Source organism: Metabacillus sp. 22489 (genome assembly GCF_052044855.1).
Taxonomy (GTDB): domain Bacteria; phylum Bacillota; class Bacilli; order Bacillales; family Bacillaceae; genus Metabacillus; species Metabacillus niabensis.
Genome location: NZ_JBQENT010000028.1, coordinates 1 through 57,671, shown reverse-complemented (window position 1 = coordinate 57,671; position 57,671 = coordinate 1). Strand labels below are relative to the sequence as shown.

53 protein-coding genes and 1 tRNA gene (1 of these 54 running past the window's edge) are annotated in these 57,671 nt (G+C 36.4%); 41 read left to right on the top strand and 13 right to left on the bottom strand.

Going from position 1 to position 57,671, the window contains the following annotated elements; all coding sequences use genetic code 11:
• From ACTJJ9_RS16270 to ACTJJ9_RS16225, 10 genes are all read left to right on the top strand, one after another.
• A protein-coding gene (locus tag ACTJJ9_RS16270) for an MFS transporter (protein ID WP_440768754.1) crosses the window boundary here: on the top strand, positions 1 to 724 show its 3' portion. The gene continues 455 nt to the left of window position 1, outside the view; the window shows 724 of its 1,179 coding nt (coding positions 456-1,179); its start codon lies off the left edge, out of view; its stop codon occupies positions 722 to 724.
• Between the two features lie 12 nt (positions 725 to 736).
• Positions 737 to 1,645, top strand: a complete 909-nt coding sequence (locus ACTJJ9_RS16265) for a 3-hydroxyacyl-CoA dehydrogenase (RefSeq protein WP_440768763.1) — start codon at positions 737 to 739, stop codon at positions 1,643 to 1,645.
• A gap of 270 nt (positions 1,646 to 1,915) precedes the next feature.
• Positions 1,916 to 2,485: a pyridoxamine 5'-phosphate oxidase family protein gene (locus ACTJJ9_RS16260; protein WP_440768753.1), complete on the top strand. Its 570-nt coding sequence runs from the start codon at positions 1,916 to 1,918 to the stop codon at positions 2,483 to 2,485.
• Positions 2,486 to 2,518: 33 nt separating this feature from the next.
• On the top strand, positions 2,519 to 2,923 hold the full coding sequence (locus ACTJJ9_RS16255; RefSeq protein ID WP_440768752.1) for a GyrI-like domain-containing protein: 405 nt from the start codon (positions 2,519 to 2,521) through the stop codon (positions 2,921 to 2,923).
• Positions 2,924 to 3,455: 532 nt separating this feature from the next.
• The gene (locus ACTJJ9_RS16250) at positions 3,456 to 4,322 is read left to right on the top strand and encodes a carbohydrate ABC transporter permease (protein WP_440768762.1); all 867 of its coding nucleotides are present in this window, start codon (positions 3,456 to 3,458) and stop codon (positions 4,320 to 4,322) included.
• On the top strand, positions 4,322 to 5,149 hold the full coding sequence (locus tag ACTJJ9_RS16245) for a carbohydrate ABC transporter permease (protein ID WP_095301417.1): 828 nt from the start codon (positions 4,322 to 4,324) through the stop codon (positions 5,147 to 5,149). Before ACTJJ9_RS16250 ends, ACTJJ9_RS16245 begins: the two co-directional genes overlap by 1 nt.
• Before the next feature lie 323 nt (positions 5,150 to 5,472).
• The gene (locus ACTJJ9_RS16240) at positions 5,473 to 6,777 is read left to right on the top strand and encodes an ABC transporter substrate-binding protein (protein ID WP_145582317.1); all 1,305 of its coding nucleotides are present in this window, start codon (positions 5,473 to 5,475) and stop codon (positions 6,775 to 6,777) included.
• Positions 6,778 to 6,887: 110 nt separating this feature from the next.
• Positions 6,888 to 8,705, top strand: a complete 1,818-nt coding sequence (locus ACTJJ9_RS16235) for a sensor histidine kinase (protein WP_440768751.1) — start codon at positions 6,888 to 6,890, stop codon at positions 8,703 to 8,705.
• A complete protein-coding gene (locus ACTJJ9_RS16230) occupies positions 8,686 to 10,260 on the top strand; it encodes a response regulator transcription factor (protein ID WP_440768750.1) in 1,575 nt (524 codons plus the stop codon). The genes ACTJJ9_RS16235 and ACTJJ9_RS16230 overlap by 20 nt, the downstream gene beginning before the upstream one ends.
• Positions 10,261 to 10,346: 86 nt before the next feature.
• Positions 10,347 to 10,619, top strand: coding sequence for a hypothetical protein (locus ACTJJ9_RS16225; protein ID WP_440768749.1), 273 nt, complete (start codon positions 10,347 to 10,349; stop codon positions 10,617 to 10,619).
• A 47-nt stretch (positions 10,620 to 10,666) separates the two neighbouring features.
• Here the strand turns inward: ACTJJ9_RS16225 and manA are convergent, their stop codons facing one another.
• Positions 10,667 to 11,614 (bottom strand): mannose-6-phosphate isomerase, class I, encoded by a 948-nt coding sequence (gene manA, locus ACTJJ9_RS16220; RefSeq protein WP_440768748.1) that lies wholly within the window; start codon positions 11,612 to 11,614, stop codon positions 10,667 to 10,669.
• Positions 11,615 to 11,898: 284 nt separating this feature from the next.
• On the opposite strand from manA, the gene ACTJJ9_RS16215 reads away from it, so the two are divergent.
• Positions 11,899 to 11,972 (top strand) — tRNA-Gly (locus tag ACTJJ9_RS16215).
• Positions 11,973 to 12,078: 106 nt separating this feature from the next.
• Here ACTJJ9_RS16215 and ACTJJ9_RS16210 read toward each other — a convergent pair.
• Entirely contained in the window at positions 12,079 to 12,741 is a 663-nt protein-coding gene (locus ACTJJ9_RS16210; RefSeq protein WP_440768747.1) for a B3/B4 domain-containing protein, read from the bottom strand.
• A 79-nt stretch (positions 12,742 to 12,820) separates the two neighbouring features.
• On the opposite strand from ACTJJ9_RS16210, the gene queG reads away from it, so the two are divergent.
• The 13 genes from queG (at position 12,821) to ACTJJ9_RS16145 (ending at position 31,011) form a co-directional block, all read left to right on the top strand.
• A complete protein-coding gene (gene queG, locus ACTJJ9_RS16205) occupies positions 12,821 to 13,957 on the top strand; it encodes a tRNA epoxyqueuosine(34) reductase QueG (protein ID WP_440768746.1) in 1,137 nt (378 codons plus the stop codon).
• 256 nt (positions 13,958 to 14,213) lie between these two features.
• A complete protein-coding gene (locus tag ACTJJ9_RS16200) occupies positions 14,214 to 15,107 on the top strand; it encodes an amidase domain-containing protein (RefSeq protein ID WP_440768745.1) in 894 nt (297 codons plus the stop codon).
• A 79-nt stretch (positions 15,108 to 15,186) separates the two neighbouring features.
• Positions 15,187 to 15,669: a tRNA (uridine(34)/cytosine(34)/5-carboxymethylaminomethyluridine(34)-2'-O)-methyltransferase TrmL gene (trmL, locus tag ACTJJ9_RS16195; RefSeq protein ID WP_440768744.1), complete on the top strand. Its 483-nt coding sequence runs from the start codon at positions 15,187 to 15,189 to the stop codon at positions 15,667 to 15,669.
• Between the two features lie 557 nt (positions 15,670 to 16,226).
• Complete coding sequence (locus tag ACTJJ9_RS16190; RefSeq protein WP_095301407.1) at positions 16,227 to 18,122, top strand: PrkA family serine protein kinase; 1,896 nt, start codon at positions 16,227 to 16,229, stop codon at positions 18,120 to 18,122.
• 299 nt (positions 18,123 to 18,421) lie between these two features.
• Positions 18,422 to 19,591: a sporulation protein YhbH gene (gene yhbH / locus ACTJJ9_RS16185; protein ID WP_440768743.1), complete on the top strand. Its 1,170-nt coding sequence runs from the start codon at positions 18,422 to 18,424 to the stop codon at positions 19,589 to 19,591.
• A 677-nt stretch (positions 19,592 to 20,268) separates the two neighbouring features.
• On the top strand, positions 20,269 to 22,446 hold the full coding sequence (locus ACTJJ9_RS16180) for an NAD-dependent epimerase/dehydratase family protein (RefSeq protein WP_440768742.1): 2,178 nt from the start codon (positions 20,269 to 20,271) through the stop codon (positions 22,444 to 22,446).
• A complete protein-coding gene (locus ACTJJ9_RS16175) occupies positions 22,436 to 23,326 on the top strand; it encodes a hypothetical protein (RefSeq protein WP_440768741.1) in 891 nt (296 codons plus the stop codon). The genes ACTJJ9_RS16180 and ACTJJ9_RS16175 overlap by 11 nt, the downstream gene beginning before the upstream one ends.
• Positions 23,316 to 25,028, top strand: coding sequence for a DUF2194 domain-containing protein (locus ACTJJ9_RS16170; protein WP_440768740.1), 1,713 nt, complete (start codon positions 23,316 to 23,318; stop codon positions 25,026 to 25,028). The genes ACTJJ9_RS16175 and ACTJJ9_RS16170 overlap by 11 nt, the downstream gene beginning before the upstream one ends.
• A 1-nt stretch (position 25,029) precedes the next feature.
• Complete coding sequence (gene pelF / locus ACTJJ9_RS16165) at positions 25,030 to 26,448, top strand: GT4 family glycosyltransferase PelF (RefSeq protein ID WP_440768739.1); 1,419 nt, start codon at positions 25,030 to 25,032, stop codon at positions 26,446 to 26,448.
• Positions 26,436 to 27,869, top strand: a complete 1,434-nt coding sequence (gene pelG / locus ACTJJ9_RS16160; protein WP_440768738.1) for an exopolysaccharide Pel transporter PelG — start codon at positions 26,436 to 26,438, stop codon at positions 27,867 to 27,869. Before pelF ends, pelG begins: the two co-directional genes overlap by 13 nt.
• 17 nt (positions 27,870 to 27,886) lie before the next feature.
• Positions 27,887 to 29,614 (top strand): CotH kinase family protein, encoded by a 1,728-nt coding sequence (locus tag ACTJJ9_RS16155; protein WP_440768737.1) that lies wholly within the window; start codon positions 27,887 to 27,889, stop codon positions 29,612 to 29,614.
• The gene (locus tag ACTJJ9_RS16150) at positions 29,615 to 30,313 is read left to right on the top strand and encodes a polyphosphate polymerase domain-containing protein (RefSeq protein ID WP_440768736.1); all 699 of its coding nucleotides are present in this window, start codon (positions 29,615 to 29,617) and stop codon (positions 30,311 to 30,313) included. It abuts the gene before it with no gap.
• Between the two features lie 14 nt (positions 30,314 to 30,327).
• Entirely contained in the window at positions 30,328 to 31,011 is a 684-nt protein-coding gene (locus ACTJJ9_RS16145; protein ID WP_095302972.1) for a DUF4956 domain-containing protein, read from the top strand.
• Between the two features lie 66 nt (positions 31,012 to 31,077).
• On the opposite strand, the gene ACTJJ9_RS16140 is transcribed toward ACTJJ9_RS16145, so the two are convergent.
• Positions 31,078 to 31,902: an endo alpha-1,4 polygalactosaminidase gene (locus ACTJJ9_RS16140; protein ID WP_440768735.1), complete on the bottom strand. Its 825-nt coding sequence runs from the start codon at positions 31,900 to 31,902 to the stop codon at positions 31,078 to 31,080.
• Between the two features lie 63 nt (positions 31,903 to 31,965).
• Positions 31,966 to 33,096: a response regulator gene (locus tag ACTJJ9_RS16135; RefSeq protein WP_440768734.1), complete on the bottom strand. Its 1,131-nt coding sequence runs from the start codon at positions 33,094 to 33,096 to the stop codon at positions 31,966 to 31,968.
• A gap of 213 nt (positions 33,097 to 33,309) precedes the next feature.
• Between ACTJJ9_RS16135 and ACTJJ9_RS16130 the strand changes: the two genes are divergently transcribed.
• From ACTJJ9_RS16130 to ACTJJ9_RS16095, 8 genes are all read left to right on the top strand, one after another.
• Complete coding sequence (locus ACTJJ9_RS16130) at positions 33,310 to 34,641, top strand: hemolysin family protein (RefSeq protein ID WP_095302969.1); 1,332 nt, start codon at positions 33,310 to 33,312, stop codon at positions 34,639 to 34,641.
• A gap of 101 nt (positions 34,642 to 34,742) precedes the next feature.
• Positions 34,743 to 35,735, top strand: coding sequence for an L-glyceraldehyde 3-phosphate reductase (gene mgrA, locus ACTJJ9_RS16125; RefSeq protein ID WP_412962382.1), 993 nt, complete (start codon positions 34,743 to 34,745; stop codon positions 35,733 to 35,735).
• Between the two features lie 158 nt (positions 35,736 to 35,893).
• On the top strand, positions 35,894 to 36,283 hold the full coding sequence (locus tag ACTJJ9_RS16120) for a ribbon-helix-helix protein, CopG family (protein WP_440768733.1): 390 nt from the start codon (positions 35,894 to 35,896) through the stop codon (positions 36,281 to 36,283).
• Positions 36,284 to 36,732: 449 nt separating this feature from the next.
• A complete protein-coding gene (locus ACTJJ9_RS16115; protein ID WP_095302966.1) occupies positions 36,733 to 37,686 on the top strand; it encodes an ABC transporter permease in 954 nt (317 codons plus the stop codon).
• Positions 37,676 to 38,629 carry an iron chelate uptake ABC transporter family permease subunit gene (locus ACTJJ9_RS16110; protein ID WP_095302965.1) on the top strand — a complete coding sequence of 318 codons (954 nt, stop codon included), beginning with the start codon at positions 37,676 to 37,678 and terminating at the stop codon, positions 38,627 to 38,629. Before ACTJJ9_RS16115 ends, ACTJJ9_RS16110 begins: the two co-directional genes overlap by 11 nt.
• Positions 38,626 to 39,393 carry an iron ABC transporter ATP-binding protein gene (locus tag ACTJJ9_RS16105; protein WP_174879461.1) on the top strand — a complete coding sequence of 256 codons (768 nt, stop codon included), beginning with the start codon at positions 38,626 to 38,628 and terminating at the stop codon, positions 39,391 to 39,393. Before ACTJJ9_RS16110 ends, ACTJJ9_RS16105 begins: the two co-directional genes overlap by 4 nt.
• A 221-nt stretch (positions 39,394 to 39,614) precedes the next feature.
• Positions 39,615 to 40,646 (top strand): siderophore ABC transporter substrate-binding protein, encoded by a 1,032-nt coding sequence (locus ACTJJ9_RS16100; protein ID WP_440768732.1) that lies wholly within the window; start codon positions 39,615 to 39,617, stop codon positions 40,644 to 40,646.
• A 264-nt stretch (positions 40,647 to 40,910) separates the two neighbouring features.
• Positions 40,911 to 41,489, top strand: a complete 579-nt coding sequence (locus ACTJJ9_RS16095; protein ID WP_440768761.1) for a class D sortase — start codon at positions 40,911 to 40,913, stop codon at positions 41,487 to 41,489.
• Positions 41,490 to 41,539: 50 nt separating this feature from the next.
• Here the strand turns inward: ACTJJ9_RS16095 and ACTJJ9_RS16090 are convergent, their stop codons facing one another.
• Positions 41,540 to 42,430 carry an RluA family pseudouridine synthase gene (locus ACTJJ9_RS16090; RefSeq protein WP_440768760.1) on the bottom strand — a complete coding sequence of 297 codons (891 nt, stop codon included), beginning with the start codon at positions 42,428 to 42,430 and terminating at the stop codon, positions 41,540 to 41,542.
• A gap of 200 nt (positions 42,431 to 42,630) precedes the next feature.
• On the opposite strand from ACTJJ9_RS16090, the gene ACTJJ9_RS16085 reads away from it, so the two are divergent.
• Positions 42,631 to 43,035, top strand: coding sequence for a DUF5365 family protein (locus ACTJJ9_RS16085; protein ID WP_440768731.1), 405 nt, complete (start codon positions 42,631 to 42,633; stop codon positions 43,033 to 43,035).
• Positions 43,036 to 43,145: 110 nt separating this feature from the next.
• On the opposite strand, the gene ACTJJ9_RS16080 is transcribed toward ACTJJ9_RS16085, so the two are convergent.
• Positions 43,146 to 43,613, bottom strand: coding sequence for a thioredoxin family protein (locus ACTJJ9_RS16080; protein ID WP_440768730.1), 468 nt, complete (start codon positions 43,611 to 43,613; stop codon positions 43,146 to 43,148).
• Between the two features lies 1 nt (position 43,614).
• Entirely contained in the window at positions 43,615 to 44,046 is a 432-nt protein-coding gene (locus ACTJJ9_RS16075; RefSeq protein ID WP_095301053.1) for a disulfide oxidoreductase, read from the bottom strand.
• Between the two features lie 374 nt (positions 44,047 to 44,420).
• Between ACTJJ9_RS16075 and ACTJJ9_RS16070 the strand changes: the two genes are divergently transcribed.
• From ACTJJ9_RS16070 to ACTJJ9_RS16055, 4 genes are all read left to right on the top strand, one after another.
• A complete protein-coding gene (locus ACTJJ9_RS16070; protein WP_145582294.1) occupies positions 44,421 to 44,846 on the top strand; it encodes a CBS domain-containing protein in 426 nt (141 codons plus the stop codon).
• A 187-nt stretch (positions 44,847 to 45,033) separates the two neighbouring features.
• The gene (locus ACTJJ9_RS16065) at positions 45,034 to 45,690 is read left to right on the top strand and encodes an HAD family hydrolase (protein WP_440768729.1); all 657 of its coding nucleotides are present in this window, start codon (positions 45,034 to 45,036) and stop codon (positions 45,688 to 45,690) included.
• Between the two features lie 48 nt (positions 45,691 to 45,738).
• Complete coding sequence (locus ACTJJ9_RS16060; protein WP_440768728.1) at positions 45,739 to 47,280, top strand: GNAT family N-acetyltransferase; 1,542 nt, start codon at positions 45,739 to 45,741, stop codon at positions 47,278 to 47,280.
• 251 nt (positions 47,281 to 47,531) lie between these two features.
• Positions 47,532 to 49,277 carry a phospho-sugar mutase gene (locus ACTJJ9_RS16055; RefSeq protein ID WP_440768727.1) on the top strand — a complete coding sequence of 582 codons (1,746 nt, stop codon included), beginning with the start codon at positions 47,532 to 47,534 and terminating at the stop codon, positions 49,275 to 49,277.
• Positions 49,278 to 49,392: 115 nt separating this feature from the next.
• Here ACTJJ9_RS16055 and ACTJJ9_RS16050 read toward each other — a convergent pair whose 3' ends face one another.
• From ACTJJ9_RS16050 to ACTJJ9_RS16030, 5 genes are all read right to left on the bottom strand, one after another.
• The gene (locus ACTJJ9_RS16050; protein WP_440768726.1) at positions 49,393 to 49,557 is read right to left on the bottom strand and encodes a DUF2197 domain-containing protein; all 165 of its coding nucleotides are present in this window, start codon (positions 49,555 to 49,557) and stop codon (positions 49,393 to 49,395) included.
• 518 nt (positions 49,558 to 50,075) lie between these two features.
• Positions 50,076 to 50,714, bottom strand: a complete 639-nt coding sequence (locus tag ACTJJ9_RS16045) for an ABC-2 transporter permease (protein ID WP_440768725.1) — start codon at positions 50,712 to 50,714, stop codon at positions 50,076 to 50,078.
• A complete protein-coding gene (locus ACTJJ9_RS16040; protein WP_440768724.1) occupies positions 50,698 to 51,564 on the bottom strand; it encodes an ABC transporter ATP-binding protein in 867 nt (288 codons plus the stop codon). The genes ACTJJ9_RS16045 and ACTJJ9_RS16040 overlap by 17 nt, the downstream gene beginning before the upstream one ends.
• A gap of 6 nt (positions 51,565 to 51,570) precedes the next feature.
• Entirely contained in the window at positions 51,571 to 51,942 is a 372-nt protein-coding gene (locus ACTJJ9_RS16035) for a GntR family transcriptional regulator (protein WP_095301059.1), read from the bottom strand.
• Between the two features lie 132 nt (positions 51,943 to 52,074).
• Positions 52,075 to 52,329, bottom strand: coding sequence for a YhdB family protein (locus tag ACTJJ9_RS16030; RefSeq protein WP_095301045.1), 255 nt, complete (start codon positions 52,327 to 52,329; stop codon positions 52,075 to 52,077).
• A gap of 163 nt (positions 52,330 to 52,492) precedes the next feature.
• Here ACTJJ9_RS16030 and ACTJJ9_RS16025 point away from each other — a divergent pair, with 163 nt between their 5' ends.
• Complete coding sequence (locus ACTJJ9_RS16025) at positions 52,493 to 53,479, top strand: M14 family zinc carboxypeptidase (protein ID WP_440768723.1); 987 nt, start codon at positions 52,493 to 52,495, stop codon at positions 53,477 to 53,479.
• Between the two features lie 57 nt (positions 53,480 to 53,536).
• Positions 53,537 to 53,908, top strand: coding sequence for a DUF3889 domain-containing protein (locus ACTJJ9_RS16020; protein WP_440768722.1), 372 nt, complete (start codon positions 53,537 to 53,539; stop codon positions 53,906 to 53,908).
• Between the two features lie 110 nt (positions 53,909 to 54,018).
• Here ACTJJ9_RS16020 and ACTJJ9_RS16015 read toward each other — a convergent pair whose 3' ends face one another.
• Positions 54,019 to 54,456: an RrF2 family transcriptional regulator gene (locus ACTJJ9_RS16015; RefSeq protein WP_440768721.1), complete on the bottom strand. Its 438-nt coding sequence runs from the start codon at positions 54,454 to 54,456 to the stop codon at positions 54,019 to 54,021.
• Between the two features lie 196 nt (positions 54,457 to 54,652).
• Between ACTJJ9_RS16015 and hmpA the strand changes: the two genes are divergently transcribed.
• On the top strand, positions 54,653 to 55,864 hold the full coding sequence (gene hmpA, locus ACTJJ9_RS16010; protein ID WP_440768720.1) for an NO-inducible flavohemoprotein: 1,212 nt from the start codon (positions 54,653 to 54,655) through the stop codon (positions 55,862 to 55,864).
• 216 nt (positions 55,865 to 56,080) lie between these two features.
• Positions 56,081 to 57,499, top strand: coding sequence for a SpoVR family protein (locus ACTJJ9_RS16005; protein ID WP_095301040.1), 1,419 nt, complete (start codon positions 56,081 to 56,083; stop codon positions 57,497 to 57,499).
• Positions 57,500 to 57,671: the final 172 nt, after the last annotated feature.

Here is a 57,671-nt window from a genome sequence, read left to right as displayed (position 1 = left end):
TGGGATTTTCTTAATGAAGCTTGAAAATGGCAATGACTATATTTTCGGATTAAATGTCTTGCTTTCTCTCATTATGATTGGTGCTTTAGCTTTTATTCGTTTAGATAGAGAGCAGTTTCATTCAAATCAGCAGGAACAAAAGGAAGAATCGTTTCTTGCAAAATTTATGGAGCCTAAATCGATCCCGATTTCGTTTATTGCGTTATTAATGGGGTTTGCTTATTCAGGTGTCATGTCGTTTTTATCTTTTTATGCCAAAGAGGTTAACTTAGTTGAAGCAGCTAGTGTGTTTTTCATCGTTTATGCAGTTGCAACGATTTTTACCCGGCCATTTTGTGGGCGATTAATGGATGCGAAGGGACCTAATTTAATCGTTTATCCTTGTTTAGTCATTTTTGCAGCTGGGATGTATTTATTTAGTCAGGCAAGTAGCGGCTGGATGTTATTACTTTCAGCAGCTTTGATCGGGCTTGGATTTGGAAACTTTAACTCGATTGCCCAAACGATTGCTGTGAAGGTAACTGAGCCACATCGCTTTGGTTTTGCGACATCGACGTATTACATTTTTTATGATCTTGGACTTGGCTTTGGTCCGTACTTATTAGGCTTATTTGTCCCATTTGCAGGATATCGTTCCATCTTTTTATGGATGGTTCCAATTATTATCATAAGTATTCCGCTTTATGCCGTTTTACATGGACGAAAAGCGAAATTATATCTTTAGGAGGAAGAAATGATGAATTTTAAACATATTACAATTGCCGGAAGCGGAGTATTAGGAAGTCAAATTGCTTTTCAAACAGCATTTAAAGGATTTAACGTAACGATTTATGATATTAATGATGCAGCGATTGAGAAGGCGAAAGAACGAATTGCCAATTTAGAAGCTACATATTTTGATTATTTTAAAGAGGAGCAGGACGCAGTTAAAACAGCGCAATCTCGAATTCAATATGCAACAAATTTAGCAGAAGCTGTTGCTGAAGCAGATCTTGTAATTGAAGCAATCCCTGAATTAAAGGAAATTAAAGAAAGCTTTTATACAGAGCTTGGAAAGGTTGCACCAGCTCATACGATTTTTGCATCAAATTCATCTACATTGCTACCAAGTCAATTTGCTGAATTTACTGGTCGTCCTGAGAAATTTTTAGCTCTCCATTTTGCGAACCGCATTTGGATGAATAATACGGGAGAAGTGATGGAGCATCCGGGAACAAGTCAAGAGGTTGTTAAGGATGTATTACAATTTGCAGCTGCGATTGGAATGGTTCCACTTCATATTAAAAAAGAGCAGCCAGGCTATATTTTAAATAGTTTATTAGTTCCATTACTTGATGCAGCACAGCTTTTATGGGGAAATGAGGTTGCGGATCCATATACAATTGATAAAACATGGATGATTGCAACTGGTGCACCAATGGGTCCGTTCGCAATTATGGACGTCGTTGGATTAGAAACAGTCTATAATATCGTCAGCACAAAGGCTGCGAAGCATCCAAACCCTGAACAAAATGAATTCAAGCAAATTGCTGATCTCGTAAAAAATGAATATATTGATAAAGGGAAAATGGGAATGCAATCAGGTGAGGGATTCTATCAATATCCTAACCCTGCTTATAATGAGAAGGAATTTTTACAGCCATAAGCTTTATGTAAGGAAACTAGTGAAATCAATAATGAGAGCCTTTCATTTATTTGGAAGGCTCTTTTTTTGCCCCTTTAACTTATTAACGCGATGGGGGACTGTCCCCAAAAAAATAGATTGACGGAACACCTATTCCATAATAGAATAAAGAAAATTTTAACAAAATTTACCTTCGCGAAAACGGTTGTTTGTCTGCCTCTTAGATTATTGCCTATTGTCTCAAAGTGACAATAGGCATTTATTTTCTGAAATTTGTAAGGGGGAAGGGTTATGGGAAAGGTTTTTACGTCTATCCAAGCAAACCATGAGGAGTTTATTCGTAAGCAGCGGATTTTTTTCGTTGGTTCTGCACCATTATTAGAGGATGGTCATGTTAATATTTCGCCTAAAGGTCATGATGTTCTAAGGATTTTTTCGGCAAATGAGGTTGCTTATTTAGATTTAACAGGGAGCGGCAATGAAACAAGTGCACATCTCATCGATAATGGGAGAATTACCTTTATGTTTCTTGCATTTGAGGGTCCACCCTTGATTTTACGCTTATATGGAAAAGGAGAGGTTATCTTACCAGATACACCAAGGTGGAAGGAGCTCATCCCCCATTTCGATCTTCTTCCTGGGGCACGGCAAATTATTTATGCAAAGATCGATACTGTCAAAACATCATGTGGATTTAGCGTCCCATTTTATACCTACAATGGTGAACGCGATACGCTGCAGCAATGGGCTTTAAATAAAAGCGACGAACAATTAGAAGCGTATCATAAAAAGAAAAATTCAATAAGCATGGATGGAATTGTCACACCTATTGGGGAACAGTTTGTAAACGCAAAAAGTTAAGTACACACCATTAATAGATAAGGAAGTATACCTATGAAACTACATTTACTTACTAGCATTCGAACGAATAATTTTACTGATGATGAAATGATGGCGAAAATCAAAACGATGTGGGAGGAAGCTTCTAGCAAGCTAGAAAACAATAAAGAATGTGTTTATGGAGTTTATTATGATTATGAAAATAATTATAAAGGAGATTACTCAATAAGTGTTGCCATTGAAAGGGAAGGCAATAATGGGCTAGCCTTCATTGAAATACCGGATAACAAGAAATATGAGGTCTTTAAAGTCGATATGAATGATGAACAAGGCATCTTGAAAGCATGGAGTACCATCTGGAAGCAAGAAGAGACAGGTGTATTAAAGAGGGATTACTCTTATGACTTTGAAAAGTATTATCCTAATGGTGAAATTGAGATTTATATTGCAGTAAAGTAAGGGGAAAATAACTGCATTTATAAGAGGTAAAAGGAAAAGTAGAACAACAAATATTAATAAGACCAGCTCTTTTAGGGGTGGTTTTCTTTGTGTTTGGAAAAAAAATAAACTACTTTGAATCTAATAGAGAAAATGAAATTTGTATTGCAATAAGATGAGAAGAAAAGATAACTGCATTTATAAAGGAAAATCGGAAAAGAAATACGAATAAGACCAGCTCTTTTGGGGTGGTTTTCTTTGTGTTTGACAAAAAAAGTAAACTACACGTAAAAATCTGATATGTCACAAAAAGCTCCCACTTGTTAAAATCCGTTTTTATCTTCCTGAAAAAAAGGAGGTCAACATTGTGCACCTTTTTAGTCAATATCGTTTATCGTCTTAAAGCTAGATGCCCTTTATAATTGAAATTAAGTAAGCGTTTACAAAATACTCGTCAGGTGGTGGGAATAAGGTGAATACAAGGATAAATTCGAACCAACTGGAAACAAGCTCAGATGTAAATCTTAAATTGAAAACAAAACGAAAGCTATCGATGAAAAAGTTTCTATCGTATATGGCCTTTGTTGGTCCAGCACTACTATTTTTTATCTTGATTCAAATTATTCCTTTCTTTATGGGAATTTACTATTCCTTTACATCATGGAATGGAGTAAGCTCAACGATCGAATGGGTTGGCTTGGACAATTACGTGAAAATATTTACGGGAGACGAGAAATTTTTCAATTCCTTTTTATTTACAACAAAGTTTATGTTTGCGGCTGTCATTATAAGTAATTTAATTGGTTTTACATTAGCTCTACTATTAAATGCCGCATTAAAAACGAAAAATATTTTAAGAACCGTCTTTTTTATTCCAAATGTTATTGGTGGACTATTACTAGGGTTTATATGGCAGTTTATCTTTGTTAAAGGCTTTGCATCAATTGGTAACCTGACGGACATTGCTTTCTTCAAGCTTCCGTGGCTTGGTGATGAAGCAACTGCATTTTGGGGAATTGTTATCGTCTTTGCATGGCAAATTAGTGGTTATATGATGGTTATTTATATCGCAGCCTTACAAGGGGTGGATACGTCTTTACTAGAAGCAGCAAAAATTGATGGGGCTTCTAACTGGTCCGTTTTAACGAAAATCATCGTCCCGCTCATTATACCTGCATTTACGATTTGCTTTTTCTTAACGATTTCAATGGCATTTAAAATTTTCGATTTGAATCTTTCTCTGACAGGTGGCGGACCGTTTAATTCAACGGAATCGGTTGCGATTAATATTTATCAAGAGGCGTTTATGAATAATCGATATGGCTTAGGTACGGCAAAGTCGATTTTATTCTTTTTAATCGTCGCAGTCTTTACGACCTTCCAAGTGTTGTATACGAAGAAAAAGGAGGTTGAGGCATAATGTTAAGAAGGTATACATTTCAAACATTTATATTAGAGATTGTTGCCATTATCCTCGCTCTTATTTTTCTCGTACCATTTTATTTTGTCTTTATTAATTCAGTAAAAAGCTTTTCAGAGATATTATTAGATGCAGCTGCGTGGCCAAAGGAAATTTTATTTAGCAATTACGCGAAGGTATGGGAGATTATTAGCTTTGAGCATGCTTTCTTTAATTCCCTTATTATTACGGTAATAAGCATTGCTGGAATTGTCGTCATTAGCTCAATGGCTGCGTGGAAAATGGTGCGTACACCAGGAAAGGTAAGCAAATTTCTCTTTGTATTCTTTGTTTCTGCAATGGTCATTCCCTTTCAAACAGTGATGATCCCGCTTATGAAGCTTGGGGGCATGATGGGGATTATGAATAGCATTCCAGGGATTGTCATTATGTATTTTGGCTTTGGTGTTTCTTTATCGCTTTTCCTGTTTCACGGTTTTGTTAAAACAATTCCACAGGAAATTGAAGAATCTGCTAGAGTAGATGGATGTAGCCAATTCGGAGTTTTTTGGAGAATTGTCTTCCCGCTATTAAAGCCGATTACCGTAACGGTTATCATTTTAAATACGTTGTGGATATGGAATGATTACCTGCTTCCACTACTCGTGCTCCAGGATGCCGAGCTGCGGACAATTCCATTAGCGACAAGCTCGTTCTTCGCTCAATATACGAAGCAATGGGATATGGGTCTAGCAGCACTAGTACTTGGGATTGCACCAATTATCGTTTTCTTTCTGTTCTTACAAAAGCATATTATTAAAGGTATTGCTGCTGGTTCGATTAAGTGAGAGGGAGAGAAGGGGGACAGTCCCCACAATTGTTGTGGGGACTGTCCCCAAAAAGACGAATTTCTAGCGCGACAAACTCATTTTTCGCTTAAGAATAGGATGCAATTTGGCAGTTTAATACTAGTAAAAGCACGAATTATCGTTGGTTACTCCTCTAGCAGTTTATGAAAGGGAAGCAGCCTGTTTAAATGAAGTCATGGCCGTATGTAAAGTGGCTGTTTTAATTAATGGGGGACAGTCCCACTACCATCGTGGGGACTGTCCCCCAAAAAAGAGTCACTTTTATATAAAAGATAGATAACATAACAAGGAGGTCAATGGGGATGAAGAAGCTCTTGCTCGTATGTTTATCGATGTTATTTTTGGTTGGGATGATTGTTGGGTGTAGTTCAGGGGGGAAGCTGGAAACAGGTGGACAGTCTAATTCTAATTCTGATACGAATACCGATTCTGGTGATAATGGGGATGTTGTGACGCTTAATTTATTTCAATTTAAAGTAGAGATTGCTGACCAACTACAAGAAATGATTAATGAGTTTGAAAAAGAGCATCCGAATATAAAGGTAAAGCTTGAAAGTGTTGGTGGTGGTGCAGATTACGGTGCAGCGTTAAAGGCGAAATTTGCCTCAGGTGAAGAGCCAGATATCTTTAACAATGGAGGCTTTAAAGAGCTTGAATTGTGGAAGGAGCATTTAGCGGATTTATCAAATGAGCCATGGGTTGAGCATGTTCTTCCAATTGGGAAGGTTCCGATGACAGGTGAGGATGGAAAGCTATACGGGATGCCTGTAAACCTTGAAGGATATGGCTTTGCTTATAATAAGGACTTATTCAAAAAGGCAGGAATTACAGAAACGCCGAAAACACTTAGTGAATTAAAAGAGGCAGCTCAAAAGCTAGAGGATGCAGGAATAAAAGCATTTTCGGCAGGATATGGGGAATGGTGGGTTATTGGACAGCATTTATTAAACATTCCATTTGCCCAACAGGAAGACCCTTCAGCATTTATTGATGGATTATATGATGGTTCAATGAAATTTGCCGATAATGAGAAGTTTAAGCAATTTAAGGAAGTCATTGATACAGAAATAAAATATGCAACAGGAAACCCGCTTACAACCGATTATAATACACAAGTAACATTGTTTGCTTCAGGTGAAACAGCAATGCTTCAACAAGGTAACTGGACTGAAAATATGATTTATGAAGTGAACCCTGAGATGAATATGGGCTTTATCCCAATCCCGCTTAACGATGATGCAAATCAAGATGTTTTACCAGTCGGCGTACCGAACAACTGGGTATTAAACAAAAACTCAGAGCATTTAGAGGAAGCGAAAACATTCCTAAACTGGATGGTGTCCTCTGAAACAGGAAAACGTTATATTACCGAGGAGTTTGCCTTTATCCCAGCGTTTGATAATATTGAAGCATCTGGCTTAGGTGACTTAGGTAAAGAGGTATTAGAATATTCAAAGGCTGAAAAGACGATTCCATGGACTTGGTTTACATGGCCAGATGGAGCAAACAAAGAATTTGCCGCTGCGATTCAGGAATATGCAGCAGGAAAAATCGATTATGATACATTGCTAGAAAAATTCCAAGCGACTTGGGACAATTTAAAGTAAAATAGAGAAAAAAGCATGCCATGACAGTCGGCATGCTTTTTACCTATACGAATGTTTTAGAGACAGCATGAATAATCATGAAGAATGTCGGTAAGGAGGTTCTTTTAGGAATGTTCCGAACGAGTATACGAAATAAACTAATTGTTTTACTGCTCCTTATCACGATCGTTCCATTTGGGACCTCGATAGTGACAACCTATTTATATACGAAAGAGTCTTTAAAGGATAAATTTGTTGACGAAAACGTAAACCTGTTATATCAAGGGAAGTTGAATGTTGAAGGATATATTGATGAATTAAAAAATCTATCGCTATCGTTTTATACAAATATCGATTTTATGGCGTATTTACGAAATCCCGAGCTTGATGATGATTATCTTGCAAAGGAAACAGTGAAAAATGTCATTTTAACGATTCTTCACGCTGAGGAAAATATTAATCGAGTCAATATTGTATTTATAAAAGATGATCTAAATGTTTCCGTTTCAAAACGCTCAAGTGTTGTATTTTCTCCATTCATAGAAGAGCTTGAAGCGGAAAATTACGAAAAGGCATTAAAAAATAAGTACTATGTGTACCTTGAGCCGATGCACGTTGTTCAAGGTGAAAAAGCAGCAAATGATAAACGGAACAAGCGAGATATCTTTACGTTACACAGAGTGTTGCTTGATATACCTTCAAACGATTTATTAGGTTATATTTCATTAGATATTGCCCCGTCTCAAATTATTAATATAAGTGAGAAGCTTTATGTGAAAGACAAGGAAGAGTTTTATATTATTAGCTCAGAAGGAGAAATGATTTTTCAATCAAATAATGAGGTTTCTGAGGATGAGGCTTGGATTAAGAAATTAACCGCATCAAAGAAACAAAGTGGGACGATGGAGCTTGAAACAGATTCCTTTCAAGGGTTAATGATTTATGACAGAACGTCTGAAGCTTCTGGAGGCTGGATATTAGCTAAACGTATTCCGTATACATCTGTATTTGAAAGTGCCTTAAGTGTTGCGAAAATCAATATTCTTTTTGGGATTATTGGCTTATGTCTTGTTATTTTAGGTTCCTTTTTCGTTTCGTTTAAAATCACTTCCCCAATTCGAATATTGCTTCAGCATATTAACAAGGTTGAAAAAGGCGATATGAATGTCGAATTTGTTCCATTAGGAAAGGATGAAATCGGTGTATTAGGTAATCGTTTTCAGGAAATGATCGGGAAAATTAATCAATTAATTAACCGTGAATATAAGCTTGAGCTTGAAAATAAAACGAATCAATTAAAGGTTTTGCAATCACAATTAAATCCCCATTTTTTATATAATGCTCTGCAGTCAATTGGAACGGTTGCCCTTAAAAATAAAGTGCCACAAATCTATACGCTTGTGACCCATCTTTCGAAAATCATGAGGTATGGCATGAATATTGATGAGGATGTAGTTCCATTGGCAAAGGAGATTGATTACACAAAGGCCTATTTATTATTGCAAAGAGAACGATTTGGGGAGCAATTTACGTATTCATTAGATTTTGCGGAAACGGATTTATCGTTAACCGTTCCGAAAATGATTCTTCAGCCAATTATCGAAAATTATTTTAAGCATGGCTTTGACAGTCGAGCTGATTCAATTGGACAGCTTGCAGTTGAAGGGAAACGACAGGATGACATGTTCGTCATCACCATTCGGGATAATGGAATTGGCATGAGTGAAGCTCGACTAAATCAAATAAGACAAACATTAACAGACACACAGCAAGAAAGACCGACAAAAGGAACGAATATTGGATTGAAGAACGTCTATCTTCGGTTAAAGCTCTATTATGGTCAAAAAGGGACGCTGCATATTGACAATCAAAAAGATGGGGGAATTTACGTCTCGATTACATTTCCAATCGAAGCAAGGGGGACTTTGGATGAAGGCAATCATTATTGATGATGAACAGCATGTGAGAGAGGGATTGCTCTTATTAGCGGATTGGGAACAATTTGGCATTACCGATGTATATGAGGCAAAGGATGGTGCAGAAGCGAAGGAGCAAATTACAGAGCATCGACCTGAAATTATTTTTACAGATATGAATATGCCGAAAGTAGACGGAATTGATTTATTAAAATGGCTGCATGAAAAGAACCTGCAAAGCAAGATTATCGTTGTCAGCGGGTATGATGATTACCACTATATGCGGAATGCCCTTTGCTACGGAAGCTTTGACTATATATTAAAACCGATTGACCCCGTTATTTTAAATGATACGTTAGCACGTGCAACAAGTGAATGGAAAAAACAACAGGTTGCACGTGCCTCAACCTTGGAGGCGACAAGAGTCATAAATGAAGTAAAGCCGTTATATTGGGATCACCTTTTGACAAATTTACTTACTCATTCCGTCATTTCTCAAGAAACGGTCAACAAAATCCAAGCTGAATTTGCGATCAATCTAAAGCAGGTGCAATGCACAGTTGTTGTTTTAACACTTGTTCCGATCATTCAAAAGGCATTTGGTGAGGATAAAAATTTAGCGTTTTTTACACTATTAAATATTTGCAATGAAATCATTCAAGGGAAAAACAAACATGGGCTTTGTTTTCGCAACGAGACAAAGGACAACGAAATTGTTATGTTCATGTGGGAAAAAAGCGACTATTTAATCTCGCAAATTCATGAATGTATTTACAAATGCTATCAAATGAAGCTACCAATTGCCGTTGGTAAAGAATCACATTCATTGCAAGAATCGTATCAATCTGCGCTCCTAGCATTGAAAAAGCATAACCTATTAGGGAAAAGCAATAATATCGCCTATTATCATGATATGGCTAAAAGCTCTCTCCTCCATTTATTTGATTATTCGCAGGAGCTTATGTGGGCACTACGCAGTGGAAGCATGGAAAAGGTAGATGAAATTTTACAAGGATTATTTCACCGCTTGCAAATGAATCATGAGCTTTCGATGGAGCAAATTCAAGCTTGGGAAACACAATTTGAACAAATGCGTTCGAACTGGCTAAAGGAATATAGTATAGATGAAGCAACCGTCTTATATAATGGTGTGAACTATTGGGAGGAGGATGGATTGTTTTCCTTTCAAAAATTCAAAGAGGAGAAACGAAAGGAATTTCATCAATTGCTAGAATTATTATCAAAGGTAAAATACCAAAAGGATAAAAATAGTATCCAAGAAATTGAAGCATATCTTCGAAATCATTATGATAAGGAAATTACTTTACAAGAGATCGCGGATCGCTTTTATTTAAGCAGAGAATATATCTCACGGAGATTTAGGCAGGAATATGCTGATACCATTACAAATTACTTAACAAATATTCGGGTGATGAAAGCGAAGGAATTACTAGAAAACCCGCATTTGAAAATCTACGAGATTGCGTTTATGGTAGGTTATCAGAACGAAAAATATTTTAGTAAGGTGTTTAAAAAATCGACAGGATTCACACCAAATGAATACCGTGCTCAAGTCGTTTCGAAATAGAATGAAAACACAATTAAGAGAAAAGCCAACATCTTTCCTCAGAAAATGAATAATATATAGAAACTTTATTTTCGAGGAGGGATCATGTGAAGGATGTGAATGTGCAAATAAAGGAGCTTGAATTAAAAATAAAAGACCTAGAACATCAAATAGACCGCCTTGAGGATAGATATTCTAACCAGCTTGATGAAAATGATATACGTGCTGTCATTGACAAAGTGCTATCAGAAAAAGAATTTGCAACACCAAAGCAAGTAGAATCCTCAGTGAATGAAAGTCATCTTCAGCTAGTAAAATGGATTATTGGAACAGGGATTAGTGTAGCAGCAGTTATTGTTAGTATTTTTCAATTTATATAAGGGAAAGAAGAGGCTGCTTTTACTTTTAGCAGCCTCTTTCATTTTTATTATAGATATGAAGCGATTAAATCAGCATTTCCATTAAGTGTATATTGCCCGAACTCATATGGAAGCAGGAAGTGATCACCTTTTCTAAAGCTGTAGGTTGTTCCATTATGTGTAAGCTCACCATCACCATCTATTACACTAACTAATGTGAACGGTTTTTCCTGTGTTAATGTTGTCGTGCCTGAAAGCTTCCATTTTTGTACAGTAAAATATGGACATTCTACATATGTTGTCATTTCAGCACCATCGATTTGTTCTGTTGTTGGTGTTACCTCTGTATGAGAAGACGGTGTTTCTGTTACTTCAATGCTTTTTTCGATATGTAGCTCACGTAAATTTCCTTCTGCATCCTTACGGTTAAAGTCAAATACACGGTAAGTTGTATCGGAATTTTGCTGTGTTTCAAGGATGATTGTCCCAGCACCAATTGCATGAATTGTACCACTTGGAACGAAGAAGAAATCGCCAGGCTTAATTTTTACTCTGCGTAATAATTTGTCCCATTCACCATTTTCAATCATGCTCACTAATTCTTCCTTCGTTTTTGCATGATGGCCATAGATGATTTCAGCGCCCTCTTCACAATCAATGATATACCAGCATTCGGTTTTTCCTAGCTCACCGTTTTCATGCTCGTTTGCATATTCATCATTAGGATGAACCTGAACAGATAAATCTTGATTTGCATCAAGAATTTTCGTTAATAATGGGAAGCGGTCACCTTCGATATGACCAAATAACTCACGATGCTTTTCCCATAGCTCACCAAGGGTTACACCTTCATACTCACCATTTTTTACAACGCTTTGACCATTTGGATGTGCGGAAAAAGCCCAGCACTCACCTGTTGTTTCAGTAGGGATCGTATAATGGAAGGATGTTAATTTTGTTCCACCCCAGATTCTATCTTTAAATATTGGATTAAAAAATAATGGCTCTTTACTCATTCTCCAATACCTCCTTTATCATTTTACTTTATCTATTAGTTTATTTGTTACTTTATCTATTTTAGTAAATAATGTGGAATTGGACAATTTATTTTCGAAACATAAGAGTTATTTTAGTCGAATTTTAAGATGTTCGCAAAAAAACCTTGCGAAGCAGCATTTCTAGTTATATACTATTAAAGTATCTTTTTTGACGATTATCGACAAAAACCATTGGGATTTTTAAAAAAAATGTTGATTCTAGTAAAGATAACTGCTATAATGTTATACATGTCACATCACATGCGGGTGTAGTTTAGTGGTAAAACCTCAGCCTTCCAAGCTGATGATGAGGGTTCGATTCCCTTCACCCGCTCCATACATAATACTGGTTGCAACGCAGTGTTTCGTTTCTTAGATAAACGAGGCATTGCGTTTTTTAATGTGAAAAAGAGGTGAAGGCTTCATGCCAATCACCTTAAAGCTTAATAAATATCGAATGTAGCCTCGCCGCCATGTATTTGGGTAAACATTTTAGCCAATGCTTGTAACAATTGAGCAGCATCCTCTTTTGCTTGCGAAGGCTGCAAATAGACGAGATGTAACGCATCGGTCGTGCTTGTTGAGACGGCTGTTCGCTTTGAATCAACATAAGGGCTGCCAAATGGTCCGTTTTCATCAACAGATACAAGCTTTTTTGCCATTGAAACGTCACGACCATTGATGGCAAGATATGTCGCTTGATCTGTTCCAATTTCAATGCTAACATTACCTTTTATTTGCTTAACATCATATATTCCTAGAGGAATTTGATATTGAAGTGATAGAAAATTATTTAAATCGACTGCAGAGTTCACATAGTCTAAATATTGCTGCTTTTGGACACGACGATATAACGCTTCACTTGATGGACGATATCTCGACGGATCTGTTCCAAACGTTTTAAATAATTTTCGCCATTCATTAATTGCAGGTATTTCAGTGATCTTTTTGTCAGCATAATCAAAGTATAATGATTCTTGAAATAAACGTAATCGTCCCTTTAGCATTTGTGGTGATTCGGAGACTTGAATATTTTGATAATGAACGACACCTAGCTGAAAATCATTGACTAGCTGTTTAATCTTTTGGCTAATTTGAATTTCCATTTATTATTACCTCCACAATGTTCGTACATTTATTTTATCATAGATGAAGCAAAGTCTTTAAAAGGAAGGGGGAGAAGTGATGAATATTGAGCAGTTTAAAGAAGAGGTTATTGCCTATAGTAAGGAAATTGGCATTGATAAAATTGGCTTTACGAGTGCCAATACATTTGAAGAGCTCAGACAGCGCTTGATCAAACAGCAGGAATTAGGCTATCAATCCGGCTTTGAAGAGCCTGATATTGAAAAGCGAGTGACACCTGTTGCGTTACTGCCGAAAGCGAGCTCAATCATTTCGATTGCTCTAGCCTATCCTTCGAAAATGAAAAACGCACCGAGAAGTACGAAGGAAGAACGACGCGGGATTTTTTGCCGTGCTTCATGGGGACAAGACTACCATACGATCTTACGTGACAGGCTTGGGAAGCTTGAGAAGTTTTTAAAGGAAAAGGTACCTGACATTCAAGTGAAGTCAATGGTAGATACAGGTGAGCTATCCGATCGGGCAGTTGCTGAACGTGCAGGCATTGGCTGGAGCGGAAAAAACTGTGCCATTATTACACCTGAATTTGGCTCCTACGTATATTTAGGTGAAATGATTACGAATTTCCCGTTTCCTCCTGATACGCCAATGGAGGACCAATGTGGCAGCTGTACAAAGTGTCTAGATGTTTGTCCGACAGGAGCACTCGTCCAGGGAGGGCAGCTTGATTCAACAAAATGTATTGCCTTTTTAACGCAAACAAAGGGCTTTTTACCTGATGAATATCGAACAAAAATCGGCAATCGGATCTATGGCTGTGATACGTGTCAAACGATATGTCCAGTAAACAAAGGGAAGGATTTTCATTTTCATGAAGAGATGGAGCCAGACCCGGAAATTGCAAAGCCAAAGCTAAAGCCGCTGCTCACGATAAGCAATAAAGAGTTTAAAGAAAAGTATGGCCATATTTCAGGCTCTTGGAGAGGGAAAAAACCGATCCAGCGGAATGCCATTTTAGCACTGGCTCATTTTAAGGATACAACCGCACTACCCGATTTAATCCAATTGATGCATAAGGACCCAAGACCAGTTATTCGCGGAACAGCTGCATGGGCAATCGGAAAAATTGGTGGCGAGCACGTTGCAGAAGAGCTTCATAAAGCATACGAAAAAGAAAACGATGAAGAAGTAAAAGCAGAAATTAAAAAAGGATTGGCTTTTTTAGAAAAAAAATAAGTGGTTGCTTGCAAATGAACTTGTAAGCAGCCACTTTTTTGGTACATTTTAATAAACTCGGCGGGAAATCAACCAACTTCAACGGAAAAACTGTCAACTTTGGCGGAAAATTTGTCAACTTTCTGAAGAAATCAACCAACTTTCCGAAAAAATCTGTCATTCGACAAAAAACGTCATAGCTTCCCGCCTGATAAAAGACATTTCTTCATAACTATGACCATACCTTTTAATATAATACAGGTGGTGGTGAGGAGAAATGAAGCAACTGCTATTAGACTTCAATAAAAAGAAGCTCGACATGCTTATAAATAAAAAGCCATTCACGCAATATCGCGATGACGACCGAGAGTTTCAAGCGTTGGAACGGAGAGTACGCTTATGTGAACAGCGTGGAATTGAGATCATTAAAGGGATAACGGAAATCAAAATAACAAATGTTGCGGAACGGTCGCAAAAAATAAATGATGTCGAGTATACATGCCATCATAAATGGTTAACAAAACAAGATGACTCGATGTATTTAGAGGAACGATTTGAAGAGCGAAGTGCAAGAATTTTTCAGGATGAGCTTGTTGAGGATATGCTTATCGAAAAGCACGAGCCGGCGGTTGATCATCATGTAAGCAATGTAGAGCAGCTAACAAGAGAGCAGTTTACTTATGATCGACTTGCAGCTGTCCAGTATGCAGAGCTGTGGTGGAATAGTACAAATCCAGCTTATAAAAATTTTGAGGTCAATTGTACGAACTTTATTTCGCAATGCTTGCATGCAGGTGGTGCAAAAATGAGGGGCTACCCAAATCGCTCCAGCGGTTGGTGGATGCAAAACAATAATTGGAGCTATAGTTGGTCTGTAGCCAATTCAATGCGGATCTTTTTAGCGAATTCCAAAGCTGGCTTAAGAGCTAAAATCGTAGGTGAGCCTGAACAATTAATGCCAGGGGATGTCATTTGCTATGATTTTCAAGGTGATGGCAGATTTGATCATACGACATTTGTTGTGGCAAAGGATAAAAAGAATATGCCGCTAGTGAATGCGCAAACTTATAATAGTCGGATGCGCTATTGGTCATATGAGGATTCTACAGCCTATACACCTAACATTAAATATACATTTTTTCGAATTATCGATGATACGAGTTCAAAGTAAAAAGTGGTATAATGTCCTTTTGAAGGGTAAAGAGGGGCTCGAATGTCTAAAGGCTATCCTTCTTTAGTAAATAGTTGGGGTGGAAACAATGGCATTACACGTCGTATTATATCAACCAGAGATTCCTGCAAATACAGGAAATATTGCCCGTTCATGTGCGGCTACGAATACAACGCTACATTTAATTCGTCCACTTGGATTTTCGACAGATGATAAAATGTTAAAACGTGCGGGACTTGATTATTGGGAATTTGTGAATGTTGCTTTTCATGATTCATTAGATGAGCTTTATGGAAAATACCAAGATGGTGAATTCTTTTATTTAACGAAATTCGGTGAGCAGCCACATACGGCATTTGATTACAGTGACGTTGAAAAGGATTATTTCTTTATTTTTGGCCGTGAAACAACAGGCTTACCAAAGGATGTCATTAAGGCAAACATGGACCGCTGCCTACGAATTCCAATGACAGATGATGTACGTTCATTAAATTTAGCAAATACTGCAGCCATTCTTATTTATGAAGTATTAAGACAACAAAATTATCCGAGCTTAGGCTAGGTAAATCCTTGCTAGGACGAGAAAATGACTGATTCGATAAAGAATCAGTCATTTTTCGTGTACCCTTATTTTTTTACGCCTGGCTTGCTATCATATCCAGCAGTAAAGATAGCTGTTAGAAATGCTAAGCTAACACCAAGTATTAATAAAAATCCCATCGTGTTTGTCCCTCCCAAAATTCTTTACGAAATTAGAGCAAATCCACAGGGTATGTAATAAAGCATACTTTGAATCTTCCATTAAATCAACATGTACTAAAACGAAAAGATAACGATTACATCTTTTCCTATTAGGTTCCCCATGTATCGCGTGTTTTATCCTTTTTCCTAGTGAGCAAATTCTCATTTCACGAAAATTTGAACACCTGCAGGTAACCCCTAAGTCTTTCCTAATTATAACGTAATCAGCACTTGATGTGAATGTAAAAGAAGATTTTTACAATAAAATTTATCAGAATTAATCAAAAGCTTTTTAGAATGTTAAAGGACATCCTCGCATAAAGTGTATTAATCCGCACAAGGTTTTTACATCTACGACCAATGATGAAGGAGGTCCTTATGGATATCTTAAAAAAAATTGAAAAGTATAGAGAAGATGAGCAGCGTTTAAAATGGGAAGGAACCTTCGTAGAGTATTTGGATATTGTCAAGGAAAAACCGTGGGTTGCTCAATCGGCTCATTCGCGAGTATACAATATGATTAAAGATGCAGGTATTGAAGAGGTAGATGGAAAACGGAGATATAAGTTTTTTGACCACCAGCTATATGGATTAGAGGATGCGCTGGAACGCCTTGTCGAAGAGTATTTCCATCCTGCCGCAAAGCGTTTAGATGTCCGAAAGCGGATTTTGCTTTTAATGGGACCAGTAAGTGGTGGGAAATCGACACTTGTCACTATGCTTAAACGTGGATTAGAGGCTTACTCTTTAACAGATCGCGGTGCAGTTTATGCAATAAAGGGCTGCCCGATGCATGAGGATCCTTTACATTTAATTCCGCATCATCTTCGTGATGATTTTTATCAGGAATATGGCATTCGAATCGAAGGGAATTTATCACCGCTAAATGTGATGAGATTAGAGGAAGAATATGGTGGACGTATTGAGGATGTAAGGGTAGAAAGGGTATTTTTATCTGAGGATAAGCGGACAGGGATTGGAACGTTTAGTCCATCGGATCCGAAATCACAGGATATTGCCGATTTAACGGGAAGCATTGACTTTTCAACGATTGCTGAATATGGTTCAGAGTCAGACCCGCGTGCATACCGCTTTGATGGTGAGTTGAACAAAGCAAACCGTGGGATGATGGAGTTCCAGGAAATGCTGAAATGTGATGAAAAATTTCTCTGGCATTTGCTTTCCTTAACACAGGAAGGAAATTTCAAGGCAGGCCGCTTTGCCTTAATTTCTGCGGATGAATTAATTGTTGCACATACAAATGAAACAGAGTATCGTTCGTTTATTTCAAACAAAAAGAACGAAGCGCTCCATTCGCGGATTATCGTTATGCCTGTTCCTTACAACTTAAAGGTGAGTGAAGAGGAAAGAATTTATGAAAAAATGATTCAAGAAAGTGATGTTTCAGATGTTCATATTGCACCACATACATTAAAGGTAGCGGCGATGTTTACAATTCTCACGCGTTTAAAGGAACCAAAGCGCGGTGACATTGACTTAGTGAAGAAAATGAGATTGTATGATGGCGAAAGTGTGGAAGGCTTTAATTCAGTTGACCTTGCAGAGCTGCAAAAGGAATACAATGATGAGGGAATGTCAGGGATTGACCCGCGTTATGTGATCAATCGAATATCTTCAACGATTATTCGCAAGGATGTTCCATCAATTAATGCATTAGATGTATTACGTGCGCTTAAGGAAGGTCTTGACCAGCATGCGTCGATTTCAAATGAGGATAGAGAAAAATATTTAAACTTCATTTCTGTAGCTCGTAAGCTCTATGACGATATGGCGAAGAAAGAAGTACAAAAGGCGTTTGTTTACTCATATGAAGAGTCTGCGAAAACATTAATGGATAATTATTTAGATAATGTTGAGGCATATTGTAATAAAAATAAACTGCGCGACCCGTTAACTGGTGAGGAAATGAATCCAGACGAAAAGCTCATGCGTTCGATTGAAGAACAAATTGGCATTTCCGAAAATGCGAAAAAGGCGTTCCGTGAAGAAATTTTAATTAGAATTTCAGCATATGCTCGCAAAGGGAAACGCTTTGATTACAATTCACACGAACGGTTACGTGAAGCGATTCAAAAGAAGCTTTTTGCAGATTTGAAGGATGTTGTGAAGATTACGACATCGTCGAAAACACCTGATGAGCAGCAGCTTAAGAAAATAAATGAGGTTGTCGCACGTCTTATTGATGAGCATGGCTACAACTCAACATCGGCAAACGAATTGCTCCGTTATGTAGGAAGCTTATTAAATAGATAAAAAATAATGAGAAAAGACTGACGAATAGAAGCATCCTGTCAGTCTTTTTTTATCCCATTCTAAACGATAATGCTTGTCCGATATGTAACTGGGGACTTGTCTCATTTTAAATGAAACTCTGTTCGTTTTCGAAATTATTTGTCAATAAATCAAATCTTGCGCATAGGATAGAGTAATCCAATGAAAAAACAAACTGGCAATAGGGAAATAAATTTATTCATCCACGTTAGTGTATGCATGTTAAGTGAAAAATGTGACTCTTTTTTTAAAAAAATTTAATTTTTGGAGGGGGAATTAAGATGTCAGGTCAGGACCAAAATTTTGTTATTTCACAAGAAGATTGGACCCTCCATCGTAAAGGCCACGATGATCAAACACGCCATCAAGAAAAAGTACAGGAAGCGATTCGGAACAACCTTCCAGATTTAATCACTGAAGAAAGCATCATCATGTCAAATGGGAAGGATGTTGTGAAAATCCCAATTCGTTCTCTTGACGAATACAAAATCCGCTATAACTATGACAAAAATAAGCATGTAGGCCAAGGAGATGGAGAGAGTCAGGTAGGAGATGTCGTTGCCCGTGATGGTTCTCAGGCAGATGCAAAAGGCCCAGGCAAAGGTCAAGGGGCAGGAGATCAAGCAGGTGAAGATTACTATGAAGCAGAAGTATCGATCATCGAGCTTGAGGCAGCTTTATTTAAAGAGCTGGAGCTGCCAAATTTAAAGCAAAAGGAACGGGACAATATTGTTGTAGAGGATATTGAATTCAACGATATTCGAAGAACAGGTTTAATGGGAAATATCGATAAAAAACGGACGATGCTAGCAGCCTATAAACGGAATGCAATGGCAGGAAAATCTAACTTCCATCCAATATTTCCGGAAGACTTGAAATACAAAACCTGGAATGAAGTTGTCAAGCCAGAATCGAAGGCAGTCGTCATCGCGATGATGGATACAAGTGGGTCAATGGGACTTTGGGAAAAATATATGGCAAGAAGCTTTTTCTTCTGGATGACAAGATTTTTACGAACAAAATATGAGAAGGTTGACATTGAATTTATCGCCCATCATACAGAGGCAAAGGTCGTCTCAGAAGAAGACTTCTTCTCAAAAGGGGAAAGCGGTGGAACGATCTGTTCATCCGCATACCGTAAAGCACTTGAGATTATCGAAGAAAAATATAACCCATCACGCTATAATATTTATCCTTTTCATTTTTCAGATGGTGATAATTTAACGTCAGATAATGCAAGATGTGTCAAACTTGTAGGCGAATTAATGAAGGTTTCTAATATTTTCGGCTATGGTGAAGTAAATCAGTATAATCGTCACTCAACATTAATGTCCGCATATAAAAATATCAATGATGAGAAATTCCGCTATTATATCCTCAAGCAAAAGGCAGATGTTTTCCAGGCGATGAAAAGCTTCTTCCGTAAAGAAGACAATCAATTATATGCATAGCAAAAGAGCCCTTACTTATATGAGTAGGGGTTTTTATTTTTCGTTATCTTTAGAGAAGGATCTCCTTAGAAGGGGAACAGAAGTCATACGAAATGTAAGCTGTTTCAAAAAATGATGATAAAGGTTTAACTTTTCATCGCTTCATATGTAAGTAAATTTGAGATAAGGATGAAATGACTACGTAAAGGCGTGATTTAAGGGTACGATAGAGCAAAATATGACATATTTCACCGAAATTATGGACGTAAACACGTTAAACGATGAATCTTAGGTATGAAAATTTATCTGTAAGAGTTTTGTAAGAGGGAGTACATATAATGAGCTTTAGTCTAAAAATACCAATTTGTTTATTGTGTACACATTTCGAATGAGAGTGATGAAAAAAGATTAGAAAATAATTCTTATTGTATTAGTAATAAAGTAATATATACTGATTTTAAAGATATACAGATAGTAGTACTTTTTGAATGGCTCTTGTTAAATGTTGTTGTCGATTTCAGCATGAGGCATTCGCTTTCCGCGGGCGGTCCCAGGAGCATTTTCTTAAGATGTGCCCTGTTGGGTCTCCCTTTGCTACGCTTCTCTATGCAGGAGTCTTATGTACCTGCTCAAATCAACAATCAGCAATTATCTTTAACATCGCCTTTTCTAATAAAAATGTAACCGGGGAGATCAATGTGAATATTTTAATTACTGGTGGATATGGATTTATCGGATCCTTTATTGCCGAGAGATTTTATAAAGAGAATCACTCTATTTATATTATTGATAATCTCTCAACTGGAAAAAAAGAGAACGTTAAATTTAAGCATAAATTTTTAATCGCTAATATTGAAGATGAGCGTTGTGAGGCATTTTTTAAATCACATAATATTGATGTCGTTATCCATTGTGCTGCACAAACTTATGTGAAGAGATCGATTGAAGAACCGATAAAGGATACTTCGTCAAACATTATGGGGCTTGTGAATATTTTACACTTGTCGAAACAGTACAATGTGAAAAAATTTGTGTTCTGCTCTTCAGCCGCTATTTATGGAGATAATCAATCGTTACCATTAACAGAGGACCTAGAAGGAGATCCGATTTCTCCATACGGTATAAACAAGTGGACAGGGGAGCTTTACTGTAATAAATGGGACGAGCTTTACGGTGTTTCCACACTTATTTTCCGTTTTTCTAACGTATATGGCCCAAGGCAGCATGTTAGTGAAGAAAGCAGTGTGATTACGTATTTTACGAAGCAAATCCTTGCAGGACAACCAATTACCGTTCATGGAGATGGGGAACAAACAAGAGATTTTATTTACGTAGGAGATGTTGCAGAGGCGATTTATCGAGGGGTAATCAGTGAATTATCTGGTGTATATAATTTGTCTACTGGATTAGAGGTTACGATCAATCAATTAATTGAAGAATTTAGTCAACATAGTGAGATTAAGGGGATTGAACATATTGATGCTCGTCCAGGTGATATTAGAAGATCAACGCTTGATAATTCCAAACTAAAAAAAGACCTCGATTGGGTTCCGAAGTATTATCTTGCAGAGGGGCTCACAAAAGTAATTGATTTTTATCAAGCTCAGCCTGCTCAATCTATCGAAGCTACTAAAGGGAAAGAGAAAAAGAAAGCGAATCAAAAGATTCCTTTCCTATCATTTATAGAAAATCTCATTTTGTTTGCAATCTTTTGTGTTGCTTCCTACTTTATTACACCTTATGTCGATACGGTTGATTTATGGTTAATTTATATTTTGCTTTCCGCAATTCTTTTTGAAAAAACACAAATCATTTTTTCCGTCATTTTTGCTATCGCGGTCCACGTTTATTTGATGGCTTCTCAAGGTAAAATTTGGACTTCCATTTTTGTTGATAATTCTCTTCTTGCAACATTTACGATTTACTTATTAGTTGGCTTAATTGTTAGCTACAAGCTTGAAAGAGGAAGAATTGAATTCGAATTTACAAAAGATGAATTAGCTTCAACACAAAATAAGTATGAATTTTTATCGACGATCCATAAGGATACTCTTCAAGTAAAGGAAGAGCTAAAGGAACAAATTTTAAGAACCGAAGACAGTATCGGGACGATATTTCAAGCGATTAAGGAGCTTGATAAATTAGAGCCTGAGGCATTGTTTAATGGGGCTATTCACGTATTAGAGAAAACACTTAAATCGAAGCGATTTGCGATTTATTTCGTCAATTCAAATGGTTATATGAGGTTAGCGGTAAAATCTTCTGATCCGTCCTTTCAACCGAGTGCTTCATTAAAAAGAGAAAAAAATGACTTGATTGATAAGGCTATTCTTCATCAAGAAATTTATTATAATCGAAGCCTTGAAATCGATGCGCCTTTATTTGTTTCACCGATTGTTCAAAACGAACAAACGATTGCTGTAATCATTTGTTATGAAGTAGAGTTTCAACGATTAAATCTCTCCTATCAAAATTTAGTTGAGGTCGTTAGTCGTCTTATTACTTCATCATTAGCGCGGGCAAATGAATATATTCACGAGATTAATCATGAACGTTATATGGAAGGGACAAATGCGCTTAAGCCTGTTTATTTCCAAAGAATTCTTGAAAATAAGTATGAAACGATGGATGAGCTTGGAATACCATTCGTTATGCTAGAGGTTCAAACGATCGATTATTCAGCAGAAAATCTCCAAAAGATAAGCGCACTGCTTCGCATCAATGATCATTTAGGATTTAGTGAGCAAGATAAATTGTTTATTTTACTTTCAAATACAGATGTACAGGATGCGAAATTCGTTATTGAGAGATTTAAATTACAAGGAATAAAAGTGATCGTCCATGATAAGGAGGAACAAATCCTCCATGTTAACTAACGCTTTACTTATTTATTATTTGCTATCAATTATCTATATTTGTTTGCTCGTTATTTTTAAAAGAGAAAATTTCCTTATTCAAGCATTTATTCTCCTTTCATGCCCTTTTATTAGTCTATTATTCATTTACGCTATGTCAAAAAAGAAGTATTCAAAAAATCTTCTTCCTGATTGGCTTTTGAGCCGTGAGCAATATGACGACCTTGTGTTTAAGTCTCCGAATATTGAAGTGGAAACGAACATTATTCCATTTAATGATGCGCTTGTTTTAAATGATAATAAAACAAAGCGGAGAATGTTAATTGACTTATTAAAAGGGGAATTTTCAACAAATATTGACGCCCTTGAGCTTGCGCTGAAAAGCGATGATTCTGAAACGTCTCATTATGCCGCAACAGCAGTGCAGCAGGCGAAAAGTGATTTAATGAAAACGATGAGAAAATTAGAAGAGGAAATCGACAATGCCGAGACAGATAGTAGATTGCTAGAGGATTATCGAGATATCTTAAAGCAGTACATTCGGATTGAATTTTTAGATAAACAAACGCGTAAAAGATACATGTATACGTATCTTGCAACCTTAAGTAAATTAATTAAACTCGCACCGGATAGTAGTAAGCTAAATTATATGGAGAAAATAGACGTAGCCATTTCCCTTCATGAATATCGAGAGGCATTAGAAGCAGCGAATCAATTTTTGGCCGTATTCCCAGACCAAGAGGAAGCTTATTTTGCAGCTATGAATATTCACTATGTCATGAAAAATAGAGAGGGATTTAACGAAATTGTTGATAGACTACGAGGATCCGAAATTAGGCTTTCACCGGATAAGTTGAATCAATTAAGATTCTGGATACAAGGTGATGGAAATGAACAATAGCTTTAAAATTGAAAAAAGTCTGTACATGATGATCGCATTAGTAGCAATAATTGGCTTTCTCTTCATCATTATCCGGTCTGATTTGATATTAAGCCATGGGTATATGAAAGAGGAGAAGAAGCTGAGCGCACCTATCGAGAATAAGGAGGATTTGAGTGGTTATAAGCGCTCGTCCTTTTTACTTCTTGAAGGTGATGATCAGCCTGAGCTTGCGAAAACGTTAAAAAATAACTTAGAAAAGATCGGTAAGAATGTGACACAGCAGCAAATTGGTGAAGGCTCAATCATAACCGATCATACAGATGGAATTATTATTGCAACGGAGAAGATCGATGAGCTAAAAGACATTCAAGCTTTATTAGACTATGTAAAATCTGGAGGTAATCTGTTCTTTGCCATTAGGCCATCTCCAGGCACTGCTCTATCGGCTTTATATCAGCAGATAGGTATTGTCGAAGTTGGTGGCTTTATTGAGACGACAGGGATCGAATTGACAGAACCAATGATAGGTCGGGCAAATTCCATGTCGTTCGAATCAGAGGATATCCGTAATTCATCATTAGCACTTAGAGTTGGGAAACAAGCAACTGTTTATGCGAAATCAACAGATGATTTACCGCTTTTATGGTCAACAAAATATGGAGAGGGCATGTTTGTTTTCTTTAATGGAACGATGTTTACTGATCCATCCCAAGGCGGTCTTTTTATAAAGGGAATTCAGCTAATGGTTCCTGAGTTTATTTATCCTGTTATTAATGCCAAAGTAACCGCTTTGGAAGGGTTCCCGTTTCCAGTTCCAAATGGTCAACATGAAGGGATGACAAATGAGGAAATGCTGCGAAATATCATATGGGCGGATTTACAACGGGTAGAGGCTAAATATGATCTAAACTATACAGCATCTTATGTTTCGGCATTTGATATGTTAACGAAAAAACCTGGACGAGATGAATTAGCAAAAATGCAAGAAAATACCGTTCTCTATGGAAGAGAACTACTGCGAATGGGCGGAGAAATAGGTGTTCAAGGATATCATAATGCTCCGTTAACTGAAGTGAGTAAGTCTGATACAAGAGAGCAAATGGAGATAACAGCAGAACAACTCGAAGGAGCACTCCCTGGCTATCATGTAAGCACGTATATACCAGTTGACCAAAATGAACCATTAATACATTTATCATTAATACATGAAGTGTTTCCTGAGTTAAAGGCTGTTTTAGCAAATGTGGAGCAGCCATCTATGAACGATGGTGTTGCTGTTCTACCAAAGCAGCTAAATGGCTTTGTTGATGATCCGTCGTTAAAATGGGAGGCCTTTAATGGGTTGCTAATGTCTGGTTTTATCTCTGAATCCTTACATCTACAATCCCTTCTTCTAGAGGATGAGGATATAGATCGCTCGCTATTACAATTTGAAACACAGCAAAAAGAATTAAAAAATAATTTTCCGTGGTTACGAAATCAAACAATTTCTAACGTAGCAAAGGGCGTCGAAAACCACGTGAATACAGTTGTCTATGAGGAACATACAAAGAATGGAATCACATTCCACTTAAATCAAATTCAGGAGCCTGCTTACTTCTACTTTTCATCTAATAGAAAAGTAGAATCAACAGAGAATTGTGTCGTAACAACCATTGGACCTAATCTATATTTGGTTGAAACGAATCACTTAACTTTTCATATAAGATTGGGTGAATAAAATGAAGATTTGTTTACTAACCGAAGGATCCTATCCTTATGTAACAGGAGGGGTTTCGAGTTGGATACAATCAATGATGACAAATATGCCGCAACATGAATTTATTATCGTATCAATTTCGGCAAAAAAGGAGCAAGAGATGGTATCTCGGTATGAAGCTCCGAAAAACTTAGTTAAAATTTATGATATTTATCTTGATTCATTTCTTGAAGAAACTATTGAATCCGGCAAACGTTATGACATTTTAGACGAAGAAAAGGAGGCATTCCGTTCTTTAATCGGAGGGAAGGAAATCAATTGGCCTGTTTTGTTTAATTTGCTTGTAAGCGATCGGATCGATTCAATTTTAAATTTTCTAGCTAGTAAGGACTTTTTTGACATTGTCTATGACCTATGCAAAAAGGAATTTATTCATGTCCCTTTCACAGATATGTTTTGGGCACTTCGCTCAATGGTTCTGCCATTATTTATTTGCATTCAACAAAAAATACCTGAGGCAGATTTATATCACAGTGTTTCGACTGGCTACGCAGGTGTGTTAGGGGCGTTAGCAAAGCATCAATATCACAAGCCGTTTCTATTAACGGAGCATGGGATCTATACCCGTGAAAGAGAAGAGGAAATCATTAAAGCGGAATGGATTAAAGGGTATTTTAAGGATATTTGGATCAATTATTTTTATAATTTATCAAACTGTGCCTATGAATATGCAAATGAGGTAACATCATTGTTTGAAAAAAATCGGGAAATCCAAATAGAGCTTGGCTGTCCCCGGGAAAAAACAAGGGTGATTCCAAACGGTATTGATGTAGCTCGCTACAATGTGAAGAATCGCGAGAAAAAGGATGGAATTCATATCGGTGCCGTTATCCGTGTTGTTCCGATTAAGGATATTAAAACAATGCTGCAAAGCTTTTCTATCGTTCAACAAGAGCTGCCAAACGCAACCTTTTATATTATTGGACCAACTGATGAAGATCTAGAATACTATCATGAGTGTCTCGATTTAGCTGAACGCTTAGAGCTGAAAAACGTTATTTTTACTGGTGAAGCAAATGTAAGTGACTATTTAAAATTCCTCGATATCCTTGTTTTATCCAGTATTAGTGAAGGACAGCCTCTTGTGATTCTTGAAGGATTTGCGATGGGCATCCCATATGTTACAACAGATGTTGGCGGATGTTCAGAGTTGATTTTAGGGACAAATGACGCTTTTGGTCGTGCAGGTACTGTTGTCCCTGTGATGCACTTTCATTTAATGGCAGAGGAAATCATTGAAATCGTAAGCAATCAGGAAAAGCGAAAAGAATATGGAAAAAATGGATTAAATAGAGTGCGAGAATTGTATACAATCGAACAAATGATTAGTAGGTATGATTCATGTTATGAAAGGTGGAGCAATACGACATGGCAGGAATAGGATTTCAACTTAAAGCTTTATATGAACAATCCTCTTTTATAGGAAAGCTTCGAGCTTATGGGTATTCAACTATTACTGCCGTTGGGCCAATGCTCCTTTCGATCATCCTTATCACTTGCTCTAAAGAATGGCTCATGCATTTGCATGTACCTTCGGGTGATGTGAATTTGTTTATGGCTGCTATCCAATATGCATTTGTCTTTTCACAGCTTTTAACAGGTGGATTTGTTTTCATCATATCCCGATATGTAGCCGATCAAACATTTATGAAAAAAGAGGAAAATGTGCTTTCTTCCATGTATGGCACAATTGGAATTGTTGTATTTTTAGGGTTGATTGCTTCAGTCTTATTTTATTGGACATCCCCTCTACCATTGTTATTTAAGCTCCTTTCTTATCTCTTTTTTACTGAGCTAAATATCATTTGGATCCTTTCGATGTATGTTTCTGCATTAAAGGACTATAAAAAAATTGTAAAGAGCTATTTGATTGGAGTTATCATTGCTGGAATTAGTATTTGGGTGATGACTGAGGTTTTTCATTATACGAATGTCAACGCAATGCTTTTCTGTCTTGTGCTAGGATTTTTTTGCATTATGATGCTGTTAATGCATGATATTGCGAAATATTTCCAAGTGAACAATAAACGTTATTTTCAATTTCTCGTCTATCTTGAAAAACATCCAGCTTTGTTTTTAATCGGTGTATTTTATTACTTCGGGCTGTATGGTCATAATTTAGCGGTATGGCTTGGAGAAAGAAAAATCATTGTGGGAGATACATTTGTCATGGCGCCATCCTATGATACGCCAGTGTTCTATGCCTATTTGAGTATCATGCCTGCACTAATCCTGTTTATGGTAACTGTTGAAACAACATTTTATGACTCGTATAAAAAATACTATGGCCGTATCTTAAATGGCTACCCTTTAGAAGATATAGAAAATGCTAAGCATGAAATGTTTCGAGTGTTGAAGCATGAGATTTTATTTTTGTCACAAGTACAACTGTTAGTTACATTTATCTTTTTATTTATTGGTGTCCGCTTTCTTCCTTTCTTAGGTATGACACAGGAACAAATTGATATTTTTATGATTGTCGTACTAGGCAGTTGGTTCTTAAGTTTAGTCATTACTCTTTTCTTAATTCTTCTTTATTTTGATGAAAAAAGGGCGGCATGTTGGCTAATTGGCACATATGCGATTTTAAGCTTTTTGCTGACGTTTATTTCGATGAAGATCTTTCATCATTATGGAGCAGGTATGTTCGTTGCATCCTTGGTGGCATTGATTATCGGCTGCCGGATTTTCATGAATCGATTAAATGAAATAGATTATACAACATTTTGCTCACAGCCTATTGTTTATCGAGAGTCTGTAACAAAAATGGAGAGATTTTTAAAAAGAGTCGGCGGCATGTAGGAAAAGGAGAGAGGTATGTGAAGAAAATACCATACTTGAAAACATCTTTAGTTTTCATTGTCATTTTTATTATGCTATTGATGATAAAAACCTTTGCTTCTGAACAAGGAGAGGTCGTTCAAGAAAAAACAGCATCAGTAGACAAGGTTGAAAAAATCGATGAAACACTTTTGGAAGATAAGCGTGTTTATGAAGACCATAATGGAAATGAATTAAAGCATGTTTATATAACAATTTTTGATCAAGAAACAGTTCCAGAAAATGATATTACCTTCTATGAATTAAATGAATCATATAAAGAATATAGCAATCTCGATGATGGCCCAAAGCTGGATATTTTATTTCAAACAGGTACATCTGAAGGACCGGAAAAAGGTGGGTTTATCGAGTCAGGCAAAAGTGCACCAAATGCTACCATTGAACTGCGGGGACGATCAAGTAGACTTGAGGCACAAAAGTCATATAAAATTCGCTTAGGTGATAATGGTGGCTTATGGTACGGACAGTCTGTGCTGAATTTGAATAAGCATGCCGATGATAAAACACGTGTCCGAAATAAGTTAGCTTTTGATTATTTTAAGGAAATTCCTGATTTAATTAGTTTACGAACAGATTTTGTACAACTTCATGTAAAGGATTTAACGAATCCTAATTCAACGGGTAGTTTTGAGGACTATGGTCTATACACACATATTGAACAGCTAAACGAAGATGCTCTTGCGGCTAGAGGTCTTAACCCTGATGGCCATTTATATAAGGCGGAAAACTTTGAATTTTATCGATACCCGGATAAGCTGAAGCTTTCAACAGATCCGGAATATGATAAAAAGGCATTCGAATCTGTTTTAAAAATAAGCGGCAATGAGCAGCATGATGAATTACTTAAAATGCTTGATGATGTAAATGATCTTTCGAAGCCATTTGATGAGGTATTTGCTAAATATTTTAATGAGGATAACTATTTAACATGGTTAGCTGTCAATATTTTATTCGGTAACTATGACACGATGTCGACAAATTATTATTTGTACAGCCCTCTTAATTCTGAAAAGTGGTACTTTATCCCTTGGGATTTTGATAAAGCTTTAGGGCGAGATGCAGAAAGAACCGATCATTTTCCAGATTGGCAAATGGGGATCCAACGTTATTGGGGTACTGTGATTCATAAGCGATACCTTAGTGATCCAGAAAATGTGGAAAAGCTAACGGCAAAAATAACTGAGCTTTCTTCAATCATTAACGAAGAGTCAACGAAAAGCAAAATAGATTCCTATTATCCAACGATTAAACCATTTGTTGTGAAAAACCCTGATCTGAAATATTTAAACATTGAAGCATCTGCATTTGACAGTCATTATCAAGAGCTTAAAGGTGTCACAACCCGTTATGAAAAATTATATAAAGAATCGTTAGAGCATCCAATGCCGATTTTCTTGAATTATCAAAGAGAAAACAATAAGGATCGTTTTACATGGGAGCATTCACATGATTTACAAGGTGATTTGCTAACATATCAATTTCAATTAAGTAAAGATCCATCATTCCAGTCAACCATTGTTGATATAAAAGATGCGAAAAACTTTACTTATGAAATGGACCCTCTATCTCCAGGGCGTTACTATTGGCGTGTCCTCATTAAAGACGAAAAGGGAAATACGCAAATCCCATTTGATTACTTTAAGGATAATTCAAAGGTTGTTCATTGGGGTGTTCAAGAAATTATCGTGAAAAAGGGAGAAAGTTAAGTGAAGAAATTTCGTCATGAGTTAAAATACTATATCAATGAACATGATTACTTAACACTTCGTCGTAAAATTGGGGTTGTTCTTAAGCAGGATAACAATTCAATTAACCAGCAAGGATATTTAATAAGAAGTCTTTATTTTGATAATATCCATGATCATGATTTATTTCATAAAAACAATGGAATTCTTCGACGGAAAAAATTTAGAATCCGTATTTATAATCACTCTGATAAAGTAATTAAGCTAGAAAAAAAGAGTCGACAAGGTGAATATATTTTAAAAACATCCGCTGAAATTACAAAGGATGAGTACTTTAAAATTCTTGATTGGGACTATGAATTTCTGAAAGAAAAGGAACAGCCGATTTATAAGGAGTTTTATCATTATCTTAATAGTGAGTATATGCGCCCACGAGTTATTGTTGATTATGTTCGCGAGGCATATATCGGTCATATAAGTAATGTTCGAATTACCTTTGACAAGGAATTAAGTGTTGTAACAGATTCGATTGATATTTTTAATCCGAATCATACTACACAAGAAGTGTTAGTCCATCCACAAATGATTTTAGAAGTGAAATATGATGAATTTTTACCAGATTATATTCGGAAGCTGCTTCAGCTTGATGCCCATAACCGATCAGCTATTTCAAAGTATGTGTTATGCCGCATGAAATCAATCGAATATCATGGTAGTTAAAGAGAGGAAAAACTATGGGGAATGAAGTTACGAATTTCAATGACATTTTAAAAAATAGCTTTTTGAATGAGAGTATGTTTGGGAACTTATCTGCGATAGATATCTTGCTAGGGCTATTAACAGCCTTTATGACAGGTGCGTTTATTTACTTTATCTATAAGATTACGTACAAGGGTGTTTTGTATAGCCCTAGCTTTAATCTGACTCTCCTTATTATGACAATGATTACCGCTCTTGTTATTATGACAATCAGTACAAATGTTGTGCTTTCACTCGGTATGGTTGGTGCACTGAGTATCGTTCGTTTTCGGACAGCCATTAAGGATCCGCTTGATGTTGTCTTTATGTTTTGGGCAATTGCCGCAGGTATATCTAGCGGTGCCGGGCTATATCTCCTTACGTTTATCGGAGCTATTGTGATCGGGATTGTCATCTTCGTATTATCACGGAAAAAGCATACCGATATTGTCTATCTTCTCGTCATTCATTATACAGAGGAAGCGAATGATGAGGTGAAGCGGGAGCTACAAAAATTAAACTACACATTAAAATCTAAAGTTGTCCGTAAGAAGCATATTGAATTAACAGCCGAAATCGGTTTGAAAATTGACAATACATCGTTTATGGACAAATTAGGCGAGCTAAATGGTGTACAAGATGTCTCCTTAGTGCAATATAATGGGGATTATGCGGTATAAATTGCGCAGTAAGAACAACAACCTTGGGAATGTCCCCAAGGTTGTTGTTTGTTTTACTTAACGTTTTTATTGATAGGTATCATCCTTACGAAGGAATGCAGGGAATTTATGCTTCTTGCTAGCCTTTAAGCTGTCTTCATCGGTAACGACGGTTAGGACTCGAACATTTCTAGCTCGCTGCTCCTTTTTTAAATAGGCTAACCATTTTTTTGCCCATTCACTTTCCATGATATCACTTGCTTTAAAGCTCTCCCATAATATCCCTTCGACATATGGATGTGAAGTCGATTCATAGGTTTCGAAGCCACGATTTTGAATAATGTCAAGTTCAGGGTATTGTTTTTCGATCTCTTTAAGCAAAGCAGCATAGCCAGCTTTCATGTCACGATATACCTTGTCATCCTCATGAAAATAGTATGCAAGATCATCGACTGTATCGAAAAAAATGCCGTCTAATTGATTATCTGCAATATAGGTTTTTATTTTCCAAAGCAAAACCTCGCGATAATGAGCTTGGCGCAAATCCATCACATACGTATCCCACTCATTTACATAGATTCGCTCTCCATCTAAACGGACATAATCAGTAGGTAAAAGCCGTTCTTTTAGCTCCTGATTCCAATTTTCCAGCTGCATCAGACTGACGTAACCGAATAATTTGACGTCAGATTCCTTTAAATGGTTGATATCTTTCTTGGAAAAAGCTGTGGGTTCGAAGATTAATGCATCCTGCTCTTGTAATTCCGTTAATTTTTGTTTATCAGGCTCTCCGTAATAAATGGAGAAGCTATGAACACCCCGTAATGGCCCAGACCAAAACATATCAATGAGCCCTTTCGTAAGTAATAAAATGATCAAACTTAAGAAAAACCATATCAAGTACCTCTTCATTTTCCCACCATTTTCAATGTGATTATTTTAGCGCAAAGCTTATATGAATAATTTTATGAATAATTACTTAGATACCTCGGAGCTTTGAAATGATAGGGTATGATACATTTCAGTAATTGATTTGTCAGGCTTAATACCTAAATCCTGCTGAAGGACTCTTTTATACTCATTAAATAGTTTAATGGCTTCAGGCTTATTGCCTTGCTTTATATAGAGATTAATTGATTTTTGAATGTTCTCATCTAAGTACGGGTTAATTTTTCTTTGAACCTCTAAATAGTAGAGAGCTTTATTTACATCTAAATTCTCATAATATTCGATAACTCTGTTAAGCAGCAGCATAACCTTTCGATGGTACTCCTGTGATTTGTCATATGTCCATTCATATGCATTTAACTCCATATAAGCACCAGTGTATAATTGGAGGATTTTTTCTGTATGATGAATGTTTGATCGATTAATCACATTTAAGGTTTGGTATACATGATCAAATTCAAAAACATCACAGCTTACAGGATCCAATGAAAGACAATAGGATTGATTCGAGAACGTTAGGCATTTTGAATATCCTATGCTTTCTAGTGTTTTTCGAATAAAAGAAAGATTTGTATGAAGATTAATTTTTGCCTTTTTATAATCAGTACCAGGCCATATTTTTTCTATTAAAAGATCCCGGTTGATATAAGTATCCATATGTGAAAAAAGGTAGGCAAATAATTCCTTCCCTTTGGCAGTTCTAAAATTTATTAATTCTCCTTTATGTAACACTTGAAATTCATTGAAAAATTTGACGGTTAAAGGCTCCTTTGCTTCTTGTGCTTCAATTTTAGTTGCAATTGCTTCAGTCAGCCTTTTTATCGTGATTTCGAGCCTTTCTGAAGTAACAGGCTTAAGTAAATAATCAACGGAATTCAGTTCAAATGCTTTAACAGCATATTCAGAATGAGCAGTGACGAATACGATATGGATTGATGGTTGAAGCGAAAGAATTTCTTCTGCCAAGTCAATGCCATTTATGCCGGGCATTTCAATGTCTAAGAAAACGACATCTACTTTTTCCTTGCGTAAGTCAGCTAAAATGTGTTCTTCATTCATGTATGTTTTCTTTATACATATATTTGGATAGTTCTGTAACATATGTTTTAAATAAATAGAAGAAAGTTCTTCATCATCAATAATGATTGCTTGAATCAACATATTTCCTCCTTACTCAAGTTTCTTTTCCGCTCGAACGTATCTACATCATTATATCAAATAAAATTTACCAAAAAAGGGTCGTAAATCTATGTATGATAGAAAATTCACGAAAAAATTGAGAAATTATTAGGTGAAAATGTGAAATTTGGGAATGATAACGATATTAATTTTAATGAAATTAGAGCACACACCTGCTCGGAGGTCGGTATCATGATAACAGAACTTATAATCTTAGCGATTCTTATTTTATGTAATGCCTTTTTTGCAGCTTCTGAAATCGCGCTAATTTCTTTAAATGATGTTAAAGTGAAGCAAACAGCTGAAAGTGGAGATAAAAAGGCAAAAAAGCTGTTCCAATTACTATCAGAGCCGAGTCGCTTTCTTGCAACAATTCAAATAGGGATTACACTTGCTGGCTTTCTAGCGAGTGCCTTTGCGGCTGAAAGCTTTGCTGGGCATTTAGCTCAAGGATTAATTAATATAGGGGTACCTCTTTCAAAAGAATTATTAGGGACCATATCCGTTATTGTCATTACGCTTGTCCTGTCTTATTTTACGTTAGTCGTTGGGGAGCTTGTTCCAAAGCGATTAGCTTTACAAAAGGCAGACGAAATAGCAAATATAGCTGTAACCCCGTTAACTTTTCTATCAAAGGTAACGTCACCGTTCGTAAAACTACTGACAATGTCTACGAACTTTCTTGTTCGCCTGTTTGGAGTTGACCCAGATGCAGAAGATGAAAATGTGACGGAAGAAGAAATACGGATGATGATCGACGTTGGGAAGGAAAGGGGAACGATTCAAGAAAACGAAAAAATGATGATTCATAATATATTTGAGCTAGATAATAAATCCGTTTCAGAAATTATGACTCATCGTACGGACATCGTTGCCATTCCCTTGGAGTATTCTTTGCTAGAAACAGTCAGGCTTGTGAATGTTGAAAAATATACGAGATTTCCTGTCTATGAGGAAGGGATTGACCGAATAGTTGGCATTCTTCATGTGAAGGATTTAATTCAATTTATTGAAACGTGTGATGATAATCAATTTAATCTCAAGGAATTGCTGAGAGACCCATATTTTGTTCTTGAGTCAAAGCCGATTGATGAATTATTTAAAGAGATGCAAATGCATAATATTCATATGGCAATTGCTATCGATGAATATGGAGGAACAGATGGAGTTGTCACAATTGAAGATGTGATTGAAGAAATTGTAGGGAATATATTTGATGAATATGATGATCGCGAATTAGATGACGAGGAGATTATGAAAGTCGATGAACAAACATACCTCATACCAGGGAAAACAAATCTTTATGTCGTTGAAGAGCGATTAAATATTCAATTTCCTACAGATGACTATGATACAATAAGCGGATTTGTTATTGGAAGATTAGGGTATATCCCTAGTGAGGATGAAAAGCCTGAAGTGAAATTTGAAAATATTTTATTTACTGTAGAGGAAATGGATGAAAAACGGATCATGCTAATAAAGGCCTCTATTCAGGAAAGTTCGGCAGATTATATGGATGAGTAGAAGAAGATATAAAATTAGTTAATAGTATGAGCTAGATATTAGGCAAATGAAGGGGAGGTAATGTAGAATGAGGAGGACGTGAAAAATGAAAGGGGATACATATGAGCTATATGGCAAGCAGTGAGAGATATGGAGAAATGAAATATAATCGAGTTGGCAATTCGGGGTTATTATTACCTGCCATTTCATTAGGCTTATGGCATAACTTTGGTGGCGTGGATACATACGAAAACGGTCGGGCAATGCTTCGTCGTGCCTTTGACTTAGGAATTACACATTTTGATTTAGCAAATAACTACGGTCCACCACCAGGCAGTGCGGAAGAAATGTTTGGGAAAATGCTAAAAACGGATTTTTTACCATATCGCGATGAGATGGTTATTTCAACAAAGGCAGGATACCGGATGTGGGATGGTCCTTACGGAGAATGGGGCTCAAGAAAGTATTTAATTTCAAGCCTTGACCAAAGCTTAAAACGGATGGGATTAGATTATGTTGATATTTTTTATTCTCACCGTCCAGATCCTCATACACCTTTAGAAGAAACGATGGGGGCATTAGATCAAATCGTCCGTCAAGGTAAAGCGTTATATGTCGGTATTTCAAGCTATGATGCAGAACAAACAGCAAAAGCTGTAGAAATATTAAACGATCTTGGGACACCGTTGTTAATTCATCAGCCAAGCTATTCGATGTTTAATCGTTGGGTTGAGGATGGTTTATTGGATGTGCTAACAAATAGCGGTGTAGGCTCTATTGCATTTTGTCCATTAGAGCAAGGGCTGTTAACGAATAAATATCTCTCAGGTATTCCTTCTGATTCACGAGCTGCTAAAGAGAATACGTACTTGAGTGAAGAAAGAATAACGTTCGATGTCATTCGCCGTGTGAAACAATTAAATGAACTAGCAGTTGAAAGAGGACAAAATCTTGCCCAAATGGCTCTAGCATGGGTTCTACGTGAAGGTCGAATTACATCTGCTTTAATTGGTGCGAGCAAGGTAAGTCAAATTGAAGACAATGTTGCAGCATTAAATAATCTTGACTTTACCTCAGAAGAATTGGCAAAAATTGAACAAATTTTAAAGAAATAAATAGGATGGAAAAGGCTGATTAAACGAATTGCTCTACTTAGCTGTAGAGCTTAGTTTTTTCCGCCTTTTTATGTTGTGTTTCTGGAAAAAAAGATTTACTATTTTTGTAGATTAATGGAAATGCAATTTTCCCTAACAAGTTGGTCAGGAGAGAGGAAATGAAGGAATTAACGTTTACATCATATGAGCAATATTTGCAATATATGGAGCATAAAGCGATGGAAAAGGCAGTTATGAAAGGGCTTCAGGATGAGGAGTTAGCTACGTATAAAAAGGAATTCAAAGAAAATGTGATGAAGGTATGGAATGATTATGATTGTGATTATTGGCTCGAAAAGCACGGCTATGTCGTAATCTCGGTTTGGAAGGATGGAATAGGTGGAAGAAAGCTAATGAGGGGACGTCCTAAAAAGCTGGATTCGGAAAAATTTAAGCATACGCTCCATGTCAGACTTGATGATGAAACATACAATAAATTTTGCAACTACTGCGAAGAAAACAATTTGGAAAAGTCTGAAGCGATAAGAGAAATGATTAAAAGACTTTAAGAATGTAAAGGTAAAGTACTAGAAATTTAGGAATAGAGTAGATGAAATAGCTCAGGTTCACAGTCAATGTTATTTGTGAGAAAGAAATACATATTGGTTGTGAAAATTCTGTAAATACACTTATATAATAAAATATTTAATAAATAGTGCTTTTCACTATTTATTTTTTGTGATACATTAAATACTATAGTTGATAATCAATCTCATTAAAATAAATGTAAGAAAAACTAGAGTTTGCTTGCTATTTAACTGCTTATGATAATGATTATCATATTTGAAATCCGTTCATCGGAAGGTCTTTTTAAACGTTCGATGTCGTGTTACATAAGCATTAGAGAGATTTTTGATTATTTTTCTAGCATTTCGTTTTATACTTTTTGTTGTAACTTTTCATGATAATGATTTTCAATTGTCATGGTAAAAATAAACATGTTATGAGGGTTTTTTCAATGAGATTATGGATGTTAGGAATTGTAGCTATCGTCCTGTCTTTTATTTCGCTATTTATCGGAGCAATTGATATCACACCGAGTGACTTGCTAAATTGGAAATCAGATGAGACACAAATTTTCCTTATTAGCCGCCTCCCACGGTTAATTGCGATTATATTAGCAGGGGCAGGAATGAGTATTGCCGGCTTAATCATGCAGTCATTGAGCCGAAATAAGTTTGTTTCACCAACAACTGCTGGAACATTAGATGCAGCAAAGCTAGGTATTTTAATTTCAATGCTATTTTTTACGAATGTCACATATACGCAGCAGGTAATATTTAGTTTTGCCTTTGCATTAGCGGGTACATTCGTTTTTATGCAAATATTAGATCGGATCAAATTTAAAGATGCCATTTTCGTCCCATTAATCGGTATTATGTATGGGAATATTTTGTCGTCTATTACGACCTTTTTAGGATATGAAGCTGATTTGCTGCAAAATATCTCTTCATGGCTTATGGGGAGCTTCACATTGGTCATTGCAGGCCGTTATGAGCTTTTATATGTTAGTATTCCAGCTGTGATTATCGCGTATCTTTATGCGAATAAATTTACAGTTGCAGGAATGGGAGAAGATTTTGCGAGGAATCTTGGCTTAAGCTATAAGGTAGTACTAAATATTGGGCTTGTCCTTGTTGCGATTATTTCGACAACAGTTGTCTTAACTGTTGGGGTTATTCCCTTTTTAGGGCTTATTGTGCCAAATATTGTCTCTCTTTATTTAGGTGATAACCTACGTAAAACGATTCCACATACAGCGATGTTAGGTGTTGTTTTCCTATTAATATGTGACATTCTCGGACGGATCATCATTCATCCTTATGAGATTCCGGTGAATGTAACAGTGGCAGTGATAGGCAGTGCGATCTTCTTAACGATGCTACTTAGGGGGAGAGCATATGCGAAATAGTACAAAACTGATTATATTAGGTGCAATTGCGCTTGCATGTATATTGCTTTATGGCTTTTATGATATAAAAGGCGGCTTTGATTATGCCTTTCCAAAGCGGATGATCCGCGTAACAGCAATGGTTGTTACAGGAGTCGCGATCGCATATTCGACTGTTGTGTTCCAAACCATTACCCATAATCGAATTTTAACACCTTCCGTTATGGGACTTGATTCTATGTATCAAGTCGTTCAAACATTAATTTACTTTTTTGCTGGCTCGATGTCAGTTTGGGTCTTAAATAAATATTTAAACTTTGGTGCGGCAATTGCGGCAATGGTCATCTTTGCAATGCTTTTATATCGATTTTTGTTTAGAGCAGATAAGCACCCGATTTATTTTCTTTTACTAATCGGGATGATTATTGGAACACTTCTAGGAAGCTTAGTCACATTTCTGCAAGTATTGATTGATCCTGTTGAATATTTAAGTCTCCAAAGTAGACTGTTTGCGACCTTTACGAACGTAAAAGCGGAATTATTATTTATTTCAATTGGTATCTTATTTTTTGCCTTTCTTTATGGCTTCCTTATCATGGATAAGCTTGATGTGATGTCACTTGGCCGTGAAAATGCGATGAATCTTGGAATTAACTATGACGGTATGGTGATGAGAATTTTAATTTTATCATCAGTTTTAATTGCGACATCAACAGCGCTTGTCGGACCAATTACATTTTTTGGGTTGATTGTGGCGAATCTTTCCTATCAGTATTTGGTGACATATAAACACTCTATCCACATATTAGGAGCAAGCCTAATTAGTATCATTGCGTTAGTCGGCGGGAATTTCCTTGTTGAGCATATCTTTGAATTACGGACAACATTAAGTGTTATTATTAACTTTATCGGTGGTATTTACTTTATTTATCTATTACTAAAAGAAAGTAGGGCAGCAGGATGATTGAAATTAAAGGATTAACAAAGCAATTTGGGAAAAAGCCTGTTGTAGAGGATGTTACAGTTACAATCGAGCCGGGTACCATTACATCGTTTATCGGTCCGAACGGTGCTGGAAAGTCAACACTTCTTTCTATGGTGAGCCGTTTATTAGAAGCAGATACAGGTGAAGTATTGCTTGATAATAATAACGTGAAAAAGTGGAAGTCTTCTGAATTTGCGAAGCGAGTATCGATTTTAAAACAATCAAACTACCTTAATGTACGTTTAACGGTCCGTGAGCTTGTCGCATTCGGTCGCTATCCGTATTCACGGGGACGTTTAACTGCTGAAGACAAAACGTTTATTGATCAAGCCCTTGAATATATGAATTTAACCGAGATGCAAGATAAGTTTCTAGATGAATTATCAGGTGGTCAAAAGCAACGAGCATTTATTGCGATGGTCATTGCTCAGGATACCGATTATGTCCTGTTGGATGAGCCTTTAAATAACCTCGATATGAAGCACTCTGTTCAAATTATGAAAATTTTACGTAAACTAGTCGATGAGCTCGGAAAAACGGTTGTCATTGTATTGCATGATATTAACTTTGCGTCTGTTTATTCAGATCGAATTGTTGCATTGAAAAATGGCAAGCTTATGAAAAACGGGCCAACCCATGAAATCATTAACTCTGATGCACTACGTGAAATTTATGATATGGATATTCCGATTCAGGAGCAAAATGGATGCAGAATTTGTGTCTATTTCAATTCACATACGTAAGTTGGTTACGTCAGCCTAGAGAAATCTATTAATTTCATCATGGTTTTCTCTAGGTATAATTCCTTAAATAGTGTCAGTTTTTTGATATTTTCGAAGAAGCGTAAAAAAATATTAAAAAAGCAATTGACTTAAAATGTTTAATAGAGCATAATGATAATCGATATAATTGATAATGATTATCATTAACAATAAAATAAATAAAATGAGGGAGAGGAAGACAAATGAAAAAAACGAACTTATTTATTGCATTATTAGCAGCTATGGTTTTAATGCTTGCTGCATGTGGTTCTAAAGAAGAAGCTTCGAAAAAAGAATCAACTGAAACAGCTTCGGCTGAAGATAAGAGTGCAGGTGCATCAGAGGAAGGCTCAGCTTATCCAATGACTGTATCACCGACTGTTGCTTCAACTGAAAGTGAAGAAGGCGGTTCAATTACTTTCGAAGATGAAAAATTCGAGAAAATGCCAGAAAAAATTGCCGTATTTGATTATGGCTTCCTTGATACATTAGATGCTCTTGGTGTTGAAGGAATTGTTGGGGTAGCTAAAGATTCAACTCTACCAGCTCATCTTGAAAAATATGCTTCAGATGAATATAAAAGTGTTGGTGGTTTAAAGGAACCATTACTTGAAGATATCGCTGAAATGGACCCAGATGTAATCTTCATTTCAGGCCGTCAGTCAGCATACTATGAAGAATTAAAAGAAATCGCTCCTGTCGTATTTGTTGGTACTTCTCAGGACGATTACTGGGGCTCATTCGAAGCTTCAGTAGATTTAGCAGCAAAAATGTTTGATAAAGAAGCAGAAGCAAAAGAATATCTTGCAAAATTTGATTCAGCTTTAGAGGATATCAAAGCTTTAGCTGGAAACTATGAGACATCTTTAGTAACAATGTACAATGAAGGTAAGCTATCAGGTTTCTCAACAAACTCACGTTTCGGATATATTTATGACATTTATGGTTTCAAACCAGTAACAGAGGATATCGAATCTTCTTCTCACGGATCTAATTTCGGATTCGAAGCAGTTTTAGAATTCGACCCAGAGGTTTTATTCGTTATTGACCGTACAGCAGCTACTGGAGGCGACTCTAATATCGAGGCTGATATGGAAAATGAAATCATTAAGAAAACAAAGGCTTATAAAAATGGAAAAATCATTTACTTAGATGGTCCACTATGGTACTTAAGTGGTGGCGGATTACAATCTGAGCTTGCAAAAATCGATGAAATTTTAGCTGAATTAAAATAATTAGGAAGGAGGCTGTCAGAGGGTCAGTGAAGACTGATTTTCTCTGGCAGTCTCTTTTTTGTATTTTTCCCATCAGCCACTTATTAGTAGAATGAAGAGATCGGGGAGCCGGAGTTATTTTATTGGAATGTACATGTTGTGAAAACAAGACTACCTTTACAAAAATTTTACAAAATATGGCCTTTGTTTTCCTTTTCTAGTTCAGTCTACTGGTAGGTTCTGTGATATAATGAAACTATCAATAAAAGAAAGAGTGAAACGTTGATGAAGAAGCTATCCTATTTATTGATTGTTGTTGGTCTTTGTATCGTTGGTTATGCAGTCTGGGAAATTATTGATACAAAGATGCAAACCTCACAGTCTTTAAATGAAGCTAAAGCAATGGTTGAATCTCCACCAAATAAAGAAGTATTTAAAGAAGAGGACGGAACCTTTAAACCACCAATGGGTGAGGCAGTTGGTATATTGCAAATTCCTAAATTAAAGGCGGATTTACCGATTGTTGAAGGAACGGATCCAGATGACCTTGAAAAGGGTGTTGGGCACTACAAAGGTAGTTATTATCCAAATGAAAATGGGCAAATTGTTTTATCAGGTCATCGCGATACAGTATTTCGTAAGGCAGGAGAGCTTGAAATTGGCGATACGTTAAAAATAGCTCTTCCATATGGCAGCTTTGAATATGAAATTACGGATACGAAAATTGTGGAGGCAGATGATTTAAGTATTATTACTCTCCAAAATGAAACGGAAGAGCTTCTTCTTACAACATGTTATCCATTTAGCTATGTTGGAAATGCTCCACAACGTTATATCATTTATGCAAAAAAGAAGGTAGTTTAATAAGAAATGAGTCTGAGTAATCGAACACAGACTCATTTTTTATTTCCATTTTAGATAGTCGCTGCTATAGTATCTGTAATAAATGGTAGCATGTCTGTTGGAAATTGGGCACGAACCTCAATTTTCTCTCCTGTTATTGGATGAAAGAGTGAAAGCTTTGCTGCGTGAAGAGCTTGTCTGCTAATGAGCCCCTTTTTCCCTCCATATAATGCATCACCTATAATTGGATGGCCGATGGAGCTTAAATGAACACGAATTTGATGGGTTCTTCCGGTATCGAGCTGTAGTGAAACAATTGCTAAATTTTCTGATGGCAAATATTGTTTGACCACATAATGAGTGATAGCTTTCTGTCCTTTAGGAGATACCCTTCTTCTCGTCGCATGATGTCTATCTCTTCCTATAGGTTGATCTATTTTTCCTTTTGAATGAGGCAATCGCCCTTCGACAATGGCAATATAAGTGCGCTTAACGTTTCGCTGTTCAAGAGCTTGATCAAGCAGTGTCTGTGCTAAATCATTTTTCGCAAAAAGAATTGCACCAGATGTATCTTTATCAAGTCTGTGAATATGTCTAACTTTTATTTGGAGTCCGTGCATTTGGTAATAGAAGGCAACTCTATTTGCTAAAGTTCCTTTCTGCTCGGGATGATTTGGATGTGTATCAATACCAGCCTCTTTATTAACGATTAACAGATGATCGTCCTCATAAAGAACTTCAATTTGCTCATATTCTGGAAGTACTCCAAAGTCTTCATTTTTAAATAGATGCAAGGACAAGCGATCCCCAAATTGAAGCTTATGATTGAGATCTGCTATCTGATCATTTTTCTTTATAGCTTTGGCGGAATTCCATTTTTGAATAAGAGCTTTAGAAGCACCAATTTCCTTTAAAAGGACATGATGTATTGTAGTATTCGCCCATTCGCTTGGCACCTTCATTTCCAGCCATTCACCAACTCGCTTCAAAATCTTCACCAACCTTTAAATATGCTTTCGGCTTACTTTGTTTTCTATCTCATTCAAAGTATACAGATTCTCCTATTGGATGTACAATCTAGTTCCGGTAACACTTACCTATGCAATGTCGAAAAAGTCTATGTTATGCTATCTACTATAATGATTTTAAGAAGGGTGATTGAATGAAAGTTGTTGTTGCATCAACAGAAGAACAAGAACGTCATATAGATGAGCTAGTTGAACAATTATATACAGAATTATTTCCGAAATTTTTCCCTGACGGAGAAATTCATAAATTGAAGGAGCAGAACGTTTTAAAACCACAGGATTCCGACCAGATGTTTAATAGTAATTTGAAGGATGCTTTTCAAATTATTTCAAGTCTGCAAGCTGTCGTTGCTGTGCTAGAGCATATAGAAGATTGCAAGCATGGACAGGATTATCAAAAAATGTTCGAACGTAATTGCAAAAATTTAAATGATTATGGCTATTATTTTCCAATGACATTTTCACAGTTTAAACACGCAAAAAGTCAAAATGGGGAATTTAGTCAATACGTTAAACCAGCAAATGATTGGATCGTGTAAATAATCGGAGAGGAAACGCCGCAGAACTGCGGTGTTTTTTATTTTTGCAGGTGACAGCAGCTTCAAAATAATAAAAAACGCTTGATGATCAAGCGTTTCATTAGAAAAAATTAAGATTGCCAATCTGTTAATATTTTTTTGTATGCATCTTTTGTATTTGCCCCAACAGTACGTTCTACTTCTTTTCCATCTTTAAAATGAACGAGTGTAGGAGTAGATTCGATCTTGTAATCATTCCAGCCTTCTTCAAACTCTAGAATGTTGTATTGCTCAATGTCTACGCCAACCTCTTCAGCAGCTGGCATTAATTCAGGTGTTGCTCTTTGGCAATGTGAGCATTCAGGGCTAAAGAAGTAAACGATGAGATCTTCTTTATTATTAAGCTTTTCTTCAAGTTCATCAGGTAGGATAATATTTTGATAGTTTGGATCATCTAATAATTCGATTGTTGACGCTCGTAATTCCGATTTTCCATAGACATTGTCTTCTGCCTTTTTGTTATTTTGATATGTTGTAATAAAGCCTAAAGCTGCAAATAATACTACAATAATTCCGCCGAAAATAAGAATTTTCTTCAACTTAACGACCTGCCTTTTTTAGAATAGTTAAACTAGTAATGAAAATGATAATAAAAGCAATAAGAGCTAAAAATGGGATTGTAATAAAGCCAAGCCAATTTATATACTCACCTGTACATGGCACGATCCCACATGAAGCAGAATGCTCTCCTAAAAAGTCAATTTTTTGAATGCCGTAATGATAGAGTGAAATACATCCTCCGATAGCAGAGAGTATTAAGGAATACCTCGCAGCGGTTGCATCCTTTTTAAACAACCCAATTCCAAGAATAATAACTAACGGATACATAAATATTCGTTGAAACCAGCATAGATCACAAGGTGTGTATTGGAGTATCTCTGAAAAGTAGAGACTCCCTAAAGTTGCGATAAACGATGTAATCCAAGCAAGTGTTAATAAATTTTCGTTTGTTTTTTCACGAGAACTAGACATGACATCCCTCACAAATTATCTATTTTCTTAAATTATAGTTGGAAAAGCTAGACCTGTAAAATAGATAGATTGTGAATTATTAAATTATTGCGTTTTTACTTTAAATTTTTTCAATATAATGTAATTATGGATATAAATGGAATGAAGATAGTTAAATGTTTTTTTGATAATACTACCTATTAAAGTGAAAAGGGAACTGAATTAGGTAAAGATTAATATGGCAGTTCATGATAAACAAAACGTGCAAAGCGATAAATATTACTTGCTAGTGGTTATAGTTTTCTTATTCCTATTCCATTTATACCTGATAAATAATACTAATCGTAAGTCAAAAAAATCTGCTCATACTAGTTATTGAAAGGGGTGGATGAACCTTGACTACAATTCAAGAATGTATGACAAGGAATGTGGAAACTGTCTCTTCTAATCAAACAATTCAAGAAGCGGCAGAAATTATGGAGCGTAACAATGTTGGTTCGATTCCTGTTGTCGATAATGGCGAATTAAAGGGAATTATTACGGACCGTGATATAACGACACGCTCTACTGCACAGGGCCGTGACAATGAAACACCAGTTGGTCACGTTATGACAACGAACCTTGTATCTGGTCATGTTTCTATGTCAACAGAGGAAGCAGCCAAAATAATGGCACAACATCAAATTCGTCGTTTACCGATCGTTGAAAATAATCAATTAGTTGGGATTGTTGCGTTAGGTGACCTTGCAACACATCAAATGTCAGATGAAGCTGCTGGTGTGGCTTTAGCTAACATTTCAGAGCCAAACAAAACATCATAATGACACATTTTAAAGGGGATTACTACTACGTAATCCCCTTTTTTCTGATCTCTCATTTTTAAGCTATAAATTCAAATATTGTACGAGTGTTTACAAGAGGAACTTTAATTAAAAGCAACAAAGTTTGTGAAAACTGCCTTTCTTAGTGAATTTTTATTATAATGAAATGGAAAGGAGTTGGATGTTTATGATAAAAGCAATTATTTTTGACTTTGATGGTCTTATATTAGATACGGAAACACATGAATACGAGGTGCTTAGTGAGCTATACGCAGAGCATAATTGTGAATTACCTCTCGATGTTTGGGGAAAGGTTGTCGGGACGGTATCTGATTTTCACCCATTTACATATCTCGAGGAACAGGCAAAGAAAAAACTAAATCGTGATGAATTCACTGAAAGGCAAAAACAGCTTTTTACGGAAAGAATTGAACAAGAAGCTGCTCGTCCAGGTGTTGTTGATTATTTAAATGCAGCAAAATTGCTTGGAATTAAAATTGGACTTGCATCAAGCTCAAATTATGATTGGGTATCGTCACATTTAAAGCGTTTAAATTTGTTGGATCGATTTGAATGCATTAAAACCTCTGATCATGTTGCAGAAGTGAAGCCTAATCCTGCACTGTATTTAGAGGCAGCTAAATGCTTAGGAGTAAAGCCAGAAGAGTGTATTGCTTTTGAGGATTCGGCAAACGGGGCATTAGCTGCAAAGCGTGCTGGAATGAAATGTGTCATTGTCCCGAATGAGGTGACAAAGAACTTAGAGTTTTGTGAAGTTGAGCATCGCCTACAATCTATGGCAGAAATGGAGCTAAAGGAATTAATTTCGTTTTTAGAACAGTGATAAAGGGTAAGATATCTGTGAACATTTTATATTAAAGGAGAAATCACGATGTCCGAGAAACTCGATTTGTCTAAATTTGAAAAAAAGATGATTATTCGAAATATTGAAGAACGTGATATTGATGAATTATTAAAGCTCCAAGGAAAGTGTTTTCCGGGAATGACTCCGTGGAAACGAGACCATTTAGAAAGCCATCTTGAGCATTTTCCAGAAGGCCAGTTTTGTGCGGAGCTTGAAGGGAAAATCATCGGTTCATGCTCGAGCCTACTTATCAATTTTGACGAATATGATGACCGCCACACTTGGGATGATATTACCGATAATGGCTACATAACGAATCATAATCCTGATGGATACAATATGTATGGGATTGAGGTGATGGTTCACCCAAGCTATAGACGAATGAAAATAGGACATCGCTTGTATGAGGCAAGAAAGGATTTAGCAAGAAGGTTAAATTTAAAAAGCATTATTATTGGGGGAAGAATCCCTAATTATTATAAATATGCAGATGAATTAACACCCAGAGAATACGTTCAACAGGTTATGCTTCATAAAATTTATGATCCTGTCCTCTCCTTTCAATTATTAAATGAATTTACGTTAATGCGGATAAACCCAAATTATTTACCAGATGATTTAGCTTCTGGTAAATATGCAACATTGATGGAATGGAATAATGTTGATTATCAGCCAAATACGAAAAGATATTATAAAACGGCCCATCCTGTTCGAATTTGTGTTGTTCAATATATGATGAAACAAATCAATTCCTTTGAAGAGTTTGCGAAGCAGGTCGAATATTATACAGATGTTGCTTCAGATGCTGGCTCAGATTTTGCAGTATTTCCTGAAATTTTCACGACACAATTAATGTCCTTCCTCGATGAAAAAACACCGAGCAAAGCGATTCAAAGATTGACAGAGTATACAGAAGAATATATCGAGCTATTTACGGAGCTAGCGGTTCGCTATAATGTCAATATTATTGGTGGCTCCCACGTTGTAGAGGAAGAAGGACGGATTTATAATATCGCCTATTTATTCCGTCGTGATGGAACGATCGAAAAGCAGTATAAGCTTCATATAACACCTAATGAAAGAAAATGGTGGGGGATTAGTAGAGGTGATGAAGTTAGAGTATTTAATACGGATTGTGGGAAAATTGCGATTCAAATATGCTATGATATTGAGTTTCCTGAGCTAGCGAGAATTGCAACAGATAAAGGTGCGAAAATTATTTTTACACCATTCTGTACAGAGGATCGCCAAGGATATTTACGTGTTCGATACTGTGCTCAGGCAAGAGCGGTAGAAAATCAAATATATACGGTTATTGCAGGAACGGTTGGAAACTTACCACAAACAGAAAATATGGATATTCAATATGCTCAGTCGGCGATTTTTGCTCCATCAGACTTTGAATTTGCTAGAGACGGAATCGTTGTTGAAAGCAATCCAAATATAGAGATGGTGGCAATTGGTGACGTCGATTTAGAAATTTTACGACGTAAACGCCAATCTGGAACAGTGAATCAATTGAAGGATAGAAGAAGGGACATTTATTCGATTGTATATAAAAAGGAATAAAGTGAAAAACGATCAGAGGTTGTATTTGTGGAATCCCCACTTAAGAGCAACCAACCTGATCTTTTTTTATGATGAAATGCTACGAAAAATGTAGAAAAACCTCCGATGTTAAAAACGTTAATATATGCTAAAATAGGAATGTTATAATAAGGTAAAATTGTTCGAAGGAAAGAGAAGGTGCCCGTCTCTCTTTATTTTTACTACACTTCAACGGGTTAATTGTAGGACAAAAACAAATCCAGGAGGTTAACATGAGCTGGGAACAAAGTTATATTCGTTGGAAAGAAAAGCAAGACTTAGATCCAGAATTAAAGCAGAAATTACAAGAATTAGCCGGAAACGATAAGGCATTAGAGGACTGTTTTTATAAAAATTTAGAATTTGGTACTGGCGGTATGCGTGGTGAAATCGGACCAGGTACGAACCGCATGAATATATACACTGTCCGCAAAGCATCAGAAGGCTTAGCATCTTACATAGATTCCTTTGGTGATGAGGCGAAAAAACGAGGAGTTGCGATTGCATATGATTCTCGACATAAATCACCTGAATTTGCGATGGAAGCGGCAAAAACTTTAGCTTCCCATGGAATTCAAACATACGTTTTTGAGGAATTAAGACCAACACCAGAGTTATCATTTGCTGTTCGTTATTTAAACGCATTCTCTGGAATTGTTATTACAGCTAGTCATAATCCTCCAGAATACAATGGTTATAAAGTATATGGCCATGATGGCGGACAACTGCCTCCAGCAGCTGCTGACAAGGTCATTTCATTCGTTAATGATGTTGAGGATGAATTGCAAGTTGAGGTAAAGGACGAAGCGTTATTAAAAGAACAAGGACTTATTAAAATGATTGGCGAGGAAATTGATGAAGCTTACACAGAAGCGCTAAAAACAATTTCTGTAAACCCAAGTCTTTCTAAGGAAGTCGACGTTAAAATCGTCTTTACGCCATTGCACGGGACAGCAAATAAGCCAGTTCGTCGTGGCTTAAAAGCGATGGGCTATGAAAATGTTACAGTCGTGAAGGAACAGGAATTGCCTGATGCAAATTTCTCGACAGTGAAATCACCAAATCCAGAGGAGCATGAAGCGTTTACTCTTGCAATTCGTGACGGACAAGCAATAGATGCAGACCTTCTTATTGGAACAGACCCTGACGCAGATCGCTTAGGTGTTGCCGTAAAGAATAAAGAAGGGCAATATGTTGTTCTTACAGGAAATCAAACAGGTGCTTTACTCCTTCATTATCTTCTTTCAGAGAAAAAGGAAAACGGCAGCTTACCGAATAATGGTGTAGTCTTAAAAACGATTGTAACGTCAGAAATCGGACGAGATATTGCGAGAACGTTTGGCTTAGACACGATTGATACGTTAACTGGATTTAAATTTATCGGTGAGAAAATCAATGAATATGAGAAATCCGGACAATATGAATTCCAATTTGGCTATGAGGAAAGCTATGGATATTTAATCGGCGATTTTGCGCGTGATAAAGACGCAGTACAAGCTGCATTATTAGCAGTAGAGGTATGTGCATATTATAAAAAACAAGGACTTACATTATACGAGGGCCTTTTAAAAATCTTTAGTGAATACGGCTATTATAAGGAAGGGCTTCAATCTCTTACGTTAAAAGGAAAAGAGGGAGCTGAGCAAATCCAAAGCATCCTTCATAGCTTTAGAACAACACCACCAACAGAAATAGCTGGTAAAAAAATTGTCACGATTGAAGATTATCAATCAAGTGAACGCCAAGATATCACAACAGGTAAAGTGGAGAAAATTAATCTCCCAACTTCCAACGTTCTAAAGTATATTCTTGAAGATAATTCTTGGTTCTGCTTACGCCCATCTGGAACGGAACCAAAAGCGAAGTTTTATTTTGGTGTAAAAAGCGACTCTCTTGAACAAAGTGACCAGCAATTAGCTGCTCTAGAATCAGGAGTTATGGCTCAAGTAAATGATTTAATCGCAGAGTTAACGAAGTAATTTTGCTTTTCTTTGCGACAAATATTTTTAGAACAAATAAAAACAACGCTTAGACAAGCTATGCTTCTAAGCGTTGTTTATTTGTTCTAAAGGAAACTTAACTAGTTCAATCTCTTTATCTAAAAAAGTATTTGATTGCTTCAATACGTATTTGATGATGACAATCTTCACAACAAAATGCACTATTTCGGTTTTTCTTAAACCGTTCATACTCTTTTGTTCCTTCATACACTCTAAATGCTTTCCGACAACTAAAACAAATAACCTCATATGAAAACATAGTTATCATCCTCAAATAAAATGACTTTGATGTTGCCCTAATGAGTTAATGTAAGCATGAACATTTTGCTGTGGTTTTCTCATTAATTCAATTTTAAAGCCTTAATATGCGATAAGTAAAGAGGCTGGGACAAAAGGTTTTCAACATAAGAAAAATCGGAACTATAATTTGGAATTCTGATTTAAATTTCGTGTCATTTTTGTTAGTGGCTATACTTATATACTTTGTTGCTTTTACTAGTAGTCGTTCAGGGTTGCTTTCCGCTCCAGTACTCGCTTTCCGCGGGGTGGGTGGTGAGCCTCCTCGGTTGTAACCTGTGGGGTCTCACCTCTCCCACGCATCCCGCAGGAGTCTCGCACTTACGCTCCAATCAACCTTTATAAAGTTTGCGCTAAAAACTGACCTCTTCGAAAAATTTGCAATATGTTCGGTTTTCATCATTAATATTTTTGTATGCCTTTTTATTAAAATCTTTTAACATTTCCTTACTTGTTAATTACAACTGCCCATTAAGTCTCTTACAGATCCTTTTTCGCATAGATTCTCGCTGATATAAAGAAAGAAATCACGGTGAATATCGCAGCAATAGTAAAAATGCTCCCTGCAAGAATCCATTGGTTTTCATTTATAGAATGAACAAAGTCAGCCACTTCCGGGTAACGTGGGTTTTCTGCTAGGTTTAATGTTATTCGGTACACCATGAAGAGAATAAACACGAATATCCCTGTTGGAATTGTCGCTAATTTATATCCTAACGAAAATAAAAATGGGAAGTATACAGATAATGCCAGATAGATAAGTGATAAAGCAATGATATATTCTGCAGGTGTCATCATTCGCGACGGAAATGGCGCAAATTTTAAAAATAAAAACATATAAATCGTAACGAAGATAGCAGAAAGAACAAACCAGACGATGACGGAAAGATATTTTCCAATGACAATCTGATTTCTCGTCACCGGGAATGAATTCACTAGCTTCGATTGCTTATCCTCTAAGGACGTCACAAAAGCAAAAGGTAAAGCAATAAGTAATAATAGATGTCTCATTGGTGAGCCATCGGTAAAAAAGCTTGTAATTGGAATGAATAAGACAAGACATAAAAGATAAGCCCATTTTTCTTGGGTTAATATGTCTTTTTTAATTAGAGTGATCATTATGTTTCCCCCTAACAGTATAGTACATAATATCTTCTAAGGAAGGCTTCTCAACAACAAATAGGGCATCGTCAAGCTTTGACTGATTTAGAAGCAATGCCTCAAAGCCTAATGAACTTTCCTTTATTCCGATTATGGAAGAACGATCAAGTTGATTTAAATCATCCTTATGACCTTTTACAATAGCGTAACGATCGATGATTTCATCCTTTTCATCGCTGAAAACAAGCTCGCCTTCATTTAGAAAGGCAATATAATCAGCGACCTGCTCCAAATCCTTCACCATATGTGTCGAGAAAAAAATCGCCCTGTTTTCATCCTGAATAATTTCTAGTAAGATATCGAGTAGCTCCCGACGAAAGATTGGATCAAGTCCTGATGTCGGTTCATCCATTATGATTAACTGTGGATGATGGGATAAAGCAACAGTTAACGAAAACTTAATTTTCATTCCTTTTGATAAATTTTTTACCTTTTGGTGCTTTGACAATTTAAAGCGATCTAAATAGTGATAAAAGGTTTTATCATCCCATTGCTTATAAAACATGCTGACAATTCGTTTATTATGCTCGAGTGTAAAGTCCTCATAAAAGTAATTTTCGTCGTAAACAAACCCTATTCTTTCCTTAATATTGACGGTATCCTCCTGATGAGATTTACCGAATAAGCTTATTTGTCCATCATCGATATGAATAAGCTGCATTAAACATTGAATAAGTGTCGTTTTTCCCGCACCATTTGGGCCAATAAGACCAGTAATATATCCTTTTTTTATATCAAGGCTGATGTCGTTTAAACTGAATTGATCATGCCTCTTTGTTACATTTCGAACCTCAACTATGTTCTCCAATCTTGTTCACTCCTCATATAGAAGAGTTAATATGCTGATTATCTCTTCTAAGTCAATATTGAATGCCTTACTATCGTTAATGACCTTTGCTAGTTGATCCTCAATGAGCTTTAGTTGTTTTTCCTTTAATAATTGTTTGTTTTGTGCAGCGACAAAGGAGCCTTTACCAGGAAATGTTTCAATAAATCCTTCGCGTTCAAGCTCTTCATAAGCTTTCTTTGTCGTAATCACACTTATTTGTAAATCCTTTGCAAGCTTGCGAATCGATGGCAAGCTTGTTTTTTCCTTTAACTCACCGTGTAAAATTTGCTCCTTAATTTGCTCTTTAATTTGCAAATAAATTGGCTGATCATTTGAGTTAGTAATAATAATATTCAAGGCCTCACCTACAATTTACTGTTTATACTGTATATGTTTAGTATATACAGTATAAACAGTGGTGTCAATATGAGAATGCGAAAAAAAGACTGCCAAAGAATTGGATAGACTCTTTGACAGCCTTTTTAAAAACTAAATATTTTGGTCAAGATAACCATGTGTAAACTCGAACTCATTTGGCTCGATCGCATGGTCGATATATCTAAGCAATGAGTATAAATGTTTTTCAACCTCTTTATAATCATGTTCAAAATTATAAGCATGCAGAAACTGCTCAATTTTCTTTGAAAGAAAGTCATCCTTCGTTCGAACCATGAGGATTAACAAATTATCCCATTGGGAACGATGGGTGTAATAAAGTGCTTTATCGTAATCAACACTGTTCATCTTAGATCCCTCCATCTTAAGGAGATATGATTATTGTATGTCTTGTTAAGGTTTTTTTTCTACACAAAACTTGGTGTTGCTGTTATGACGTGCTTGGCAGTGTTTACCCACATAAAAACAACTCATTTAGGAAAGCTATGATCAAAAAGGGTGTTTTCTATCGATGGTTAAAAAGGGTTTATTATTTTTTGTTTTATTTTTCCTTTTGTTTGGAAGCAATGGTCATGCAGAGGTTGAGAAGCCCTATACATATAAACGAATGAAACAGGAAGTTTATCAAATAGCTAAACAATTTCACCTTGAGGTTAAAACATTTGGCAAATCTGAATTTGGAAGAGATTTAGTAGCGGTTAAAGTCGGTGATGGTAAAAAATCGGTTTTCATTACAGCAAGTCATCACGGTCGCGAATGGCTTTCAACACATATTGTGATGAAAATGATGAAGCAGTACGCAAAAGCATACTCCGAAAGCAATGATATTTATGGGCATGACCCGCAAATTCTCGATGATGTATCGATTTGGTTCGTCCCTATGGTTAATCCTGATGGTGTTATGATTCAACAAACAGGGACTCGACATATGCCTTTTTTAATGCAAGAGGTTTATTTTGATATGAACAAAGGAGAGGGTGATTTTTCTAGGTGGAAGGCAAATGGATTTGGTATTGATCTGAATCGTCAGTATCCTGCTGGATGGGAAGAAATAAAAGGGGGACAACCCTATGCTGCCTACTCCCATTACAAAGGTGAAAAGCCGTTTGTTGCTAAAGAATCGATGGCATTACGAGCATTTACGAATCAAATTCGCCCATTAGCAGCGGCAGCGTACCATACCTCTGGTCGTGTCATTTATTGGTACTACTTTAATGAAATTCAACATTTACAAAGAGATATTCGATTAGTTAGCGAAATTGCTGATAAGACTGGGTATGAAGTCGAATACCCACCAAGCTCTGCAATCGGGGGAGGTTATACAGATTGGTTCATTCAAACATATAAATTACCTGCATTAACAATTGAATTAAGCTATTCCGTTCACGAGACAAATCCTCCATTATCAGTATTAAAAGAAGAGTGGAACCGGAATAAAGAAATAGGCATGGTGATGGCAAGCTTTGCAAAAAATGAATTTGGAGTTGCTGAAGAATAGAAAGTAATGATCGGGAGACATTAAGAAGGAGACAAGACTTAAGTTGGAGGAAAGTATATGAAGGCGAATTCCCGATATAACGCTATCGTATTGCTATTATCGTTTCTCATGCTCATCACAGCTGGTATTAAAGCATACGGGGAACACAATCTTCAAGAGGTCGACTATAAGAAATGGAGCAGATTAGCAATAACCTCAGTAAAGGATAACTATCCTTCAGCTGAGATTGTTGATTTTCAATATGTGAAACGTGTAGAAGTAAATGATGAAGAAACAAAAGATGTGTTTGGAATGCAGCTCAATGAGAATGGGAAACAATTCAACGTTCATGTTGATGTGATATTTAATCCTAAAACGGCAAAATTAATCACAGTCAATATTGAGGAAATTCAGGACGCTGCTACAGGTGGAACGATCATTCTTGATTGATTTATTTGTGACAGCTTTTTTATTGATTCAAGACTGTTACATAAGAATAGAGGAAGGGGAATAAAGCTCCTATCTATTCTTATGATTTTACAGTAACACTTGGATTTTACTTATTTCTGCGAAAAATACGCTAATAAGGAGCTTTGATTTTTTACTAAATCGGCCAAAGTATACTCATCCAAAACAGCTAAATATGCCTGTAATGCTTTATTAAGGACATGCTTCAATCCACAGGTAGGGGAAATAATACATTGATTTCGTTCTTTATCAAAGCATTCTACTAGATGAAAATCCTCTTCCGTTTGCCTAACAACTTCTCCAATATTTATTTCCTCTGGAGCATGTGCTAAACGGATTCCACCGTTTCGTCCTCGAACTGTTTCAATGATATTCATTTTCCCAAGTTCATAGGTAACCTTCATAAGATGGTTTTTTGATATGTTATAGGCCTCGGCGATTTCCTTTATATTCGAGAACTCGTCCTTTGGCTTTGTTGCTAAATAAATGAGAACCCGTAATGAATAATCTGTATAATTTGTTAGTCTCATAATACTAAACCTCACGTAAGCTTCTTATTTAACTCCATTGAAGTTGTTTTTATCTTAACATATTCAGATAAAATGTATCGATTTTAAGCATAAAATGTGACAGCTTTATTAAAGATGTATTTCTAATATTGTTTTTACTCATATTACTCTCTATTATAAAGATATATTTTAAATACATCTTTTAGGGGTTGGTAAAATGTTATCTGAACAAACGATTAAAATTGTAAAATCAACTGCACCAATTTTAGCTGAACGCGGAGTTGAAATTACCTCATATTTTTACAAGTCAATGTTTGAAGCACACCCTGAATTATTAAATATTTTTAATCATGCGAATCAAAAGCAAGGTCGTCAACAAACGGCATTAGCTAATACTGTCTATGCTGCAGCTACATATATAGACCAGCTTGAGGTATTACTTCCTGCGGTAAAGCAAATTGCTCATAAGCATCGCAGCTTAAATGTAAAAAAAGAACATTATCCAATTGTTGGTGAATTTTTATTAAAGGCGATTAAAGATGTGTTAGGAGCAGCTGCAACAGATGAAATCATTAATGCATGGGCTGAAGCATATGGTGTCATTTCACAAGTATTTATCGATATTGAGGAAGAAATGTATAACCAAGCAAATTGGGAAGGCTTTAAAGCATTCAAGGTAATGAAAAAGGAAGAGGAAAGCTCGCTCATCACTTCTTTTTATCTTCAACCATCTGACGGCTCTAACGTTCCAACCTATCAGCCTGGACAATATATCACTGTTCGTCTTTCAGTTGAGGGTGAGCAATACTTATTAAACAGACAATATAGTCTTTCAGATGCTCCAGGTAATAAATACTTACGGATTTCTGTAAAAAAAGAAGGCGAAAATCCTACAACATTAGGTAAAGTCTCAAATTATCTCAATGATCATATTGGGGAGGGCGATGAGATTGAAGTAACAGCTCCAGCCGGTGACTTTGTCCTTGATACAACAGATGCGCCACTCTATTTAATTAGCGGAGGGGTAGGAATTACACCAATGATGAGCATGCTAAAAAGAACAGCTGACGTACAAAAGGATCGTCCTGTTACCTTTATCCATGCCGCAAAAAATAGTGCTGTTCAAGCGTTCAACGAAGAAGTTGATGAAGCGCTAAGCAAGCTTTCACAAGCAAGAAAATATCTCATATTTGAAAACCCATCTGAAGCGGATCGTGAAAATAATCGCTTTGATGCAGAAGGATTCTTAGATGAAGAAAAATTAAAAGCACTTGTTACAGATACAAACGCTTCTTTCTATGTTTGTGGCCCAGTTGCCTTTATGAAGAATACAATTGAAAATTTGGCGAATATCGGTGTAAAGGAAGAAAACATTCACTTTGAATTTTTCGGTCCATCGATTAATTTAAAAGAATATCAACCAGCATAATAATAGATAAAGAAGAGTGAAGTCTTAGGATTTCATTCTTTTTTATGTTCTTTAATTAGGAGCTTTTAAGCTTTGTTGTTTGTTTTTACTATAGGCGTCGAACGCGCGGAAAGCATCGTTAAATAACCTATGGGAATCAGTCAACACACCTGTCATTTAGCATCTTTTCCCTATAAGGCTCATACATTATTGTAAGAAAAGCTTAGGGGGGAGACCATGAAGGATGCTGAACAAAAATCCCTAGAATATGCAATTGCCGAAATTACCGAGATTGCGAAGGGGTTTGGCTTAGATTTTTACCCAATGAGATATGAAATATGTCCAGCAGATATTATTTATACATTTGGTGCATACGGAATGCCAACAAGGTTTTCGCATTGGAGCTTTGGAAAACAATTTCATAAAATGAAGCTTCAATATGACTTAGGCTTAAGTAAGATTTACGAGCTTGTGATAAATTCCGATCCATGCTATGCATTTTTATTAGATACAAATTCACTTATTCAAAATAAGCTAATTGTTGCTCATGTTTTAGCACATTGTGATTTCTTTAAAAATAACTCAAGGTTTAGTAATACGAAGCGTGAAATGGTTGAAAGCATGGCAGCTACTGCCGAACGAATTAAGCAGTACGAAATAGAATATGGGAGACATGAGGTCGAAACGTTTTTAGATGCGGTGCTTTCCATCCAAGAACATATTGATCCTTCGCTAGTTCGGCCAAAGCTAGCTTGGTCAATTGAGGATGTTGAGATCGAGGAGGAAGAAGAAGAAAGAAAGCCTTCCCCGTATGATGACCTATGGAATCTCGATCAAAGACAGGAGGAAAAGCGTCCAGCAAAAAGGAAAAAACGAAAATTCCCTCCGTCACCTGAAAAGGATTTGCTATTATTTATTGAAGAATATAGTCGTGAGTTAGAAGATTGGCAGCGGGATATTTTAACGATGATGCGGGAGGAAATGCTTTACTTCTGGCCACAGCTTGAAACGAAAATCATGAATGAAGGCTGGGCATCCTATTGGCATCAACGAATAATACGGGAGCTTGATTTAACCTCAGATGAAGCCATTGAATTTGCGAAGCTTAACGCAGGCGTTGTTCAACCATCAAAAACAAGCATTAACCCTTATTATTTAGGATTAAAGATTTTTGAGGATATCGAGGAACGATATAATAACCCGACTGAAGAAATGAAGATGTTCGGGGTAAAGCCTGGTAAAGGTAGAGAAAAAATATTTGAAGTCCGCGAAGTAGAATCAGATATTTCATTTATACGTAACTACTTAACGAAGGATCTTGTTATGCGCGAGGATATGTATCTTTTCCAAAAGCAAGGCCGCGACTATAAAATCGTTGATAAAGGCTGGGAAGCTGTCCGCGATCAGCTTGTTAGCATGCGGGTAAATGGTGGGTTCCCATATATTACCGTAAATGATGGCGACTATTTAAAAAACAATGAGCTTTACTTAAAGCATTGGTATGAAGATATCGAGCTTGATCTAAAATATTTAGAAAAGGTTCTTCCATATGTTTATCAGCTCTGGGGACGCCCGGTTCATATGGAAAGTGTTTTAGAAGGAAAACCAGTATTGTTTTCATATGATGGAAAAGGGGTTTCAAGAAAGTATTTATAATGAAACATAAAACGAACGAGTATGACAGTCCAATTGTAGAGTTGGACTGTTTCTTTTTGTGAAAAAGAAAACCCTAGGCTAGGCCTAGGGTTCCAAAAAGCTTTCAGCGTGGTATTAAAAAAACTCTTCCGTGGTGCTAAAATATTTTTGGTTCCCCAACCAAAATATGAGC

Coding starts and splice junctions, on each gene's coding strand:
- ACTJJ9_RS16145 (WP_095302972.1), top strand. CDS start 30,328: ATGGGGAATGAAGTTACGAATTTCAATGACATTTTAAAAAATAGCTTT.
- ACTJJ9_RS16015 (WP_440768721.1), bottom strand. CDS start 54,456: ATGAGACTAACAAATTATACAGATTATTCATTACGGGTTCTCATTTAT.
- ACTJJ9_RS16005 (WP_095301040.1), top strand. CDS start 56,081: ATGAAGGATGCTGAACAAAAATCCCTAGAATATGCAATTGCCGAAATT.
- ACTJJ9_RS16060 (WP_440768728.1), top strand. CDS start 45,739: ATGTCCGAGAAACTCGATTTGTCTAAATTTGAAAAAAAGATGATTATT.
- ACTJJ9_RS16110 (WP_095302965.1), top strand. CDS start 37,676: ATGCGAAATAGTACAAAACTGATTATATTAGGTGCAATTGCGCTTGCA.
- pelG (WP_440768738.1), top strand. CDS start 26,436: ATGGCAGGAATAGGATTTCAACTTAAAGCTTTATATGAACAATCCTCT.
- ACTJJ9_RS16030 (WP_095301045.1), bottom strand. CDS start 52,329: ATGAACAGTGTTGATTACGATAAAGCACTTTATTACACCCATCGTTCC.
- ACTJJ9_RS16210 (WP_440768747.1), bottom strand. CDS start 12,741: ATGGAAATTCAAATTAGCCAAAAGATTAAACAGCTAGTCAATGATTTT.
- ACTJJ9_RS16095 (WP_440768761.1), top strand. CDS start 40,911: ATGAAGAAGCTATCCTATTTATTGATTGTTGTTGGTCTTTGTATCGTT.
- ACTJJ9_RS16200 (WP_440768745.1), top strand. CDS start 14,214: ATGAAGCAACTGCTATTAGACTTCAATAAAAAGAAGCTCGACATGCTT.
- ACTJJ9_RS16050 (WP_440768726.1), bottom strand. CDS start 49,557: ATGTTTTCATATGAGGTTATTTGTTTTAGTTGTCGGAAAGCATTTAGA.
- ACTJJ9_RS16230 (WP_440768750.1), top strand. CDS start 8,686: ATGAAGGCAATCATTATTGATGATGAACAGCATGTGAGAGAGGGATTG.
- yhbH (WP_440768743.1), top strand. CDS start 18,422: ATGTCAGGTCAGGACCAAAATTTTGTTATTTCACAAGAAGATTGGACC.
- ACTJJ9_RS16265 (WP_440768763.1), top strand. CDS start 737: ATGAATTTTAAACATATTACAATTGCCGGAAGCGGAGTATTAGGAAGT.
- ACTJJ9_RS16235 (WP_440768751.1), top strand. CDS start 6,888: ATGTTCCGAACGAGTATACGAAATAAACTAATTGTTTTACTGCTCCTT.
- ACTJJ9_RS16140 (WP_440768735.1), bottom strand. CDS start 31,902: ATGAAGAGGTACTTGATATGGTTTTTCTTAAGTTTGATCATTTTATTA.
- ACTJJ9_RS16120 (WP_440768733.1), top strand. CDS start 35,894: ATGAAGGAATTAACGTTTACATCATATGAGCAATATTTGCAATATATG.
- ACTJJ9_RS16020 (WP_440768722.1), top strand. CDS start 53,537: ATGAAGGCGAATTCCCGATATAACGCTATCGTATTGCTATTATCGTTT.
- ACTJJ9_RS16250 (WP_440768762.1), top strand. CDS start 3,456: ATGAAAAAGTTTCTATCGTATATGGCCTTTGTTGGTCCAGCACTACTA.
- ACTJJ9_RS16065 (WP_440768729.1), top strand. CDS start 45,034: ATGATAAAAGCAATTATTTTTGACTTTGATGGTCTTATATTAGATACG.
- ACTJJ9_RS16115 (WP_095302966.1), top strand. CDS start 36,733: ATGAGATTATGGATGTTAGGAATTGTAGCTATCGTCCTGTCTTTTATT.
- ACTJJ9_RS16130 (WP_095302969.1), top strand. CDS start 33,310: ATGATAACAGAACTTATAATCTTAGCGATTCTTATTTTATGTAATGCC.
- pelF (WP_440768739.1), top strand. CDS start 25,030: ATGAAGATTTGTTTACTAACCGAAGGATCCTATCCTTATGTAACAGGA.
- ACTJJ9_RS16245 (WP_095301417.1), top strand. CDS start 4,322: ATGTTAAGAAGGTATACATTTCAAACATTTATATTAGAGATTGTTGCC.
- ACTJJ9_RS16175 (WP_440768741.1), top strand. CDS start 22,436: ATGTTAACTAACGCTTTACTTATTTATTATTTGCTATCAATTATCTAT.
- ACTJJ9_RS16255 (WP_440768752.1), top strand. CDS start 2,519: ATGAAACTACATTTACTTACTAGCATTCGAACGAATAATTTTACTGAT.
- ACTJJ9_RS16105 (WP_174879461.1), top strand. CDS start 38,626: ATGATTGAAATTAAAGGATTAACAAAGCAATTTGGGAAAAAGCCTGTT.
- queG (WP_440768746.1), top strand. CDS start 12,821: ATGAATATTGAGCAGTTTAAAGAAGAGGTTATTGCCTATAGTAAGGAA.
- ACTJJ9_RS16100 (WP_440768732.1), top strand. CDS start 39,615: ATGAAAAAAACGAACTTATTTATTGCATTATTAGCAGCTATGGTTTTA.
- ACTJJ9_RS16055 (WP_440768727.1), top strand. CDS start 47,532: ATGAGCTGGGAACAAAGTTATATTCGTTGGAAAGAAAAGCAAGACTTA.
- ACTJJ9_RS16170 (WP_440768740.1), top strand. CDS start 23,316: ATGAACAATAGCTTTAAAATTGAAAAAAGTCTGTACATGATGATCGCA.
- hmpA (WP_440768720.1), top strand. CDS start 54,653: ATGTTATCTGAACAAACGATTAAAATTGTAAAATCAACTGCACCAATT.
- ACTJJ9_RS16085 (WP_440768731.1), top strand. CDS start 42,631: ATGAAAGTTGTTGTTGCATCAACAGAAGAACAAGAACGTCATATAGAT.
- ACTJJ9_RS16240 (WP_145582317.1), top strand. CDS start 5,473: ATGAAGAAGCTCTTGCTCGTATGTTTATCGATGTTATTTTTGGTTGGG.
- mgrA (WP_412962382.1), top strand. CDS start 34,743: ATGAGCTATATGGCAAGCAGTGAGAGATATGGAGAAATGAAATATAAT.
- ACTJJ9_RS16025 (WP_440768723.1), top strand. CDS start 52,493: ATGGTTAAAAAGGGTTTATTATTTTTTGTTTTATTTTTCCTTTTGTTT.
- ACTJJ9_RS16045 (WP_440768725.1), bottom strand. CDS start 50,714: ATGATCACTCTAATTAAAAAAGACATATTAACCCAAGAAAAATGGGCT.
- ACTJJ9_RS16260 (WP_440768753.1), top strand. CDS start 1,916: ATGGGAAAGGTTTTTACGTCTATCCAAGCAAACCATGAGGAGTTTATT.
- manA (WP_440768748.1), bottom strand. CDS start 11,614: ATGAGTAAAGAGCCATTATTTTTTAATCCAATATTTAAAGATAGAATC.
- ACTJJ9_RS16075 (WP_095301053.1), bottom strand. CDS start 44,046: ATGTCTAGTTCTCGTGAAAAAACAAACGAAAATTTATTAACACTTGCT.
- ACTJJ9_RS16190 (WP_095301407.1), top strand. CDS start 16,227: ATGGATATCTTAAAAAAAATTGAAAAGTATAGAGAAGATGAGCAGCGT.
- ACTJJ9_RS16090 (WP_440768760.1), bottom strand. CDS start 42,430: ATGAAGGTGCCAAGCGAATGGGCGAATACTACAATACATCATGTCCTT.